This is a genomic window from Rhizobium sp. 862_C5_N1_2, assembly GCF_051811205.1.
Taxonomy (GTDB): domain Bacteria; phylum Pseudomonadota; class Alphaproteobacteria; order Rhizobiales; family Rhizobiaceae; genus Rhizobium; species Rhizobium leguminosarum.
This window is the reverse complement of the sequence record NZ_JBPWPT010000001.1, coordinates 112,734-167,567: the sequence shown is the minus strand read 5'-3', so window position 1 is coordinate 167,567 and position 54,834 is coordinate 112,734. Positions and strand designations below refer to the sequence as shown.

Genomic DNA, 54,834 nt, shown 5'->3' with positions numbered 1-54,834 from the left:
CCCGCCGGATCGCCTATCCTCGAACTCAAGGGCCTGCAGAAGAATTATGGTCATGTGCAGGCGCTGAAGCCAGCGACGCTGACCTTCCTTGCCGGTGAAATCCACGCCATCGTCGGGGAAAACGGCGCCGGCAAATCCACCCTTATCAAATTGCTGACCGGCGTCATTACCCGCACGGCGGGCGAAGTGCTGTGGTGCGGCCAGCCGGTGGGGCTGTCTACGCCGAACGAGGCGATCGCCCGCGGCATCAACGCCGTCCACCAGGAAGTCGTGCTCTGCCGGCACCTGACGGTTGCCGCCAATCTTTTCCTCGGCGACGAGGTCAACCGCTACGGCCTGATGCGCAAGAAGCAGATGGAGAAGATGGCGCAGGCCGTGCTTGACGATCTCGGCTTCGGCCTACCGGCCGGTGCGCTGTTGAGCTCGCTGACGATCGGCCAGCAGCAGCTGGTGGCGACGGCGCGCGCGGCGATGCGCGGCACGCAGTTCCTGATCTTCGACGAACCCACCGCCTATCTGACGCGCCAGGAATCGGCGCAGCTCTTCAAGCTGATCCGCCGCCTGCAGGGCGAAGGCGTCACCATCGTCTATATCAGCCACCGCATGGAAGAAGTGTTCGAGCTGGCCGACCGTGTCTCGGTGCTGCGCGACGGCACGCATGTCGGCACGCGGCTGATCGGCGAGACCAACGATGCCGAACTGATCGCTTTGATGATCAACCGCTCGATCGAGCAGATCTACCACAAGGAAGAGATTGCGATCGGCGAGACGATCGTCGAGGTCAAGGGCCTCTCCGGCCCGGGTTTCGAAGACGTGTCGCTCAGCGTCAAGGCAGGACAGATCGTCGGCCTCTACGGGCTGATCGGCGCCGGCCGCAGCGAATTCGCGCTCGGCCTCTACGGACGCCAGCCGATCAGCGCCGGCGAAATCCACTGGAGGGGCAAACGTGTCGATATCCGCAACGAACGCACCGCCATGGAACTCGGCATTGCGCTCGCGCCCGAAAGCCGGCGCGACCAGGGGCTTTGCCTCAACCTGCCGATCGGCCTCAACATCAACCTGCCGGTGTTCGGGCGCCTCAGCCACGGCCCCGTCATCAATCACGCACGCGAATCGGCCAATGCCGACAAGCAGATCCGCGATCTCAGCATCAAGACGCCGAGCCGGCGCGTTCCGGCCTCCAGCATGTCGGGCGGCAACCAGCAGAAGATCGTCATCGGCAAGTGGCTGAGCCACGGCGCCCGGCTCTTCATCTTTGACGAGCCGACCGTCGGCGTCGACGTCGGTACCAAGGCGGAAATCTACCGGCTGTTCGCCAAGCTTCTGAAGGACGGCGCGGGCATCATCCTGATCTCCTCCTACCTGCCCGAGGTCTACGAACTGGCCGACCGGCTACACGTCTTCCGCGCCGGCAAAATCGTCGCGAGCCATGATTTCCATGCGGCGACGCATGAACAAGTGCTCAGCGAAGCGATCGGCGTCTGAGCCAAAAGAATAAGAGGGAGAAAATTCATGACTGCCACCCCCACAGAAATCGTCGCACCGCCGCCGCGCCGGAAAATGAACATCCTGTTCGGCCTGACGCTGATCGGCCTGCTGATCTTCCTCTGGATCGTGCTCGCCGTTGTCACCCCGAGCTTCTGGACGCCGCTCAACATCTCGAACCTGCTGCGTCAGGGCGCTATGACGGCGATCCTCGCACTCGGCCAAACCTTCGTCATCATCACCGCCGGCATCGACCTTTCGGTCGGCGCCATTGTCGGCTTCTGCACGGTGATCATCGCCTGGCTGCTGCAGGCGGGCGTACCGGTATGGGGTGCGATCGCGCTGACGCTGCTCATGGGTGTGGCGATCGGCGCCTTCCATGGCTTCGGCATCGTGCATATGGGCCTGCCGCCGTTCATCATCACGCTGGCAACCCTGACATCGCTGCGCGGCATCGGCCTGCTGATCACCAACGGTTCGACGATCAACATTACCAATGAGGGCTTCAGCAATTTCGCCCGCGCCGATTTGCTCAGTATTCCGAGCCTGTTCTGGATGGTCATCCTGGTGGCGGTCCCCTCCTTCATCTTCCTGCATCTGAGCCGTTGGGGCCGCTATCTCTTCGCGGTCGGTTCGAATGCCGAGGCGGCGCGCCTTTCCGGCGTCAACGTCAAGGGCATGATCTACCTTGCCTATATCCTCTCGGCCTCCTTCGCCGCCTTCGTCGGCGTGCTGCTGGCCTCGCGCATCGCCATCGGCAATGCGACACAGGCCGACGGCTGGGAACTGCAGGCGATCGCCTCCTCCGTTATCGGCGGCACCAGCCTGTTCGGCGCGGTCGGCTCTGTGCACGGCCCGCTGATCGGCGCGTTCATTCTCGCCACCATCAACAACGGCGCGAACCTTCTGAACGTCAACTCCTTCTGGCAGCGTATCATCACCGGTCTCTTGATCATCGTGATCGTGTTCTTCGACCAGCTGCGCCGCCGCAAGAGCAATTGAGCGACAAGAGACAGCCGGCCTGAACAAGCCGGCTTCTTCCATTTCAGGAATGCGAGACCCGTCATGAAAGCAGTTCTTTGCCGGGAGCCCGGCGTGCTCGATATCGTCGAGCGCCCTTCGCCAGCGGCTCCCGCCGCCGGCTGGGTGCGGCTTGCCGTCAGCCATGTCGGCATCTGCGGCACCGATTACCACATCTTCGAGGGCAAACATCCCTTCCTCGAATATCCCCGGGTAATGGGGCATGAGATCTCGGCGACGGTGCTGGAAGCGGGCGACGGCGTCACTATCGCAGTCGGCACGCCCGTCATCGTCAATCCCTATCTCTCCTGCGGGCAATGTATCGCCTGCCGTCAGGGCAAGCCGAATTGCTGCACCAATATCAAGGTGCTCGGTGTCCATACCGACGGCGCCTTCTGCGAGGAGATTTCGGTTCCGGCCGAGAACCTCTATGCCGCCAAAGGTGTAAGCCTCGAGGCGGCGGCGACCACCGAGTTTCTGGCGATCGGCGCGCATGCGGTGCGCCGTTCGATGACCGGTGCCGGAGCGCGGGCGCTCGTCATCGGCGCCGGGCCGATCGGCCTCGGGGCGGCGATCTTCTCGCGCATCGCAGGCCATGAGGTGACGCTGCTCGATACCAGCACCGAGCGGCTGCAGATGGCATCCGAGCGCTTCGGCTTCACCTCCGGCATCGTTGCCAACGAGGCGACAGCGGAGGCCGTACGGGAAAAGACCAATGGCGACGGTTTCGACGTGGTCTTCGACGCGACGGGGTACGGCCCTTCGATGGAGAAGGCCTTCTCCTTCGTCGCCCATGGCGGCGCGCTGGTGCTGGTCAGCGTCGTCAAGGACGATATCCGCTTCTCCGACCCCGAATTCCACAAGCGCGAGATGATGGTGATCGGCAGCCGCAACGCCACCCGCGTCGATTTCGAGCATGTGGCGGATTCCATCGCCAAAGGGCTGGTGCCGGTGGACAAACTCATCACCCACCGCACGACACTTGCCGATGCGCCGCGCGATCTCGCGCGCTGGGCGCATGAGAAGAATGGGCTGATCAAGGCGGTGATCCGCATCGGTGCCTAGGGCAATCCCAAGGTAAGAAGTCGCATAGCGATTGCCTTGAACGCTTCCGGCAAATCCCGCCGGGAGCCGTTGGCCTTTGGTCTTTCCACAAGACGTTCTGATGGATGAGCCCGGAAACAACGCGGTTCCGACTCAGACCGGCGCCGGCGATTTCGCGCAACATTTCTCAATCAAAAAGCACACAGACGAAAACGGAAGGGTCCATAAGTAGGGCCCGGCGGATACTCGGCAGATGTTCATCAATTGAGTGATGGAAAGGGTCGGGCGATGAAAATGCGAATTGCTTCCTTGGCAATGACTATTGCGCTGACAATGCCGCTTGTGGTGCCTGCCCGTGCGCAGGTGGTCATCCAGGAAGGCCAGGGATCGGAATTCTATGCTGATCCTGACGATAACCAGACGGAAACGGATTTTCTGCAGCGATGGAATCGCCACCACGACCAGCGAAGCGGATGGCGTTCGGGTCGGGACAATTTCGGGCCAGACGATGCGGTTCGCCTCCTCGAACGGCGTGGTTATCGCGTCAGAGATGTGAGGGACGTGGGTGAACGATATCTGATCAGAGCATGGCGAGACGGGGACGATCTCCTCGTGAGTGTCTCCCGCAGGGGTGAGATCATGGGCGTCGTGCACGACCGCGAGTGATGAGCCGTCTTTGCTGTCCCTCACGCCGATGGCTGCCCGTCACCCTAACCCTCTCCCCGTTCTGACGGGGAGAGGGGACGTGCCCTGCGAGATGTAGTGGGGGACGGAGAGGTCCGCGGCATGTCCCTTCTCCCCGCAGGCGGGGAGAAGGTGGCGGCAGCCGGATGAGGGGCTGGTCTCGGCGATCTCCTGGGTCGAGGTGACCCGATAGCCGTCGCTTTGGCGCGGGCTAAAAATTCTGACCCACCGCCTCGATCGCCCTGCGCATCTGCCTGACAACGGCGACATCGGTCTTGTTCGTGCTTTTCGCCTCGAAGCCGAAGGCGACCGCGCGCGGATCGGCGCTTTCGACCGGTGAACTACAGGAGCCGTGGACCTCGCGAGCGCCGGTCGCCTTCAAAATCTCGCCGACATTTGCCGGGCGGATGCCGCTGCCGGGCATGATCGCGATCCGGCCGGCGGCCTTTGCCGAAATGCGCTTCAGCGTGTCGAGACCGTCGGTGGCCTTCAGGGCGCAGCCGGAGGTCAGGATGCGTTCGCAGCCGAGTTCGACCGCCTGTTCCAGCGCCTGGTCGGCATCCGGCACCAGATCGAAAGCGCGATGCAGCGTCGAGCCGAGGCCGGCCGCATGCGCCTTCAAACGGTGGATCAACGGCATGTCGAGCGTACCATCCGGCCGGTTGGCGCCGATGACGACACCGGCAAGGCCAGCGGCGCGCACGGCATCAATATCGATCATCATCGCTTCCTCATCTGCCCCGTCGAAGATGAAAGGCCCGGCGTGAGGGCGGATCATCGCGTAGACCGGAATGGGAGCCCGGGCGGCGATCTTCATCAGGCTCGGCAGCGGCGTCAGGCCGCCGAGCTCAAGCGCCGAGCAGAGCTCGATGCGGCCGGCGCCGCCTTCGATCGCGGCGGCAAGGCCTTCGGCGCTGTCCACGCACACTTCAAGCAAGATTGTCACGCTGCAGTCTCCCTGGCTCCGGCGTCCGTCGGCCTTATGGTGCGCGCCACGGTTTCCGAGGTAATTCTCGCCGCCACCTCGATGATGACAGTGCAGGCATCGGCGGCGGCTTTTCGATGGTTGAAGGCGACGTGATAGGACATCGGCAGGTGCTCGTCGAGATCGACGATGCGCACCTTGTCGGCAATCGGCATGGCGCTGACGCGGCCGAGGAAGGAGACGTAACCGTGATTGGCGACGAGGTCGACGATGACCGGCAGCGAATCCGCCGCGGTGATATCCTGGCCGCGCAGGCGCCAGTTGGGCGCGCGCTCGTAGCTGAAGGCCATGGCCGCATGACCGAGGCCGGTGCGCGGGCTCGGCATGCAGATCGGGTGGCCGGCAACGAGATCGGCGACGCTGGTCTCGGTACTATCCGGCGGCGCGATCACCACCATGTCGGTCTGCAGCAGTTCGCGATGGCGGAAGTTTTCCAGCCCGAAGACCGAATCCAGGATCGCGACATCGATGCGGCCGCTCTTCAGCGCCTCGCGCAGATCGTCGGCGGTCATCGAGACCAGCGAGATCGCATTGTTGTTGCGGCGTGCATTCCACTCCGAAACCAGCGTGCCCAGGCAGCGGGCCACCCAGCTTTCCGATCCGGTCGGGATGATCGAGCCGATGCGCAGCGACCGGGCGGTGCGCCGATAACGCTCGTCGGCCGACGATTTGAGATCGTTCCACGCCTGGCTGATCGCCATGAAGATCTGGTAGGCGCGCCTGCCCTCCTCCGTCAGCACCGAGCCCTGCGCCTGCCGCTCGAACAGGCGATGGCCTAAAAATTTCTCAAGATTGGCAAGCTGAAGCGAAAGCTGCGGCTGACCGAGGCGAAGACGGCGGGCGGCCCGATTGATGCTACCCTGGTCGGCAACTTCGAGAAAACGCTCCATCGTGACGATCTTGACGGGAATGCGGGATGCCCAGGCTTCGTTGATCCCGGCGGCGGCGCCGTCGTGACCGGCCCATTGGCCGAGTTCAGCGATTGCAGCCATGATCGGTTCCAGGCCTTCCAGCACCCTGCCGCTCGCAATCAGCGTCGCCAACTCGCCGGAAGCGCGTTCCGTCAGCTTCATCGCCAGTTCGGTCTCGAGATTATGGATTGCCGTCGAGACGGTGGAGGGCGACAGCTGGAAGCGCCGCGCGGTCTCGCGCACCGAACCGGAGGTCAGGACATGGCTTGCGATGAACAGGGCACCAAGATGCAAACGGTCGCCTCCGGAAAGCGCTGGAAAAACCGGACGATATGCTGTGTTCATGAAAAAAGATATCCCTGCCTCCGGAGAGGCGAGCTATCGTTGCCGTCATAAAAAACCGGGCGGCGGGAAACCGCGAAAGAGCCGGGGAATATCGTGGAAACACGCAAGGGAACAAAAACAAATCGCGCCGGCCTTGGAAAAGGGAATGCGTTTCCGCGCGCGGAGCCGCATTCGCCGCCATAATCGTGCCGCGACCGCAAATACTGGAGGGGGCTTGCATCGATTTTTCGGGCATGAACGCTATTTCCATGACGCACGCAATTCCGGCATGATGGCGGCTTGGTCGCCTTCGCCGGCGGATTTCCTATGCGCAGGCCTCCCGCCCGAGGCTTGGGCCACATTCAATGGTTTTGAAAAAGGGGACTTTCCATGCTGAAGAAACTCGCACTTGCCGTCTCGCTCTCCGCCTTCGCGGTGGGTGCGGCCCATGCCGCCGACGTCGTCGTTTCGTCGAAGATCGACACCGAAGGCACGCTGCTCGGCAACGTCATTGCGCTCGCTCTCGAAGCAAACGGCATCAAGACGCAGGACCGCATCGCGCTTGGCGCAACACCCGTCGTGCGCAAGGCGATCACCGCCGGCGAAATCGACATCTATCCGGAGTATACCGGCAATGCCGGCTTCTTCTTCAACAAGGCCGATGACGCCGCCTGGAAGAACATCGACCAGGGTTATGAGCTGGCGAAGAAGCTCGATTATGACGCCAACAAGATCGTCTGGCTGACGCCGTCGCCCGCCAACAACACCTGGGCGCTTGCCGTGCGCAGCGATGTCGCCGGTCCGAACAAGCTGAAGAGCCTCACAGACTTCGGCAAGTGGGTTGCCGGCGGCGGTGCCGCCAAGCTTGCCGCCTCCGCCGAATTCGTCAATTCGGCCGGCGCGCTCCCCGCCTTCCAGACGACCTACGGTTTCCAGCTGAAGCCCGACCAGATGGTCGTTCTTTCCGGCGGCGACACGGCGGCAACGATCAAAGCGGCCGCTGACCAGACGAACGGCGTCAACACCGCCATGGTCTACGGCACCGACGGCGCCATCGAAGCGGCTGAACTCACCGTTCTCGAAGACGACAAGAACGTCCAGCAGGTCTATGCCCCGACGCCGATCATCCGCGAAGAGGTGTTGAAGGCCAATCCGAAGATCGAGGAAGTGCTCTCGCCGATCTTCAAGAGCCTGACCGCCGACGAGTTGCGTAAGCTCAACGCCAAGATCCAGGTCGACGGCGAGCCGGCAAAATCCGTCGCCGAAGCCTATCTCAAGGAAAAGGGCTTCCTGAAGTAATCATCGCTCGCTCCGCCCGATTGCGGGCGGAGCCCCCTTTGCTGATAGGGTGGGCTGATGTTGGCCAGACAGGGTTGATTTGATGGAAGAAACCTTAGCGGTCCGCAAGCTGGACCGGCTCGGCGTGGTTCTGGTGGCCGGCGGCATCGCGGCGACTGCACTGATGCCCTTCATCTACGTGAAGGCGAACCGCATCGCCGCCGGCAAGCCGATGCTGCTGATGCAGCTTCTTCCCCAGCCTTCCGTCGTCATCCTGACCGTGCTTCTCCTTCTCACCGCCTTCGCCACGCTGTTCCTCACCAATGCGATAGCACGGCTTGTCAACGCCACACTCTGCCTTGCGGCGCTGATCGTTGCGATCGGCCTCGTCTCGACGGCGGCAACGCCCCCCGGCAGCACAGTGGCGCGCATGACGCCCGGCGGCGGCTTCTGGGCGCTGTTTGCGGTGATCGGGCTCGTGATATCTGATGCGCTTGTCAAAATCCGGCTGGCACCATGGATGCGGGTGGCAGCCCTTGCAGCCTATACGGCGCTGCTCTTCATCTCGCTCTCCTCCGGCCTGCTCGACAGCCTTTCGATCATGAAGGAATTCTCGACGCGGGCCCCGCAATTCGAGACCGAAGCGCTCTCGCATCTGCTGCTGGCGTTCGGCTCGCTTGCCATCGCCATTGTTCTCGGCCTGCCGCTTGGCATCCTCTGCTTCTGGGTGCCGAAGCTGCGGGCCATCGTGCTGCAGGGGCTGAGCCTCATCCAGACGATCCCGAGCCTGGCACTCTTCGGCCTATTGATGCTGCCGCTCGGCTATCTCGCCACCCATGTGCCGCTCGCCGCCGCGATCGGCATCCGCGGCATCGGCACGGCGCCTGCCTTGATTGCGCTGGTGCTCTATTCGCTGCTGCCGATCGTCGCCAACACCGTCGTCGGCCTTCAGGGCGTCGACCCCTCGGTGCGCGATGCTGCGGCCGGCATGGGGCTGACGCGCTTGCAGATTCTGACCGGCATCGACATGCCGCTCGCCTTTCCCGTCATCCTCACCGGCATCCGCATCGTACTGGTGCAGGCGATCGGCATGGTGACGATCGCCGCGCTGATCGGCGGCGGCGGCTTCGGCATCTTCATCTTCCAGGGGCTCGGCCAGACGGCCATGGATCTCGTCCTGCTCGGCGCCGTGCCGACCGTCTTCTTCGCCTTCTCATCGGCCGTCATCCTCGATGCGGTCATCGACAGCATCCGGGGAACCGCCGCATGACCATGATCGAGATCAGGAACGTCACCAAGCGCTACGGCCCGGCCACCGTCGTCGACAACGTCTCGATGAGCGTCGAGAAGGGTGAGATCACCGTCATCGTCGGCACGTCGGGCTCGGGCAAATCGACGCTGATGCGGATGATCAACCGACTGGTGCCGATCACCGAAGGCGAAATATCAGTCGGCGGACAGAATGTGATGGACGTTCCAGTGACGGAGCTTCGCCGCAAGATCGGCTATGCCATCCAGGGACACGGCCTGTTTCCGCACCGGACGGTGGCGCAGAATATCGCCACCGTGCCGCAGCTTCTCGATTGGGATTCCGCCCGCATCGCCAAACGCGTCGAAGAACTGCTCGGGCTTTTCAACCTCGATCCGGCAACCTTTGCCGACAAATATCCGCACCAGCTCTCGGGCGGCCAGCAGCAGCGCGTCGGTGTGGCCCGGGCGCTGGCGGCCGAGCCGGAACTGCTGTTGATGGACGAACCCTTCGGCGCGCTCGATCCCGTCATCCGCGGCAAGGCGCAGGACGACCTGCTGGCGATCCAGAAACAGTTCGGTACGACGGTTATTCTCGTCACCCACGACATGGACGAGGCCTTCCATCTCGGCAACCAGATTGCAGTGATGAGCCAGGGCAGGTTGCTGCAATGCTCGACGCCGGAAAAGATCCTCACCGAACCCGCCGATCCCTTCGTGCAGCAATTGACCGGCACGTCCGACCGGGCCTTGAAGCTGATGTCGCTGCTGCCGCTGAAGGAGAGCATGGAGCCGGCCAAGAACGGTCTCGCCTATGCCCTGCCGCAGTCGCTCAGCCTGCGTGATGCGCTGGCCGAAATGATCTGGCAGGGGGTCGACGAGGCGGCGGTGCAGGACGGCGAAAAGGCGCCGGTTGGCTCGATCTCGATGACGCGGCTTCTCGAACTGGGCCGCAAGGCATGAAGCTCGTCGTCGCCAATCTCTTCCGCCTGGCGGCGCTGGCTTTGCTGCTCATCCTGCTGTTCAGGACGGAGTGGCTTTCCTTCCTGCTGGTGCCGCTGACCAGCAACAATGCGCCTGCCGTCTATACGCAGAACAGCCTTGCCTCGCTGGCCGGCGGGCATCTGCAGCTGGTGATCGGCTCGATTGTCTGCAGCGCCGTGCTTGCCGTTGTCGGCGGCATCTTCGTGACGCGGGAAAGCGGGGCTGACTTCCTGCCGCTGTCGCGCGCCATCGCCAATGCGGGGCAGACCTTTCCGCCGGTTGCGGTGCTGGCACTCGCGGTTCCCGCCACCGGCTTCGGCGCCATGCCGACGCTGATCGCGCTCTTTCTCTACGGCCTGCTGCCGATCTTCGAAAACACCGTCGCCGGCTTGAAGCAGGTTTCGCCGCAAGTTCTCGATGCCGCCGACGGCATGGGCATGAACGGCACGCAGCGGCTATTGCGGGTCGAGCTGCCGCTTGCCCTGCCGCTGATCCTCGAAGGGCTGAAGGTGGCGACCGTGATCAATATCGGCACGGCGACGATCGGCTCGACGGTTGCGGCAAAGGGCCTCGGCGAGGTCATCATCGCCGGGCTGATTTCCGACAATACCGCCTTCATCCTGCAGGGCGGCCTGATCGTCGGCCTGATGGCGGTGCTGATCTATGACGCCATGGGCCTCGTCGAAGCGGCGATCACGCGAAGAATCGGCTTGCGCGCGGCGTAGGAGGACGAGTACCAAGACTGCCGTGATGGATGAGAATGGGAGGCAGAATTGGCGAAGATGATCCACTCCATGATCCGCGTTCTCGATGAGGCGCGCTCCGTCGAATTCTACGAGAGGGCCTTCGGCCTTTCGGTGGCCGACCGCGTCGATTTCGAAACCTTCACGCTGATCTATCTGAGCAATGCCGAGACCGGCTTCGAGCTGGAACTGACCGTCAACAAGGGCCGGACTGCGCCCTATGACCTCGGCAATGCCTATGGCCATCTCGCCGTCTCGGTCGAGGAGGTGGCGGTCGAGCGGGAGCGGCTGTCGAAGCTCGGGCTCAATCCGGGTGAACTGGTGGAGCTCAACCGCGACGGCAAGCTCTTCGGCCTGTTCTTCTTCATCAGCGATCCCGATGGCTACAAGATCGAGGTGCTGCAGCGCCACGGCCGGTTTCTCTGACGCATCGTGGCGAGCCGGATTGCGGCCGCACTGTTCCAATCTCCCGATAATCCCACAGCTTCGAGCGGTATGACCTAGGAGCCCGCCCATGATCGAGAAGACCGAGCTCAATTCCGGCTGGACGCTCTCCTGTAACGATACAGGAAGATCCGGCCTGCCTGCCGCAATCCCCGCAACGGTGCCGGGCTGCGTGCATCTCGACCTGATCGCCAACCGGCTGATCCCCGATCCCTATATCGACGTCAACGAGATCAGCAGTGACTGGATCGGCAAGACCGACTGGACCTATCGCTGCACGTTCGAGGCGATGCCTGACGATGGTAGGGTGCAGGAGCTCGTCTTCGACGGGCTCGATACGATCGCGGTGATATCCCTCAACGGCGAAGAGATCGGCCGCACCTTCAACATGCACCGCACCTATCGTTTCGATGTTTCCCAGCTGCTGAAGGCTGGCCAAAACGAACTCACCGTCACCTTCCGCTCGGCTTACGCCTATGGTGCGGAGATGGAAAAACATTACGGCTACCGTCCCAACAACTATCCGGGACCGGGCAATCTGATGCGCAAGATGGCCTGCAATTTCGGCTGGGACTGGGGGCCGACGCTGGTGACGGCCGGCGTCTGGAAGCCCGTCCGGCTGGAAAGCTGGGACCGGGCGCGGCTTGACGAAACGCGGGTGTCGGCGACACTTGCCGGCGGCGATGGGCTGGTAAAAGTGCATGCCAGGCTGGCGCGGCATGGCGGCACGACGCCGTTGAGGCTTGTCGCCGAAATCGGCGGCGTAACCAAAACGCTGGCGATTGACGCTGACGAAGACGAGATCGCCTTCGAGCTTACCCTCCCCTCGCCGCAGCTCTGGTGGCCGCACCATCTCGGCGCGCAACCGCTTTATCCCCTAACTCTCCGGCTGATCGGCGACGGGAGCGACGATCTGCTCGACGCTCACGAGCGCGAACTCGGCTTCCGCTCGCTGCGGCTCGACACCTCCGCCGACGACCACGGCTCGGCCTTTACCTTCGTCATCAACGACGTGCCGCTCTTCATCTGCGGGGCGAACTGGATTCCGGACGATTGTTTTCCCCCGCGGGTGACGGCCGAGCGCTACGCCGCGCGGATCGAGGAGGCAAAGGCCGCCAATATCCACATGCTGCGCGTCTGGGGCGGCGGCATTTTCGAGGCCGACGAATTCTATGAGGCCTGCGACCGCGCCGGCATGCTGGTCTGGCAGGATTTCCTCTTTGCCTGCGCCGCCTATCCGGAGGAGGAGCCGCTCAGAAACGAGGTCGAGGCGGAGGTGCGTGACAATGTCGTGCGGCTGATGCCGCATGCCTCGCTGGTCCTCTGGAACGGCAATAACGAGAACATCTGGGGCTTCGACGAATGGGGCTGGCGCCCGATCATCAAGGCGGGCGAAAGCTGGGGCCTCGGTTATTATCTCGACCTGCTGCCGAATCTCTGCGTCGAACGATCCGGACCGGCCCTATTATCCCGGCAGCCCCTATTCCGGCTCGATGGAGATCGAACCCAATGCCGACGGCCATGGCTGCAAACATATCTGGGACGTGTGGAACGATGTCGGCTACGAGGTCTACCGCAACTATATCCCGCGCTTCTGCTCCGAATTCGGCTGGCAAGCGCCGCCGGCCTGGGCAACGATCGAAGAAAGCGTGCACGACGCGCCGCTGACGCCGCAATCAAACGGCGTCTTCCACCATCAGAAGGCCACACAAGGCAATGACAAGCTGATCTGCGGCCTGTCCGGCCATTTGCCGGAGCCGCGGACAATGGATGACTGGCACTTCGCCACCCAGCTCAACCAGGCGCGCGCCATCCGCTTCGGCGTCGAGCACATGCGCTCGCATCGGAATATCTGCAAGGGTGCGGTGGTCTGGCAGTTCAACGATTGCTGGCCGGTGACCTCATGGGCCGCGCTCGATTCGGCCGGACGCCGCAAGCCGCTCTGGTATGCGCTGAAGGCAGCCTATGATCCGCGCCTGCTGACGATCCAGCCGCGCGGCGGCGGACTTGCGGCGGTGGCCGTCAATGAACGGACGCTGTTCTGGCGGGCGAAGATCAGCGGCAAACGCGTGACGCTCGACGGCACCGTGCTGGCCGAATTCGAATTCTGGCGCCTGCTCTGCGATCGTTTCGAGGCAAAGGAATTCCCGCTGCCCGAGGATATCGTCACCCCCGGCTTACCGAAGGACGAGCTCATCGTCGTGCAGATGCTCGACCGGCGCGCCTTCCATTATTTCGTCGAGGATATCGAGCTTGCCCTGCCGGCACCGCGGCTGACTGTCGATGTCGTCGGGATCGACGGTGGGTATGAGGTCAAGGTGACGGCGCAAAACTTCGTCAAGGATCTCTGCCTGATGGCGGATCGACTGCATCCGGACGCCGTTGTCGATTCGATGCTGGTGACGCTGCTGCCGGGCGAGAGCCATGTCTTTGCGGTTAAGACGGCAAAGGCGATCGTGGCAGACGATATTGTCATCGGCACCGTGCTGCGATCGGCCAACGATCTCGTCGCCAAACACTAAAAAGGCCCCGCATCCGCGGGGCCCTTCCAGCTCGGCCTATCAGACGACGTTACATCCAGTAAGGCGGCACGCCGTAGTAATCATAGACCCGGCGGCCATTGTCGTTGTACCAGGTGTCGTCATCGTCCGAATAGCTCGGGGCGCCTTCGATCTGCTCCTTGGTCAGGTCGATGCGATAGCCATCCAGTTGGGTGTCGTAGTTCAGCTTTTCCCAGGGAAGCGGATAATGGTCGTGACCGATGCCCAGGAAGCCGCCGAAGCTCAGCACGGCATAGGCGACACGGCCGTCGAGCTTTCCGATGATCAGCCGTTCGATCGAGCCGATATGCCTGCCATCGGGCCCATAGACACGGGTGCCTTCGACGCGGTCGCTGGCGATCAGCGAGTGCGTGACCTTGACATTCGGGTCACGGCGGGTGGCGTCAGTATCCTGGTTCAACATTGTGCACCTCCTTTTGGTGTTTCCTCATGGTGAGTATGCAAGATCAACGTCATGGCGGACTCAAAGTTCCCCATCCTTTCCATGATCGTGCGCTGGCGGAATGTTGACGTTTACGTCAAGGTTAGTATAGCGTCATTCGGCTTGAACCATTCAGGCAATCGCATAAGCTGCCGGACTGGAAGATGGAGGATCTTTCCGGTTATCTGCCGAATGATGTCGGCGCGGCGGCCGCAGGGGAGAGAGACAGATGAACAGCATTTCCGTCCATCCAAACGGCGCCAGGCCGGACAAGCCCTGGCTTGCCGCCTATCCCGATATCGTTCCGGCAGAGATTCCGCCGCTGGAATATGCCTCGCTTGCCGAACTGCTGGAAAAATCCTGCGCCCGTTACGCCGACCGGACCGCCTTTTCCAGCATGGGCAAGGGGATGCGCTACCGCGAACTGGAGAGCCAGACGCGCAAGGTCGCCGCCTGGCTGCAGAGCACCGGCCTTCAGAAGGGCGACCGCGTCGCCGTAATGATGCCGAACGTGCTGCAGAACCCGATCGCCACCTACGCCATCCTGCGCGCCGGTCTCGTGGTGGTGAACGTCAACCCGCTCTATACGCCGCGCGAACTCGAACATCAGTTGAAGGATTCCGGCGCCAAGGCGATCTTCGTGCTGGAGAATTTCGCCCGCACGGTGGAGCAGGTTCTCAACAAGACCGACCTTCGCCATGTCGTCGTCACCTCGCTGGGGGAAATGCTGGGGCCAAAGGGGCTGATCGTCAATTTCGTCGTGCGCAAAGTGAAGAAGCTCGTTCCCTCCTGGTCGATCCCTCAGCACAAGAGCTTCGGCCAGGTGCTCCGCGAAGGTGCGGGAAAAAAGCTCCAGCCGGTCACGCTGACAGGCAGCGACATCGCCTTCCTGCAATATACCGGCGGCACGACGGGCGTTGCCAAGGGCGCGGTGCTGACGCATCAGAACCTGCTCGCCAACAAGGTGCAGCTGTCGCTCTGGCTTCGATCCGCCTTCGAGCGCAAGAAAGAGCCGGAGGTGTTGAATTTCCTCTGCGCCCTGCCGCTCTACCACATCTTCGCGCTGACGGTGAATTCGCTGATGGGCATGTCGCTCGGCGCCCACAATATCCTGATCGCCAATCCGCGCGACATTCCCGGTCTCGTCAAGGAATTCGAAAAGTCGAAGGTCCATATCTTCCCCGGCCTCAACACGCTGTTCAATGCGCTGATGAACAATGCCGATTTCGCCAAGCTCGACTTCTCCTCGCTGATCATGTCGCTCGGCGGCGGCATGGCTGTGCAGCGCCCGGTCGCCGACCGCTGGCTGAAGATGACAGGCACGGCAGTCACAGAGGGCTACGGCCTTTCCGAGACATCGCCCGTTGCCACCGCCAACCGCTTCGATTCGGCTGAGTTCACCGGCACGATCGGCCTGCCGCTTCCCTCCACCGACCTCGACATCCGCGACGAGGCGGGCAATTCGCTGCCGCTCGGCGACGTCGGCGAGATCTGCATTCGCGGACCGCAGGTGATGGCCGGCTACTGGCAGAAGCCTGAGGAAACGGCGCGGGTGATGACCGATGACGGCTACTTCCGCTCGGGCGACATGGGCTTCATGGACGACCGCGGCTATACCAAGATCGTCGACCGCAAGAAGGACATGATCCTCGTCTCCGGCTTCAACGTCTATCCCAACGAGATCGAGGAAGTCGCCGCCATGCATGCCGGCATCCTCGAGGCCGCAGCCATTGGCGTGCCGGACGGACATTCGGGCGAGGCGGTAAAACTCTTCGTGGTCAGGAAGGATCCGAACCTGACGGAAGCGGAGGTCAAAGCCCACTGCATCGCCAACCTCACCAACTACAAGCGGCCGCGCTTCATCGAGTTCCGCACCGAGCTGCCGAAGTCGCCTGTTGGTAAGATCCTGCGCAAGGACCTGCGCGGCTGAATTTGACGTTCTGATGAATCAGAGCCTTTCCTGGTCAGATTGAAGCTGGCCAGGAAAGGCTTAAGGGCCATCCGCTTGCCGCGGGTGGTTTTTTCCATTTCGGCAGGTGGCTGAACTTGATTTGCGGGTGATAAAGCGAATAGTTTCCGCAACCTTTCCGCCTCCAAAGGAGCCTCCCATGAACGCCATTGTCGAACAGCTGAAAAGCACCGCTGATGCCACCAAGGCGACCGATATCCGGGCCGCCTTCGCCGCCGATTCGCAGCGCTTTTCGCGCTTTTCCGTCTCGCTTGACGACCTGTTGATGGATTTTTCCAAGACGGCGGTGAATGACGACATCCTCAAGCTCTTGGTGAAGCTCGCCGAAGACGGCGGCGTCGAGAAGAAGCGCGAGGAAATGTTCTCCGGCAAGGCGATCAATTTCACCGAGGACCGCGCCGTTCTGCACACCGCGCTGCGCAACCGCTCCAACACACCGGTTCTGGTCGACGGCAAGGACGTCATGCCCGACGTCAATGCGGTGCTTGCCGCCATGGGCAAATTTGCCGACGACGTCCGCTCCGGCACGCTGAAGGGCGCCACCGGCAAGGCGATCACCGATGTCGTCAATATCGGCATCGGCGGCTCGGATCTCGGCCCTGTCATGGCGACGCTGGCGCTTGCCCCCTTCCATGACGGTCCGCGCGCGCATTTCGTCTCCAATATCGACGGCGCCCATATCGCCGACATCCTGAAGCTGGTGCAGCCGGAAACGACGCTGTTCATCGTTGCCTCGAAGACCTTCACGACGGTGGAGACGATGACCAATGCGCAGACGGCGCGCAACTTCATCGCCAAGGCGCTCGGCGAAGCGGCCGTGCAGCACCACTTCGCCGCCGTCTCGACGGCACTCGACAAGGTCGCCGCCTTCGGCATCGACAGCGGCCGCGTCTTCGGCTTCTGGGACTGGGTCGGCGGCCGTTACTCGATCTGGTCGGCGATCGGCCTGCCGCTGATGATCGCCGTCGGGCCGGAGAATTTCGGCAAGTTCCTCGACGGCGCGCATGCCGTCGACAATCATTTCCGTAAGGCGCCGATTACCGAAAACCTGCCGATTCTGCTCGGCCTGATCGGCTTCTACCATCGCAATGTGCTGGGCTACCCCACCCGCGCCATCCTGCCCTACGACCAGCGCCTGTCGCGCTTCCCGGCCTATCTGCAGCAGCTCGACATGGAATCGAACGGCAAGGGCGTCACCATCGACGGCACGCCGGTCGAAGGCAATTCCGGCCCAGTCGTCTGGGGCGAGCCCGGCACCAACGGCCAGCACGCCTTCTACCAGCTCATCCATCAGGGCACGAGCATCATCCCGGCCGAATTCATGATCGCCGCCAACGCCTTCGAGCCGGAGCTGCGCCACCAGCACCAGCTGCTGATCTCCAACGTGCTTGCCCAGTCGGAAGCGCTGATGAAGGGACGCACTTTCGAAGAAGCCAAGAAGCAGCTGACCGACAAGGGCATGGACGACAAAAAGGCAGATTTCATCGCGCCGCACCGCGTCTTTAACGGCAACCGGCCGTCGATCACCTTCGTCTACGACAAGCTGACCCCTTACGCACTCGGCCGCCTGATCGCGCTCTACGAACACCGCGTCTTCGTCGAAGGCGTGCTCTTCCGCATCAACTCCTTCGACCAGTGGGGCGTCGAGCTCGGCAAGGAACTGGCGACGGGCCTGCTGCCGGTCGTCGAAGGCAAGGAAAGTGCGGCATCGCATGACTCGTCGACGCAGGGCCTGGTTGCGGCGCTGGCGAAGCTTGCGAAGTAACCGTACAAGATTTGCCCCTACTCTAACCCTCTCCCCGCACGCGGGGAGAGGGGACGTGCCCCGCGAGACGCTGGCGAGGAACGGAGAGGTCGCGACAGATCCCTTCGCCCCGCAAGCGGGGGTCCGAAGGACGGGGCGAGACACGTGGCTCGACCCCGGTTGGTGCCGGCAGGCGGATGAGGGGCAGTCTCGGGCTTAAGCCTTAAAGCCCAATCTCGCGTGCCCAGGGCGGGTTGGCGCCGGCGCGGGAGACGGTGACGGCGGCGGCTTTGGCGCCGAGGGTCAGGGCGTTGCGCAGCGCCTTTTCGTCAAGATTGGCCACCTGAGGCTTGGTCAGCAGATTATCCATCTTCAGCGACGCGAGGATGCCAGCGTCGAAGGTATCGCCGGCGCCGACCGTGTCGACGACGGTGACCCGTTCGCTGGGCACCGTCACCTTGCGCTCCTTGGTATAACCGGAGGCGCCTTCCGCGCCCTTGGTGATGACGACGAGCTTGGCGCCGTGGTTCAGCCAGTGGGCGGCGAGCGCATCATGGTCGCCTTCCAAGCCGAACCATTCGAGGTCCTCGTCGGAGAACTTGACGATGTCGGATTTAGCGGCCATGCGCTTGATGCGGGCCATATGCGCCGGCTTGTCCTTGATGAAACCCGGACGAATATTCGGATCGAGCGAGATGACGCGGCTTGCGGCTTCGCGGTCGAGAAGCGCCTCATAGGTTTCGCCGCAGGGGCTCGGGATCAGGCTGATTGCGCCGAAGTGCAAGGCTTCGCAATCATCGCCGAGAGCAGGCAGGTCGGCCGTGGTGATCATGCGGCCGGCGGTGCCTTCGTCGTAGAAGGCATAGGTCGCCTGGCCGTTCACCAGCTTGACGAAGGCAATGGTCGAGGGGCGCGCCGTGATGGCGCACGGGCTGTAATCGACATTGCTCGCCTTCAGCGTCTCCAGCAGGATTTCGCCCATCATGTCATCGGCAATGCCGGTGAAGAAGGCCGTGGGGATGCCGAGGCGGCCGAGCGCGATTGCGGTGTTGAAGATCGCGCCGCCGGCATAGGGCGCGAAGCCCTTTTCGCCCAGCGTTGTGTCCCTCGGCAGCATGTCGATCAAGGCTTCGCCGCAGCACAAAATCATCGTATTCCTCCCAACAGCATCTATACGTTCATCAACCGATTAAGCGAGCTTTTGTCAACTGGCTAGAGCGAAAGCTCACTAACCCCGCCATTCCTTCCCGACCAGGCCAGCGGCGCATCGAGGAAGGCCTCGACTTCCGACAGCGTCTTGTCGTCGAAGAGCTTCTGCTCCTTGGCGACGGCCAGAACATTCCGCCAGGTGGCGATGTGATGCAGCCTGACCTTGCCGTCGGCAAAGCGCTGTTCACCGAATATGCCGTAGAAGAACAGCGCGATGCCATGATCGACGACGCCGCCGGCGGCACGGACCGCATCGATGAACTTGAACATGCTGCCGCCTGCTGTCGTCAGGTCTTCGATGACGAGCACGCGCGACCCTTCCGGCATATTGCCTTCGATCTGGGCATTGCGGCCATGGCCCTTCGGCTGCTTGCGGACATAGATCATCGGCAGGCCGAGACGATCTGCCAGCAGGGCGGCGAAGGGGATGCCGGCGGTCTCGCCGCCGGCGATGCAATCGAACTGCTCGAAACCGGCATCGCGCAGCAGGGTGCTGGCGGCGAAATCCATCACCGTCGAGCGGATGCGCGGAAAGGAGAGCAGCTTGCGGCAATCGATATAGACCGGGCTCGCCATGCCGGAGGAGAGTTTATAGGGCTGAGCGGCATTGAAATGCACCGCCTTGATCTCCCAGAGCATCTTGGCCAACAATTCGGCCATCACGGCGCGGTCGGGAAATGTGGTCTGGATCATGCGGCTCTCCTTCGGCTTGGATCCTTGCGGGAATAGCAGCAAGAGCCCGACGTTTCCAGACGAAAGGCGCGCTCATGACAGCAGCAGACGGCCGATATCGGCGATCTGCATCTTCTTGAACAGGGCAATCGCCTGAGCGCCCTCCTCCGCATCCAGCGAAACGGCATAACGTACGCCGGCGGCAAGCAGCTGCATCGTCAGACGCGCGATCGCCAACAGCTCCTTGCGGTCGCGATCCGGCCATAGACGGATCAGCACGGCGAGAAATGCCTGGGCATGAAATTCCATGTCCTCGGCATCGACCTGCTGCAGCAGCTTGTCGGTATGGGTCGCATGCCAGATGTCGCGCATGACGGGCTCACGGCGGAAGAAGGCATAATATTCATCAGCGATATTGGCGAGCGCGCGCTCCAGGGCCGCAGCGTCGGTCACCTTCGCCAGTTCCTCTTCGACGCACCGCCTGCCCTGCTCGTTGAAGCGCTCGGCCAATGTGCGGATGATCGAGGTCTTGTCGGGGAAATATTGGTAGAGAGCGCCGAAGGAAAGACCGGCCTTTTCGACGATCTCGCTCATCTTCAAACCGTCGCTGCCATGGCTTTCGATCAGCTGCGAGGCAACCGCGAGGATCTTTTCGAAGCGCTCGCGGCCGCGCTGCTGGCTGGGGATGCGGCGCGGCTGGCCGGTAGACTCCTGCTGGCGCCTGCGCGTTGCGACCGGCTGTTCCGACATGATCTCTCCTTTTCCACGTTGACAAACAAAATAAGAGAGATTATCTCATTTTGCAAATGAGAGAGTTTCTCTTGTTTGCAACATTTGGAAGGAGTTTTGACATGCAGACTTCCGAAATCGTCCTCGTCGGTGGATCGGGAAAGACCGGCGGCCGCATCATCAGGCGTCTGGAAGCGCGCGGCCTGACCGTTCGCGCGGCATCGCGCTCCAGCGCCCGTCCCTTCGACTGGGAGGATAGGTCGACCTGGCGCGACGCACTTCAGGGCGCATCGAGCGCCTATGTCGCCTTCCAGCCGGACCTTGCCGTCGCCTGGGCGGCGGAGGCGATCGAAGCGCTCGCCAAGGTCGCCGTGGAATGCGGCCTTGAGCATATCGTGCTGCTCTCCGGCCGGGGCGAAGAGAGCGCGCAGCGAAGCGAAGCGGCGCTGACCGCTTCCGGCATCGATACCACCATCCTGCGCGCCTCCTGGTTCTGCCAGAACTTCAGCGAGGGCGCCTTTGTCGAGCAGATCATTGGCGGCAGGCTGCAATTGCCGACGGGCGAGATCGGTGAACCTTTCATCGATGCCGACGACATCGCCGATGCCGCCGTCGCCGCCTTGACCGACCCGCGCCACCGCAACCAGACCTACGAGTTGACCGGCCCTCGAGCGCTGACCTTCCGGCAGGCGGTCGGCGAAATCGCCGCAGCCACTGGGCGGCCGATCGAATATCAGCAGGTCTCGATGGCGGATTTCACCGGCGGGCTTGCGGCTGCCGGCCTGCCGCAGGGCCTGATCGATCTTCTGGAGGAGCTCTTCGGCCAGGTGCTCGATGGGCGCAATTCCAACGTGATGGGCGGTGTCGCCGAAATTCTTGGCCGCCCCGCCACCGATTTCAGCGAATATGCCCGCCGGACCGCGGCAACCGGAATATGGAGCGCCTGACCATGCAGATCATTCTCATCCTCTCCCTCGTGGCGGCGGCGATCGGCAGCGGCCTTGTCGCCGGCATCTTCTTCGCCTTCTCGACCTTCATCATGACCGCCTTCTCGCGGATACCGGCAGAGCAAGGCATCGCGGCGATGAACTCGATCAACGTGACGATCGTCCGCTCGCCCTTCATGGGCCTCTTCGTGCCGACGGCGATCCTCTGCATCGTTATCGCCGTGCTCGCCCTGATCGACTGGCGCGGCGGGGCATCTTTTCTGATGCTGGCCGGAGCAGCCCTCTATGTCTTTGCCTCTTTCGTCTCGACCATCGTCTTCAACGTGCCGATGAACGATGCACTGGCGAAGGTCGGCGGCAATGGGCCGGAAGCGGTTCAGCTCTGGACCAGCTATGTCAGGGAGTGGACATGGTGGAACCATGTGCGGACCATCGCCTCGCTGCTCGCCTCGGTCGCCTTCGTGCGGGCGCTGATGATCGTCTGAGAAGCGAGCGGGGCCTTCAAGAGAGCCTCATCCTGAGGTCCCAGGAACCTCGAAGGACGAGGCGGGTGCGCTGACATCAGATGCATGCAAGAAGCAGCGTTGCAGCGTGTCCTTCGAGGCTTCGCCCTGCGGGCTACGCGCCTCGCAATGAGGAACGCTGGAGAGTGCCGCGGCTTTGCTTCCGGCTCCGGTTTGCCTTCATCCGCGAGCGGAGGAGCAACCTACCCAGCTATTTGCCAGCATCCCGGCTTCGGAAAACGCACCGGGCTGAGATCACAGCGACCAACAAGAACAGCCCTGCCAAACCAGCCCACAGAGAGCCGCCTTGCGTTAGATTGTCACCGTCGGGAGTGAGGCAACTGGACAGGGCCTGCGATATGCAATCTCGGAACTTCCAGTACCTTTCATAAAATAACCATCCGAAAAAAATCGACAGAAGCGCTAAAATCAGGACCGAAACACATTTCATCTGGTTCCCACCCTGCCCACCAGGACTCATTTCCATTGAAACAACGTCGATGGTGTGACTGTAGATTCCAAGGACGGAGATGCAAGCGCCGACATCCAAGGGAGCGCCATCCTTGGAGTTTGTCGTTGGTGTATAAAGGGGTTCCGCGACCTCTTAGACGCAGCCAAAATCGTTTCTGCTGCCCTGATCGTGCCCTTGAAGCCGCCAGCCGAAATGTGTCACAGAGTGATTGACAGGTTGCGATGTAAAGAGCGGTGCGTTGTCCATGGGGTGGAAGGAAGAGAGTGTCAAATGGCCGCTCGGTAAACCGGGCGGGATTCTTCTGACCATGTTGCTTTTGCCGGGTGTACTTGCCATTTTCGTCCAGATACCCGGCTGTAATTTTCTGCCGTCAAACGAGTGGATCTCCAAGGCGGCCCTTCCTACTCTCGCTGTCAGCGTGGTCTCGGCGGCATTGTCGTTTTGGCTCATTTTGAAGAGCAGTCGCGAGATCGTCGGCGTGAGGAAAGGTTTCGGCCTGATAATCGCTCCGATCGCTGGTTATTTCTTCGGAAAGCATCTCGTCATCATCGCAGTGCCGATGCTATTCGCCTTTATCGCTGGCCATCGGGTGGAGCTTTCTTTCACCGTCGTCGACGCGCATGAATGGGGTAGCAAAAAATGCCGGTCACTGGTTCAGGTCGAAGGGGTTCCGATGCTATTCGACGAAATTTGCCGTGTCCCTGAGAACATCAGGCGAGAACTTGGACCGGGACAGCGGATCGCCGTTTCGGGCCGAGGCACCAGTCGGGGTGTCTTTGTGGAAAGTCTGCGCCGGGTAGATTGAAGAGGCGCCGCGCCTCGAAGGCTTTCCGGATGAGCTCGGCGGCGAGCTCGGCCCGGCGGGGCATGATCTCCGTCAGCACCAGCGCAAACTCTTCGCCGCCGAGCCGGGCCGCGGTATCGCCGGGCCGTCAGTTCATCGGCGAAGACCTGAAGCACGCGGTCGCCGGCGGCCGGCCATAGCGGTCGTTGGCCGATTTGTCACCTAAAGCCAAGCTGCGCTGACGACTACGTCTGCTCGCAAAAGACGATGCGGTTGCTGAAGGGGTCGATGACGGTCATCTCCAGCCCCCACGGCTCTTCCTCGACACCGGGCTTCATGTAGCGGTAGTCCTTGCCTGAGAGTTCGACGTGATAGGCCCGGACATTGGCGACGCGGACGAAGGCCTTGGCGCCGGGGCTGGCGTCGCCGGAATGTTCGCTCAGGTGCAACGCCATGCCGTCACGCGAGACCTGGCAATAGAGCGGAAAATTTTCGCCGAAACGGTGCTCCCAATCGAGACGGAAGCCCAGGAAGCCGCAATAGAATTCCATGGCTTTTTCGACCGAGAAGATGCGGAAGATCGGCATTGGCGGCTCGATGCCGATGACCGAGCGGGAGGCGCCGGCCTCCTCTATCTTGGCCGAGAGAATATTCCATTGATCGAGCCCGAACTGCCGGGCAACGATTTCGAGCGTTTCGCTGTGGGTGAGCGAAATGTCGCGGTCGGCCAGGGCCTGCCGCAATGTTTTTGCCATGAGCTTGGCATCGCGAAAATCGCGCATGAAGTCATCCTTCCGTTGACGGCAAACAGGAAGATCAGTGCCCGCGTCTGCTGACCCGTTCGCCATCGATCGCCAAACGGCAAGGATGTGAAGGATGTTGTCTGGATGCATTCACCATAACGCCAGAGCGTCAAACTCGAGCGTCGCGGGGCGGCTGGCCGCATCCGGCCGATGGCGATAGTATGAGAGGATCGATCGGCGATCAAGACGCGGTGCGCGCTGCCTCGACGGGAACGGCCTGCAGATGGCCGGCAAGCTCGACCCGGTTGCGGCCGGCGCGCTTGGCGACGTAGAGCGCCTTGTCGGCGGCGCTCAGCATGGCGTCGAAATCCTGCGGCTTCGAGCGGCCGGGCGCGACGCCGACGCTGACCGTGCATGTCAGCACTTCGTCATCGATATGGATCTCGCGCGCCTCGAAAGCCCGGCGGATGCGCTCGGCCGTCAGTTCCGCCCGGCCGGGCATGATCTCCTTCAGCACCAGCGCAAATTCCTCGCCGCCGAGCCGGGCGGCGGTGTCGCCGGTGCGGCAGCTGGCCGCGAGTTCGCCGGCGAAGACCTTGAGCACGCGATCGCCGGCAGCATGGCCGAAGCGGTCGTTGACGGATTTGAAATGGTCGATGTCGAAGACGATGACGGCGGTGGTCGTGCCCATCGGGCGCGTGCCGTACTCGTCGAACAGGGCGCGGCGGTTGAGCAGGCCGGTCAGCGGATCGGTGATCGCATCGAGACGGTGGCGGGCAGCGAGCCGCCATTGATGAAGCGCCAACGACAATGCACCGATCCCGGTCATGCCGGCGATGCAGACGGCGAGGCTGAGATCTTCGGCCCAGTTGCTGGGGGCCTTGCCGAGCACCAGCTTGCCGTCGGAGATCAGCACGGCGGCGCAGAGGACGAAGGAGATCGCCGTCAGCGTATAGAGCGCGGTAATGCCGAGGAGCGGCGCGGGTGCTTCGACACGGGCGAGCCAATATTGCCGGGCGGTGGCAAAGAGCAAAAGGGCGATAGCGAGATTGTCGGCGATGAAGGCCAGGCCGTCATACCCTGATAGCATCGGCACGATGGAAAAGACCATCGCGGCAAGCGCGCGGATCGCGATGGCCGGAATGGACAGGCGGCCGGTGAGGAACTGTCTGCCTGCCCCCCATATGGTGGCAAAGCCGGCATGAAACAGCACGAAATTGGCAACGCCCAGCCATGTCTCCGGCCTATTGACGTAGGCGCTGTAGACGAAAATGCCGCTGACGACGAGGACCAGGCCGATGGTGGCGGTGAGCAGCACCGTTTCCGCCCGGCGGACAATCCAACTGCCCATCAGCGTGACGGCAAGGCATGCCGCGGAGACGCCGAGCGCCAGCAAGAGAGAGTTATAGTCAAGCGTCATGCTTTTCAGTCTCCGCAGCTGTTGCCGCGCCAGATGTTGGCAGCTTATGGGCTCCGCGACGAGGAATGTCTTATGCATCCGTTAACAAATGATGCACTGCACAATGCAAATGTTACGCGTTTAACGTCGCGCCGAAGTTTAAGATGAATATTCTATTTAAAATTGAATTCCGAAAGCTTACGCCTGCTGCACCACCTGCCAATGCAGGGGAAACATCGGATCGAACACCGTCACCGGACCGGCTCCGGTTTCAATCCTCGCGGGAAAGACGACCGGCTCGGCCTGCCTTGACAGGGTGATGCGCTCCTCGTTCGGCTGGAGCCCGTACCAGGCCGGCCCGTTCAGCGACACGAAGGCTTCGAGCCGCTCCAGGGCGCCCTCCTGTTCGAAGACATGGGCGAGGCAGCTCATCGTATTGACCGAGGTATAGATGCCGGCGCAGCCGCAGGCGCATTCTTTCAGCGGATCGACATGCGGGGCGGAATCCGTGCCCAGGAAGAAGCGGGCGTCACCGCTGACGGCGGCCGCACGCAGAGCCAGCCGGTGGTTTTCGCGCTTGGCGACCGGCAGGCAGTAATAATGCGGGCGGATGCCGCCGACGAGGATGGCGTTGCGGTTGATGATCAGATGGTGGGTGGTGATCGAGCCGGCGAGATTGCCCTTGGCCGCCTTGATGTAATCGACGCCATCCGATGTCGTCACGTGCTCCATCGTCACCTTGAGCTCCGGCAGGCGCTGCCGCAGCGGATCAAGCACGGTCTCGATGAAGACGGCCTCGCGATCGAAGATATCGACATCAGGCGTCGTCACCTCGCCATGGACGCAGAGCGGCAGGCCGATCTTTGCCATGCGCTCCAGCACCGGCATCGCCTTTTCCATGTCGCGCACGCCGCCATGCGAATTGGTCGTGGCGCCGGCGGGATAAAGCTTCACGGCGGTGATGAGGCCGCTGTTCTTACCCTCCTCCACGTCATCGGGGCTGGTATGTTCTGTGAGATAAAGCGTCATCAGCGGCTGGAAGCGATGGCCGTCCGGCAAGGCCTCGAGGATGCGCTCGCGATAGGCCTTGGCGTCACTGGTGGTGACGACGGGCGGCACGAGATTGGGCATGATGATGGCGCGGGCGAAGGTGCGGCTCGTATCGGCGATCACGCCCTCCAGCATGACGCCATCGCGCAGATGCAGGTGCCAGTCATCAGGACGGCGAATGGTGATCGATTGCATGGCAGGCCTCCGAAGCGATGCGTCTGCGGCCTCGATAACACTAAAGCGCGTCGCATTGAAATTGAATCATGCGACGCGCTTTAGCTCTTTTTTTCGTGAATGTCGCGCGGCATCACGCCAGCGCGATCTCCAGCGTCACATCGGCCGGGCGGCGGTTTTCGAGGATCAGCCGGCCGTTCGGCAGGTCATTGCCGTAGACCTTGGCGCTGGCGGCCTCTTCGGTGAGCTTATAACCGCGCCAGCGCGCCCAGAGCCTCTCCTCGAGCACCTCGATCGGCGGCGCTAGCATGATCGAAAAGTCGAAGACGCCTTCGAGTTCGGCCCATTTGCCCAGCGAAAACAGCAGGTAATTGCCCTCGACGATGATGAAGCGGTGATCGGGGGAAACAGGGCGGGCCGAGGCGATGGCGAGTTCACGCGAGCGGTCGAAGACCGGCACCAGAACCTCCTGATCGGCCAGCCTGACGGCGCGGATGATATCGAGGAAACCACGAACGTCGAAGGTCTCGGGGATACCCTTGCGCGCCAGCAGGCCGCGTTCGATCAGGATGGCGTTGTCCATGTGGAAGCCGTCCATCGGCAGGACTTCGGCACTTTCGCCCCTGGCTTTCAGCGCTTCCGCCAGGTTGTCGGCCATGGTGGATTTGCCGGCACCCGGCGGTCCGGCGATGGCGACCAGGAAACGTCTGGAATGGCCGGCGCGGTCAAGAACTGCGCCGGCGATTTCGTCGATGCGTGCCGTCATGCCGCGACGGGCTCCGTCGGCACCGCCTTGGCGCCGGTCATGAAGGCGACGGCGTCGGACATGGTGTATTCCTTGGGATCGATCACCGTCAGCCGCCGGCCGAGACGGTGGATATGAATCCGGTCGGCCACTTCGAAGACATGCGGCATGTTGTGGGAGATCAGCACGATCGGCAGGCCGCGGGCCCTGACATCGAGGATCAGTTCCAGCACGCGGCGGCTTTCCTTGACGCCAAGGGCTGCCGTCGGTTCGTCCATGATGATGACCTTCGAGCCGAAGGCGGCAGCGCGGGCAACCGCGACACCCTGGCGCTGACCGCCGGAGAGCGTTTCCACCGCCTGGTTGATGTTCTGGATGGTCATCAGGCCGAGTTCGGACAGCTTGTTGCGCGCCAGCTTTTCCATGGCCGGCCGGTCGAGCATGCGGAACATGGAGCCGAGCACGCCCGGTTTGCGGATCTCGCGGCCGAGGAACATGTTGTCGGCGATCGACAGCGCCGGCGACAAAGCGAGATTCTGATAGACGGTCTCGATGCCGGCCTCGCGCGCTTCCATCGGCGAGCGGAACTGCACCTGCCGGCCTTCGAGGGTAATCACCCCCTCGTCCGGGGTGACGGCTCCCGATATCGCCTTGATCAGCGAGGACTTGCCGGCGCCGTTATCGCCGATCACGGCGAGAATTTCACCCGGATAGAGGTCGAAATCGGCATTGTCGAGCGCGGTCACGCGGCCATAACGCTTGACGAGACCGCGGGCGGTGAGAAGGGGTTCGCGAGCCATGATTACACCGAAACCTTTCTGATCCACTGATCGATGGCGACGGCGGCGATGATCAGCACGCCTGTCAAAAGGACTTTCCATTGCGGGTCGGCGCCGAGCATGTTGAGGCCCATCGAGACGACGCCGACGATCATGGCACCGAAGAGCGTGCCGAGAATGGAGCCGCGGCCGCCGAACAGCGAGATGCCGCCGATCACAGTCGCGGTGATCGCCTGGAGGTTAAAATCGGTGACGGCCGAAGACGGAGAGATCGAGCCGTTGCGTCCGATCGAGACCCAGGCGGCCAAGCCGGCAATGACGCCTGATATGGCATAAACGGTCAGCAGCACCTTCTTGGTCTGAATGCCCGAGAGCTTGGCTGCCTCCGGATCGTCGCCGACCGCATAGACATGCCGGCCCCAGGCGGTGTGATTGAGGACATACCAGAGCACCAAGACGAGCAGCACCATGGCGATGACGCCGAGGGTGAGCACGGCGCTGCCGAGCTTGAAGCTCACGGCGAAAAGATGCAGCAGCGGCGCCTTTTCGTCGACGTCGGTATCGCGGATCGTCTCGTTGGCGGAATAGATGAAATTCGTCGCCATGACGATGTTCCAGGTGCCGAGCGTGACGATGAAGGGCGGCAGTTTCATGTAGGCGACGAGGAAGCCGTTCAGCAATCCGCAAAGGCCGCCGACAAGCATGCCGGCTGCGACCGCGATCGGCGTCGGTATGCCGTAGGTGATCGCGACATTGCCCATGATGACCGCCGAGATCACCATGATGACGCCGATCGAAAGATCGATGCCGGCGGTCAGGATGACCAGCGTCTGGGCGGCGCCGAGAATACCGACGATGGCGATCTGCTGCAGGATCAGGGTCAGCGTGTAGGACGAGAAGAACCGTCCGCCGATGGTGATCCCGAAGATGACGATCGCCAGCACCAGCACGATCAGCGGCACGGCGGCCGGCGTCGAGTGCAGAAAATGCTGCGCGCGCTTGATCAGCGAGACTTTCTCGTGCTCGAAGGAGGCAACGCTCTTGTCGCTGCCGTCGAGGACACGTTCGAATTCCTGTGTTCCGGTCATGGTTCCTCCTCCGCATCCGCGCGCCGAACTCGCGCGGGGGCCGTCACCGATATCCATCCGGTCTTTGATTAGCCGGTTCGTGAGGCGACGGCACATCGTCCGTCGAAAACGGCCGGGGATCAAGCCCCGGCCGGTCTGCTTTCAGCAATCAGGGCTCAGCCCCAGCACTTGTCCGTGCCTTCCTTGGTGTCGATCGACTTGACGCCGGAGACCGGCTTGTCGGTGACGAGCGAGACGCCGGTGTCGTAGAAGGACTTGCCTTCGGTCGGCTTCGGCTTTTCACCGCTGTCGGCGAACTTCTTGATCGCTTCGACGCCAAGGGCTGCCATCATCAGCGGATATTGCTGCGAGGTGGCGCCGATGACGCCTTCCTTGACCGACTTCACGCCCGGGCAACCGCCGTCGACCGAGACGATCAGCACGTTCTTTTCCATGCCGACGGCCTTCAGCGCCTGATAGGCGCCGACAGCGGCCGGCTCATTGATCGTGTGGATGACGTTGATGCTCGGATCCTTCTGCAGAAGGTTTTCCATGGCCTTGCGGCCGCCTTCTTCATTGCCGTTGGTCACGTCATGACCGACGATACGAGCATCGTCCTCGTCGCCGATCTTGTTCGGATCCTTCGGATCGATGCCGAAGCCCATCATGAAGCCCTGGTCGCGCAGAACGTCGACCGTCGGCTGCGACGGGGTCAGGTCGAGGAAGCCGACCTTGGCATCCTTGGCCTTGTCGCCCATCGTTTCCTTGGCCCACTGGCCGATCAGCTTGCCGGCGAGCAGGTTGTCGGTGGCGAAGGTGGCGTCGGCGGCATCGGCCGGCTCGAGCGGTGTGTCGAGAGCGATGACCAGCAGGCCGGCATCACGGGCCTTCTTGACCGAAGACACGATGCCCTTGGTGTCGGAAGCAGCAATCAGGATGCCCTTTGCGCCGTCGGCAATGCAGCTTTCGATCGCGGCCACCTGGCTTTCGCTGTCACCGTCGACCTTGCCGGCATAAGACTTCAGCGAGACGCCGAGTTCCTTGGCCTTGGCGGTCGCACCTTCCTTCATCTTGACGAAGAAGGGGTTGGTGTCGGTCTTGGTGATGAGGCAGGCAGCAACGTCAGCCGCCATGACCGGAGCGGAAAAGGTGACACCAAGCGCGAGCGCGCCGAAAGCGAGAACAGATTTCTTCATGGAACTCCTCCCAGAGTTTGCCGGCGCCGCCCCTGCGGGGCCGGAATTTAAGATATAGCACTTCGCCGTGGATCGCTAACGCCTCCCAGCGGTCCCGTGCCCTTGACGACGGCAATTAAGAGCGAAAAGAAATCGGCTTGTCAATAAATAAATCCAATTGAATTATTAATTCGATGTGGCATGCTCAATCGAATTAGGGCATAGGCCAACAATCGGGAGGAGCGGCCATGTCGTCCTTGGAAGGACCGGAACACACACCGGTTCCGCCACCAATTCTGAATCCGGCCGGCGGTGCGAACCAGGTCAGGGTGCGAGCCTATAACGAACGGCTCGTGCTGTCGCTGGTGCGTCTCTACGGCGCGCTGTCGAAGGCCGATATCGCGCGCCGCAGCGGGCTGTCGGCGCAGACCGTCTCCGTCATCATGCGGGTGCTGGAGAAGGAAGGGCTGCTGTCGCGCGGGGAACCGGTGCGCGGCCGTGTCGGCCAGCCGTCGATCCCGATGCATATCAATCCCGATGCCGTCTATTCCTTCGGTTTGAAGATGGGCCGGCGCAGCGCCGATCTGGTGTTGATGGATTTCGTCGGCCGCATCCGCATGCAGCTGCACCGGACCTATGCCTATCCGCTGCCGGATGAAATCCTCGCCTTCGTCACCTCGGGCATCCGGGAGCTCGAAGACCGGCTCGACGACAAGCAGCGCGGCCGCATCGCCGGCCTCGGCATCGCCGCCCCCTTCGAGCTCTGGAATTGGGCCGAAGAGGTGGGTGCGCCGCCAGGCGCCATGGAGGTCTGGCGCGACGTCGACCTGCAGGCCGACATCGCCGCGCGTGTCTCGCATCCGGTCTTCATGCAGAACGATGCGACCAGCGCCTGCGGCGCCGAGCTCGTCTTCGGCGTCGGACCGTCCTATCCGGATTTCGTCTATTTCTTCATCGGCTCCTTCATCGGCGGCGGCATCGTCCTGAATTCGGCGATCTTTTCCGGCCGCACCGGCACGGCAGGCGCGATCGGGCCGCTGCCTGTGCGCGGCAAGAACGGCGAGACGATGCAGTTGCTTGAAATCGCCTCGATTTTCGTGCTCGAAAACATGCTGCGCGAGCGCGGCATCGATCCCGAGCCGCTCTGGTATTCGGCCGACGGCTGGGTGGATTTCGGCGAACCGATGGAAGCCTGGATCCAGGATAGCGCCAAGGCGCTGGCGCAGGCGATCGTTGCCGCCGCCTCGATCGTCGATTTCAGCGCGGCTGTCATCGACGGTGGCTTTCCCGATTGGGTGCGCAGCCGCGTCGTGCAAGCCACGATCGACGAAGCCGCCAAGCTCGACCTGCAGGGCGTCGTCATGCCCGAAATCATCGAGGGCGCGGTCGGCGCCCAGGCGCGCGCCATCGGCGGCGCCAGCCTGCCGATCTTTGCGCGTTACCTCACCGACCAGAACGTACTCTTCAAGGAGGTAGACCATGCTGAAAGGACTTGATCCGCTGTTGAGCCCGGAGCTGCTTTTTACGCTTCGCGCCATGGGCCACGGCGACGAGATCGCCATCGTCGACGGCAATTATCCGGGCGTCGAACATGCCCGCCGGCTGATCCGGCTCGACGGCCACCACCTCATCCCGGTCCTCAATGCCGTGCTCAGCGTGCTGCCGATCGACGATTTCGTGGCGGAGGCGATCTTCCGCTCGACCGTCAAGGCCGAGCGCGACAAGCTCGATCCCGTGCATGAGGAGATGATCGATTGCTGCGCGCGGCACGAACCGCACCGGCAGGTGGTGCCGCTGATCGGCCAGGATTTCTACGGAAGGGTGAAGACCGCCCATGCGGTGATCCAGACCGGCGAGCCCAGGCTCTATGCCAACATCATCCTGCGCAAGGGCGTGATCTATCCGAAAGAGCCGGGCGTCCATGCGGCGGCCGGGGTCGATCCGTTCGTTTACTAGAACAATTCCGGCAAAAGTGCGCAGCGGTTTGGTCGTTGGCAGGCTTTGGCTTTCGGGCCGGCCGAAGGGCAGTCTTCGCCATTCGTTCGATGGATGTTATTGTGCGGCCGGTGCGTTGGTCCACCGCGCCGGCAAACCGCTCGGCTGCGAACGGCGCCTCACCACCAGGAGCCGACGTCGCGGGATCAGGCCGGTGAAGCGATGAGAAGACGGATCTCACATGGCACCTGACATGAGCACGACCCCTCGTCGCAGCACCACCGGTCTGCGCAAGTTTCTGGATCCTGAGCAGCAGCCGGCGTGGATAGAAGGCGAGGCAGACTTGATCGACGCCGAAGAGCGTCTGGAGTCCCTGGAACAGCGGTTCAAGTACGTCGCGCGGTTCCAGAAGCTGCTTCGTCGCCCGCAGGCGCAAGACGTTCTGGAAATTCTCGGGGTATATGGGCAGACCTGCATCCCCATCCCGCGCAAGACCGAGCGTCACTACTGGTCAGTTTCCTGTCTGCCCTCCACTTCCGACAAGCCGCTCGTCCGCGTTAATGCGAGCTGGATGGAGCTTTTCACGCTCTACGCCGATGGCGAAGGGCTGCGTGCACGATTCCTGGTGCATCTTTCGCATTTCACCACCGACCATTCACCCGCGCAGGGCGATGTGGACGAGGCTTTTCTCGAGCACTGCGTCACGACGCCCGAAGACGTCGGTTACTTTTTTCCGCGCGGCGAGGACATTTTCGGCATCAATGTGCGGGGCTCGGCCTCGATCCGCAAATTCCTCGCGGAGCGCCGCATCTTGCGCGCCATTCGGACTTTCAATGTGACGCACATGAACCGGGGTCGGAACGCCTATCAGGCGAGCCACTGCTACAGCCTGGCGGATACGATGCTGGCAGGTTGATCGCCTCCGGGGATGCGCGACCGATGGACAGGAACCGAATCCTCATCCGATTTACGGCAAAGATATCCATTGTGCGCAGCGAAACTCCCGTCGCTTCGCAAAGGCAACCCACCATTAACCTACCAAGCGCACGATCTTTGGGATTTGTCGGTGCTGCGCGGCTTCATCAGCCATTGCGATACCGGCCCTCTTAATTCCGCCCGAATGAATTGAGGCGGTCTTCGATCACGGCGCAGGATCGCCGATGCCGTGAAGTTGCGCCATCCGTCGTCGGCATTCGCTGATACGAGCGTAGCAAACTGGCCATGACGGCTCTTCACACAACAGGAGCCTGTTCATATGCCTCGCATCCAACCAACCAGACCGCAGATGGAGATCGTTGCCTGGCTCGCGATCTTCCTGCTTCTCTTCTGCCTGTCTTGGCTTTTCCATTGGCATGAAGGGCTGGATGGATTCATCGAAAAGCATCATGACTATCCGCTGGACCACGCGCTCCTCGCCCTCAATATCTCCGGGTTTCTCGGGATCATTTATTCCGCGCTGAGGATCCGGGATCTTTCGAGGGAGGTCAATCGCCGGCTGCAGGCTGAAAAGAACGTAGACTGGATCGCCTGTCACGACACGCTGACCGAACTGCCTAACCGCAGGTTTCTGGATTCCGTATGCGCACAGGCGATGACCGATCAAAGGACACAAGAAACCTACGCCGTGTTCAGCATCGATCTCGACGGCTTCAAGAAGATCAATGATCTCCTCGGGCACGATCACGGTGATGCGGTGCTGAAGACTGTTGCCCAGCGGCTCTCTTCCCTCTTTCCCCGCGAGCACGTTTTCCGCCTTGGCGGAGACGAGTTCGTTGTTCTGGCGCGGCGCACCGGAAATCCCGATCTTGTCACCTTGGGGAACCGCATAGTGACCGTGATCGGCAAGCCGTTCACATTCAATGGTGTCGCCGTCGACCTCGGCGCCAGTGTCGGCTTCGCGCTTTATCCGGAGAACGGCGATGACCTCAGTCAAGTCATTCGACATTCGGACTGTGCGATGTATGTGGCGAAAAAGCAGGGGCGCAATCTGGTGAAGCCCTTCGTGGCTTCGATGCAGGACGAGTTGGCGAAGCGGATTCGAGTGGAAGCGGATCTGAGAGCAGCCATCAAGAAGGCCGAGATCGTTCCCTACTATCAACCGCTCGTAGACCTGAAGACGAATAGGATTATCGGCTTCGAGGCGCTGGCGCGCTGGAAGACGGCCTCCGGCGAATTCATCCCACCGAACGAATTCATTCCTGTGGCAGAGGAAGCCGGTCTGATCGTCGAATTGACAGACCAACTGCTTCGCCACGCCTGCACCGATGCGCTTTCCTGGCCAAATGAGCTCGTCCTGTCATTCAACCTTTCTCCGATCCAACTGAGCGATCGACTGCTGGGCCTGCGAATTCTCAAGATATTGGGCGATGTCGGTCTGCCGGCGCACAGGGTCGAGCTGGAGGTGACGGAGAGCGCCATCATCCAGGACGCAGTCACCGCACGAATCGTCCTCGACGATCTGGTGAATGCGGGCGTCAGGATTGCTCTCGACGACTTTGGAACAGGATATTCCAGCCTCTCACAACTATCCAACTACCGGTTCGACAAGATCAAGATCGACAGGAGTTTCGTCTCTTCATTCGAGACCAATGACAAGCAAGACAAGGTCATCAAGGCGATCATCGCTCTCGGTGTGGGACTTGGCGTGACGATAACGGCCGAGGGTATCGAAGAGGAGAGCCAACTTCAGCGGCTTCAGGACCTGGGTTGCGACATCGGCCAAGGGTATCTGCTTGGCAGGCCAGCGCCGGCCGAGAATCTTGCCACAGGCCAGGTCAGCGCCAGAGTTTTGCAGCGCGGTTGATGGGGGCCGCGGTATGTCGGGTTCAGCCTGGAGATGCTGGAGGCTGTCGTCGAACAAGTGCCGTCCACCTGGCCGACCGGCCATTCCACCGAAACATCATCCTAAACCTTAAGCGATGGATACCCACGCGCTTGGGATGACCGAGGTCGGCCGGCGAGAATTTCGCCGAAAGTCACTGAGGCAGTTGCGTTTGGATTCTTTATCAGTCATTCTAGAACAGTTGATAAAGAATCGGAGCGACAATGGGCCGAACGCGGGAATTCGATGAGGAGGCGGTGCTGACGGGGGCGATGCACATCTTTCGCAAGCAGGGCTATCAAGCTGCATCAATCCGAGACCTCGAGGAGGCGACGGGGCTCAAGGGTGGAAGCATCTATCACGCCTTCGGCGACAAGGCCGGCCTCTTCGACGCAGCGTTCGACCATTACCACCGAACGGTGCTGGAGGGACGCATCGAGCGGTTTGCGCCGCCAGGAAGCGGGCTTCAAGGGTTGCGCGAATTGTTCCTCACGCTCCTGCATGAGCCCGACGATGGCTCCCTTGGCTGCCTGATCACCAATATGGCGGTGGAATTCGGCGGCGGCGTCAATCCGCATCCCCGTGTCGAAGCGGCGCTCGGCCTCCTTCGTACCACATTCCGCTCGAGGCTGACCGAAGTGCCGACCATCGTTCGAGACGGTGACGGAGCCAAGGCGAACAGGACAGCCACCCGCCTTCTGGCCTTCTATCAGGGACTCCTCGTGCTCATTCGCGGCGGCGATGACAACGCCGGCCTGCGGCAGGCGATAGAAGATGAATTCAATCAACTGGAGACGATGTCATGACACCTGAGGCCCTGTGGAACAGATATGCAGCCATCTGGTCGCTGGACGCTGACGCTCGCGAGCCGGAAATGCTGGCTTGCCTCGCTGACGAGGTGACCTATTGCGACCCGAATGGAGCGATCGCGGGGCGCGCCGGTCTCTCGGCTTATATGGCCGGCTTCAAGGAGAGCATGCCGGGAGGCCGGTTCAAGATATTGAGCGTTCTCCACCATAATGACCGTTCTCTGGCGCGCTGGGCACTGCGCCACGAAGACGAGAGGGTCTTGCAGACCGGCACGAGTTTCGGGGTGATTTCCGATGGCCGGTTCGGCGCGATCACCGGCTTCTTCGATCTTCTGGCGGAGCAGCAGCATGACTAGCGAGGCGACACGCGGGCTGGCGCTCGACTTTGCCGGCCAGATCGCCCCAGCCGGCTGCATCGATATCAGGCGCTTCTTCGGCGGATCCGCACTGGTCCGAAACGGCGCGCAGTTCGGGTTCGTCATGAAGGGCACGCTGTATCTCCGCGTCGACGAAGCGATGCGCGCGGAGTTCGAGGCAGATGGCTCCGAACCGTTCAGCTACCGCGCCGCCGGCAGGGAGGTGACGGTTCGCCGCTACTACGCCGTTCCGGCACATGTGATCGACGATCCCGCGCTGCTGCACAGCTACGCGGAGCGCGCATTGCACGCGACCCCCACGCCCGGCCACAGGCTCTCCGACACGATGCTGGCCGTCACCTCGTTTGGCTAACGCATAAGTGAGAAAGAAGGGCCGACATCTGTCGGTCCCCCTGTCTTTTGAGGGCCGGAAGCAACACCTCCCGATTCAGGTGTTCAGGCCGCCATCCACTGTGAGAATGGTTCCGGTGATGTGCCTTGCAGCAGGGCTTGCGAGGAACGCCACAGCGGCCGCCACATCTTCCGGCTCGCCATAACGGCCAAGTGGGATGAGGGCGCGCTGGAAGTCGGCGAAGTCGCCGTCGGCGGGATTCATATCGGTGTCGGTCGAACCCGGCTGGACGAGGTTTACGGTGATATCGCGAGATCCGAGTTCCCGCGCGAGGCCGCGGGTAAACGAGTGGAGCGCGGATTTTGTCATGAAATAGACCGTACCGGTATCACCGACGATGCGTTCGGCGCCGACCGAGCCGATCGTGATGACGCGGCCGCCCGCCTGCAGATAGGGAATCGCGGCCTGCGAAGCGAGCAAGGGCGACCGCACATTGACGTCCAGCAGCGCATCGATCTGCTCGACGCTGACGTCGGCGATCGCACCGTAAAGCGCGATTGCGGCATTGTTGACGAGAATGTCGAGACCGCCAAGTGCCTGGGCTGCCTCGTCAACCGAGCGCTTCACGGCTGCCGGATCGGCGCTGTCGGCCTGGATGGCAAGCGCTTTGCGGCCCTTGCGCTCGATCGCCCGGACGACTTCGGCGGCGCGATCGGCCGAACGCTCATAGGTGATGGTGACATCAGCGCCTTTGTCGGCAAGCGCCAATGCGATGGCGGCACCGATGCCACGCGAGCCACCTGTTACCAGGGCACGCTTTCCAGCCAGTTCTGTCATGATCTTCTCTTTCTGTAGTGATCGACACATAAATAGCTAGGCACGTTGCGATGGGGTGTCAATGGGTTTATATAATGATCGATGCAAAAATCGGATGAGATCTCGGAAGTCGATAAAACCCCTGCCCGCAGTCGCGGGCGGCCGCGGGCGTTCGATCGGGAAACAGCCTTGGCGCGGGCAACCCGCCTGTTCTGGATCAAGGGCTTCGAGGCGACCTCGATCGCCGATCTCACCGAGGCGATGGGGATCGGATCGCCGAGTCTCTACGCGGCATTCGGCTCGAAGGAGGCCCTCTATGCCGAGGCGTTGCGCCACTATCGCGACAACAACGAGGCGCTCGTCTGGGCAGGCTTCCTCTCCGCGGGCACGGCCCGTGAAGCGGTGATGTCGCTCCTGATGGATTCGGCCGCTGCCCTGACCGGCTGTGTCGTGGATATTCCCCGCGGCTGCATGGTGGCGCTCTCTTCGGTCGGCAGCGAGGGCCATGTGGAACTCGGCGAACTCGTGCGAGCCGCCCGCGCCGTCACGCTCGACCGCCTGAAGCTGCGCCTGAACCAGGCGATATCAGCAGGCGAAATTCCGGTCTCGACCGACGTCCACGCGCTTGCCCGCTTCGTGCAGACCGTTCAGAATGGCATGTCGATCCTGGCCCGCGACGGAGCGACCCGTGGCGAACTGGAGGCCGTGGCCGAGCTGGCCATGCTGGGTTGGGACACTCGAACCGGGGATGCTGAGCGCAGGCGGGGCTGATCGCGTTTCGACATTGTTACGCGGATGCTCCTCCGTCACCTTTGGTCAGTCGGTCGCGGAAGCTTGGTACGATCGCGGGAGCAACAGCGCTTGCATCGGCCAAGCCGAGGCGCACCATTCCCGAAGAACGGGAAACGGTTACGGAAACGTCTTCGTGACCTCGATCGTTCCGACGATCGCCGCGTTGAACTGATCCATCTCCTCTGCAGGTATCCAATATTCAAGATGCGCCCGGCCGCCCGCTTCCTGAACCGCATGGTCGGCGAGGTAATCCTTTCTCACCTCAAACTTCGTCACGAAGCCTGACCCGCTCCGCGGCACATTCCAGTCGCGCGCGATCTTGACTGCATAATCTTCCGACAGCACGGGATAGAAGATCGGCTGGTCTGGCAAGCGTGGCGGAAATCCGCGCATGTCGAGATCGCGAATAAGCGCCAGCTCCTCAGGCCCGACCGGACGCCACAGTGTTACGGTCTCGATATCCTTGCTCATGTTCTTCTCTCTGCAACAATCCGACAGCCTCGCAGCGAGCAAAGCTGCATCATGCTCCTCGCGTTCAAATCTCTCCCGCAGACGGTCCCCAGACATCCGTCAGCGCAAAACCGTTCGGATGCGGGTCAAAGGGGTCGAGGGCTACCTGGGTCAGGCCGAAGGTGAAGCCGCGGCCGGTGATGGTGGGGATGACGGCGGGGCGGCCGGCCACCTCGGTTACTGCCTGGAGGCCGACCTCGAATTCCGAGCCGATGATCGATTTCGAGGTGAAGACGTCGCCGACCTTGGCCTTGCCGCGCGCATAAAGGGTGGCGAGATTGGCGGAGTTGCCGGTGCCGCAGGGCGAGCGGTCGGCCCGGCCCGGCCACATGGTGGTGCAGGTGCGCACCGTGCCGTCGGCTTCGGTATCGCGGAACATGACATAGGCGACGCCTGAGATCGCCGGGATCTCCGGATGGACGACCTTGATGTCGCGGTTGATCACCTCCTTGAGGATCATGCCGGCCTGGACGAGGCCGGCGGCATTGGCCTTCTCGATCGTCAGACCGATCTGGCCGACATCGACCAGCGCATAGAAGATGCCGCCGTAGCTGATGTCGGCCTTGATCTTTCCCCAATGCGGCGTGTCGATCCCGACATCGAGCTCATGCACGAAGGAAGGCACCATGGTCAGCCTGACCTTTTCGCAGCGCCCGTCGCGGCAGGTCGCCGTCGCCTTGACCAGGCCGGCGGCGGTTTCGAGGGTGACGATCGTCTCCGGCTCTTTCATGTCGACGATGCCGGATTCGAGCAAGGCGGTGGTGACGCAGATCGAGTTCGAGCCGGAACTGGCATGCGCCTGGTCGGGCTGCAGGATGATGAAGGCGGCGTCGGCCTCCGGGTGCCGTGCCGGCAGCAGCAGGTTGACCGAGCCGATGGGCGCGCCGCGCGGCTCCAGGCAAAGGAAGCGGCGCAATTCGTCACCCTTCGGATCGGTGTTCAGCCAGTGCAGCTGGGCGGCGATGGTATCGCCCGGGATTTTCGGCACGCCGCCGATCGCGACGCGGCCGATCTCACCTTCGGCGTGGACATCCAGCAACTGGATCGTGCGCTTCCATCTCATATCGAAAACTCCAGATCAGACGTGACGGGTGACGCCGCCATCGACGCGAATATTCTGGCCGGTGATATACCCGGCGCCATCGGAGAGCAGGAAGGCCGCGGTCTTGGCGATCTCCTCCACATGGCCGATGCGCTTCATCGGGACCTTCTCGGCGGTCTCAGGCTTGTGGTTCAGACTGTCGATATAGCCCGGCAGTATGCAATTCATGCGGATATTGTCGGCCGCGTAACGATCGGAATAAAGCTTGGTGAAGGCGCCGGCAGCGGCGCGATAGGTGCAGGAAACGGGGAAGACCAGCGACGGTTCGTAGGCCGCGAAGGTGGTGATGTTGACGAAGGCGCCCTTGCCCTGTTTCAGCATGACCGGCGTCACCAGGCGGGCCATGCGCACCAGCGACAGGATCATCATGTCGGAACCGAGCGTCCAGTTCTCGTCTGAAATATCGAGCAGGTCGCCCTTCGGCGGGTGACCGCTCAGGTTGACGACGGCGTCGATGCGGCCATAGGTCTTCATCGTCAGGTCGAAGATCGCCTTGAGATCCTCAGCCTTTTCGGCAACGCCGCGCGAGGCGACGCCGCCGAGTTCGGCAGCCAGCTTCCCACAGCTTTCCGACGGCGACATCAGCGCCAACTGATAGCCCTGGGAGGAGAGCTCGCGGGCGATCGCCTCGCCCATGCCGCGGCCGCCGCCGGTGATCAGCGCTACGGGTTTGCTGGTATCGGACATGAGGGCCTCCTAATAGCGGTCTATGCGGAACGGGGTCACATCGAGGGATGGTTTGAGCCCGGTCACCATATCGGCGATCACGAGCGCTGTCGTTGCCGAAAAGGTCAGGCCGAGATGGCCGTGGCCGGTCGCATAAAAGACGCCGGGCATTTTCGACGACGGCGAAATGATCGGGATCGTATCGGGCAGCGCCGGACGATGACCCATCCATTCCGTCGTCTCCTCGACCTTCAGGCCGGGCAGCGCGCGCTGGGCATGGCGCACCAGCACCCGCGGACGGCGGAAATCCGGCGCGGCATCGAGACCGGCGAGCTCGACATTGCCGCCGACACGGATGCCGCCCGCCGTCGGCGTCACCATGAAGGCGCGATGCGGCCAGATCACCGAATAACGCATGGAGATGCCGGGCTTCATGATCTGCGTGTGATAGCCGCGCTCGGTTTCGAGCGGGATCGGCTCGCCGAGCTTTTCGGCAAGGAAACGGGTGTGGACGCCGGCGGCAAGCACCACCGAACCGGCCTCGATCCGCCTGCCATCCTCGAGGAGAACGACGGCCGTGCAATCGCCCCTGCGCTCGATATTCCGCACAGTGCCGGAGACGAAGGTCGTGCCCGCGGCCTTTGCGGCGTCGGCGAGTTTCACCACCAGCTTGTAGGGGTCGCGGATCGACTTGTTGTCGGGAAGCAGCACGGCTTTGGCAATCGCCGGTGACAGGGTGGGTTCGTAATATTGGATGGCGCCGTTGCTCAAAACCTCGAATTCGAGGCCGTAGCGCTGCATCATGGCCAGATGGCCGCGATCGGCGGCAAATTCGGCCTCGGTCTCGTAGATCGCCAGGCAACCTTCCTCGGTCATCAATTCGGGTGCGCCGATCGCCTGGAGCATCTGCCTGAAATCGCCGAGCGCGCGGTTGGACAGGCTCATGCCGGCATCCTCGATCTCTCTCAGCCGCGAGGGCCGGCCGGCTGCCAGGAAGCGCAGGAACCAGGGCAGCATCCTGGCCGCATAGGAAGGCCGCAGCCAGACCGGGCCTTCCGGATCGAGCAGCCAGCCGGGGATCTTCTTCCAGGTCGACGGGCCGGAACCGGCGGCAAAATCCAGCGCTATGCTTGCCATATTGCCAAAGGAGGTGCCGCGTCCCGGTTCACCGTTGTCGATCAGCGTCACCTCAAGACCGCGCCGCTGCAGCTCGAAGGCGATCGAGGCGCCGATCACGCCCGCGCCGACGACCGCCACACTCTTCTTCATCTCATCCGCCATGCCATCAACCCATCGCACGGCAGACAGAATTGCCGTCGTGAATCTGATATATCACATCAAGATGCGATGCCTAGAGAATTTCCGTTTTCTCCGAATTACGGGAAATTCCCTATCTCTTTGGTTTTCGCAGTTCCGAAACGCAAAACCGCTGTGCACTTTTGCTGGAATTGCTCTGTGGAATTTATTGGCTTTCCGGCAGGCTGGCACCGACGCTGTCGCCGACCGAACCGACGGTGTTGTTCATCGACTGGCCGAGACGCTTCAGCTGGGCGTCGTAGTTGCGCCGGGTGCGCGGATCGAAGATCGCAATCGGCGTGCTGACGGCAACACTGACGGCACTTCCGGCAGTCTGGGCAGCGCCCATCGCCACCGCGCCGACGGCCTCGCCGAGCCCGACATTGGAATCGGTGATCGCCTGGCCGGCAATCAGCCGGTCGCCGATCAGCTTCACCACCTCGGGGCTTTCGGCGAACTTGCCGTGGTTCAGCCGGTCGCCGCCCTTGAGCTTGGTGAGATCGAGCACGGTGATGCCGGCCGCCTCGAGCTTGCTGCGATAGGGTTCGACCGAGGGATCGATCTGGCCGAGCCGGTCGACATTGCCGGAGATGCGCCGCGACAGCGCCAAAGCCCGGTCGTCCTGCGAAACGAAGATGGTGAAGTGCGGCCTTTCCTTGCCGAGGCTCGCGAACTGGCGGCCGAAGACGTCGACATCGAGATCCGGCGAGGCGAGGATGACATTGTTGATCTTCGAGGCGACATGACCGTTGCGGATCGCCATCTGCCGCAGCGCTTCGACGGTGAGCCAGGTGCCCATCGAATGGGCCATGATGGTGACGTCGCTGACAGCAGGATTGGCGGCGGTGCGGGTCAACAATTCCTCCAGCGCGTCGCGGGAATAGTTGGTGCTTTCCTTGTCGTAATTATAATCGAAGATGCTGCCGCGCGAGGGCCAGGTGAAGACGACGGGTGCGACGTCGGCATGCGAATCATGGACGATCTGCGCGAAGCGGTAGACGGCATCCTCATAACGATTGTTGAAGCCGTGGACGAAGACCAGCACCCGGCGGCTCTTCGGCATATGGGTCTTCAGCCAGGTCTCGCCGGCCCGCTCGCCGTCCAGCGGATCGACCGAAACGGTGACGAAGTCGCGCAGCGGATCGGCCGGCAGGCGGCTTGGCCATTGCACCTGGCCGACCTTGCGATTGGCTTCCGGCGGAATGGAGACGTCGACGGCATTGACGGCGAGGCCAGTACCGCGTTCGCCGGAGAAAAGCACGGCGGGATTGTCGTCGGCAGCGCGCGTCGTGGCGACGAGAAGATCGACCTTCGAGGTGCCCGGGGCGACGGTGCCGGCCGCCTGCATGACACCAACCGGCCTGCCGCCGCAGCCGGCGAGCACCATCGTTGCAACCAGAAGACCTGTCAGAGCCGCGCGCGAGGCGCGCCTTTTGCCGATCATGACCAAACTCCAATCGGTTCACGCACCGGACAGGCGGCGCCCGTTCAAATAGTCCGACGAGGCTTGCCGAGTCAAACCGCGGGAGGTGGACAAGAGCTTTCCTGTGAGAACCGCTGCGCGCTTTTGCTGGAATTGCTCCTGAAACTTTCGGCTGTCCACGGCGTTTTGTCCGATCACATTCAATCGATGGATCAGGGTGATGAAGTTGCTCGCGATCACAGGCTTATCGACATTGATGCTGATGCCTTCTCTGGGCTCGACGGAGACGCTCGGCGAGGCCGACATCCGCCGCGACATCATTGGCAAGACGGTCTACCTCTCCACACCGCTTGGCGGTGAACTGCCACTGATCTTCCGTTCTTCCGGCAAGGTCGACGGCAACGGCCAGGCGATCGGTCTCGGCCGCTATGTCAAGCCAAGCGATACCGGCCAATGGTGGATCGACGCCAACCGCCTCTGCCAGAAATTCCAGAGCTGGAACAAGGGCAAGCAGATGTGCTTCGAACTCGAACGCGCCGGCGCCAACAAGGTCAAATGGACCCGGGACAACGGCAAAAGCGGCGTTGCCCGTATTGGCAATTGATCGATTCGACGTGGGAGAAAACAGACTTGCAGGAAAAGAAAAAAGCCCGACGCGGGAGGAGGTGCGCCGGGCTCTTGATCCTGACTGACAACTGGGAGGAGGAGTGTTGTCAGTCCGATGTAAGAGCGCTGGGAGGAGGAGTGCGCTGCTTACGAAGATAGTGATACCCAATTCTTTTGAGTCGGAATAGCGAAAATACCGCAATGCAGCAATGCACTGGGCGCAATGCTTGCCCTCAAAATAACAGGCCACCGCCTCATTTTGCAGCATGTTTGACCGGATGGTCAAAATTGTGCCGAAAATTGCGGCCTCGCGGATCGCCGATGGCTTGCCCCGCATCCGCCTGCCGGCACCAACCGGGGTCGAGCCACGGGTCTCGACCCGGTAAGGTTAGGGTGAGGGGCGGCTGTCAGCACCCGTCAAGCAGCCTTGAAGAGCTTCCGACCTTCGGCGTCGAGGGCGGAGAATTCCTCGTTCGAGAGGGTGATGTCGACGGCTGCGACGTTTTCCTCGAGATGCTTGACCTTGGAGGTGCCGGGGATCGGCAGCATGACCGGGCTGCGCTTCAGCACCCAGGCGAGCGCGATCTGGCTTGGCGCGGCATTGTGCTTTTTGGCGATCGTATCGAGCAGTGAGCCCGGCTTGGCGAGGTCGCCGGCGGCCAGCGGGTACCATGGGATGAAGCCGATATTATGCTTGGCGCAGCAATCGAGCACGTCCTCGCTGGTGCGATCGACGAGATTGTAGCGGTTCTGGACGGTCGCGACCTTGAAGTACTTCGAGGCGGCTTCAATGTCGGCAACGGACACTTCGCTCAGACCCGCATGGCGGATGAGGCCGCTATCGAGCAGCGATTTGATCGCATCGAACTGTTCCTTGGCTGGCACCTTCTGATCGATCCTATGAAGCTGCCAGAGATCGATCTGCTCGAGCCCAAGATTGCGCAGGCTCTTATGCGCCTGCTGGATCAGATATTCCGGACGGCCGACGGGCAGCCAGATATCGGGACCGTGGCGGGTCAGGCCGCCCTTGGTGGCGATGATCGACTTGCCGCCATAGGGATGCAGCGCTTCCTTGATCAGCCATTCGGAGACATCGGGGCCGTAGGAATCGGCCGTATCGATGAAGTTGACGCCGAGTTCCGGCAGGCGCTTCAGCGTGCGGATGGATTCGGCATGATCGGCCGGTTCGCCCCAGATGCCCTTGCCGGTGACGCGCATGGCGCCGAAACCGAGACGGTTGACCTCGATCTCGCCGCCGATCTTGAAGGTGCCTGACTTCGCTGCGTTGTAGTTGGCTGCGGTGTAACTGGACATGGTCTTTCCTCTCTTGGTCAATAGATCATTGAAAGTCGGTGGAATGGTCGGAGATGCCTGGGCTTTTGGAGACGTCTTCGGACGCGAATGCCTGCCCTGATCGAAAGTGATGCTGGCATGGTGATGACCCGCCCATCGAGATGATAAATGAGAATGTGGTCGCTGCGACGCTTGCAGATATAGGATGGCACCGCGGGGATAACAGTGACGGCGATGAAAACATTACCGGCCACTGGTGCGCGGGCGTGCACGCTGATCCTCAGGCGACGTACGTCAAAGCCTGGTCTTCGCCTGGTCGCCGAACTCCGCCAGCATCTTCCAGAGGTCGGCGAAGATCTCCCGGGCGAAATCCTGCGGCGAGGCGCCCGGCGGGCGTTGCTGCCAGAGTTCGCCACCGACGCGCAGCGCACCGATGACGATCGCCGCAAGGAGGCGCATGCGCGACCGCTGCTCTGGATCATTTCCTCTGCGCAGCAGCAGCGCCTCGGCGAGCTTCTGTTCGAGCTTGGCGTATTTCAGCTGGTCGCGGGCTTTCAGCGCCGGCGTGCAACGGATGAGTTCGCCAAGCGCCAGGCCGCGCTCGTCGACGGAGGCGATGACGGTTGCGGTGATTGCCGCCTCGACCGCCTCGACGGAAGATTCATCTGCAGGCCTCGCGGCGATTGCCGCCATCAGCCGATCGGCAAAGCTATCCTGCCAGGCGAAAACCACCTCTTCCTTGGAGGGGAAATAATCGAAGAAACTACGCTTGGAGACATCGGCCGCTTCGGTGATGTCCTCGATGGTCGTGGCGTCGAAGCCGCGCTGGAGAAACAGGGTCATCGCAGCGTTTTCGATGCGCTCGCGCGTCTGCCGACGCTTGCGTTCCCGCCTGCCTTCCGTGGTCTCCGTCCGCTTGTTCTCAGCCATTCCGGCCCGGCATCATCGTTCAGCCGCCGGTTTCGTTGGAAAAGGCGGCGACGTCGTCGATTTCGGTGTCGCTCTGGCGATAGCTGATGCGCTCGCTCGACAATTCCAGCGGCTTGCGGCGCGAAATCCGGTAGACGGAGGCCGGCGGCAGGTTGCGCACCGTGCCGCCGATGCGCACCGCCTTCAAGCCGAGACGGTCGAGGATCGGCCGCGACACCGGGCAGCGCGGACCATAGGTAAACTGATAAACCGCCCCGCCCGGCCGCATATAGGCGAAGGCGCCAGCCATGATCGAGGTGATCTTGCGCGGCGACATGGACAAAAGCGGCAGGCCGCTGACAACTGCGCCGACCGGTTCGCCTTCGAAAATATCGGCATGGGAGAGATGGGCGGCATCCATTTGTAACACGCGCGCCGTCGGGAACCGCGCCTGCAGCGAATTGATGAACTCCGGGCCATACTCGATCAGGGTCAGATCCGCCTCACTGACGCCGCGCGCCAACAGCGCACGGGTGAAGACGCCGGTTCCCGGGCCGAGTTCGATGATCGGACCGTCGAGTGCGGCAATTTCACTGGTCATGATCCTGGCAAGCGAATCCCCCGACGGCGCGATGGCCGCGACCCGAAGCGGGTTGCTGATCCAGGAGCGGAAAAAATGCAGGAAATCGGAGCATGCGGCCTTTGCAGTCATGACTATCCCACCTGTCTGAAATTCGATTGATTATGAAATGCGACCATCGCGGCGAGCATGGCAATTCCAAGGCAGACGCGTCAATCGCTCTTCGCTGCGGCTTTTCGCAACACCCACTGTCACCAGTTTGCACGATTCTGTACTTATTGCATTTTTGCATTCGACGCAACATTTGTGCCGCAAATGCGAGAGGATGACTGCCATCGTTGCAGCCACCGATCATCCCGTCGCCTGTCGGTCGCCGAGATCGAACGGATTTCAGGCTGGTCATCGCACTTTGCCCGTCAGGATCGCGCTCGAGATGATGTCGAACAGATGATCCGCGCGTGGGGCGAGCGAAGGCTGGTCGCCGATCCATGCCAATGCTCCGACCATTGCAAACAGATCCGTCCCGTCCATGTTGGATCGCGCCACGCCTTCGGCCTGGGCGCGGACAAGCAGGCGCGTCCCGGCTGCTTTCATGGTGACGCAGGAGGCATGAAGCGCGGAGCCTTCGTCGGCGATCGCGGCGACCATCGCGGCAATGGCACCACTATAATGATGCGCCATAGCGACGACCTCCCGCAGCCAGATCACCAGAGCGGCATCGGGCTCGTTCGACGTTTCGAGTGCGTGCGCCCTTTCCTTCAGCGCGTCGAAGCCGTTGCGGAGAAGCGCCTCCAGCAGCGCCTCCCGCGTCGGAAAGTGGCGGTACAGCGTCCCATCCCCCACCCCCGCTTTGCGGGCAATGTCGCGCAGCGAGGCATCGGCACCTCCTCCCGTCAGCAGTTCGCGGGCAACGGCGAGGATGTGATCGTAGTTCTTTTTCGCGTCGGCTCTCATCATACCTCTTGACAAGCGGGGCAGTGCTCCGCTTAAACGGGGCGGCGCTCCGAATAAACCGGGGCAGCGCTCCGAATTCAATAGCACATCTGTCCTGATGGAGAAAAGCGATGTCGGGTGAAACAATGAAAGCGATCCGGATTCATGCCTTTGGCGGCCCCGAGGTGCTGCGCTACGAGGACGCGCCGAAGCCTGAGCCGAAGCCGGGAGAGGTCCTTGTTCGCGTGCACGCTATCGGCATCAATCCTCCCGACTGGTACCTGCGCGATGGCTATAGGGCGCTTCCGCCGGAATGGCGGCCGCAGGTGCCGTTCCCGATAATTCTGGGCACGGATGTGTCAGGTGTCGTCGAGGCGGTCGCCGACGATGTCGTGGGTTTCTCCGTCGGCGACGAGGTCTACTCCATGGTTCGATTCTTCAGTGTCGGGGAAAGCAGGGCCTATGCCGAGTATGTCAGCGTGCCGGCGTCGGATCTTGCCCTCAAGCCTGCCGGCATCGATCACGTGCATGCCGCCGGCGCGCCGATGTCGCTGCTCACCGCGTGGCAGTTCATGATCGAACTGGGGCACAACGAGCCCAATCCGCTTCAGCCCAACATGCATCAGCCGGTACCGCTCAAGGGCAAGACCGTGCTCGTCAACGGGGCCGCGGGCGGCGTCGGGCATTTCGCGGTGCAGATCGCCAAACTGAGAGGTGCTGATGTCATCGCCGTGGCATCGGGCAAACATGAGCCCCTCTTGCTCGAACTCGGCGCCAACGCATTCATCGATTACACCAGAACGCCACCCGAGAACGTCGCGCATGACATTGACCTTGTCATCGACGCGCTTGGCGGGCCGACATCAGGTCGCTTCCTGCGCACGCTGAAGCGCGGCGGCGCATTGTTCCCGGTGTACCCCTTGGGCTTTGCCGGTGCCGAGGATGCCGAGAAGCTGGGCGTCACGGTCTCGGCAACCCAGGTCCGGTCGAGCGGGGCCCAGCTGACGGACGTCGGCCGCTTGCTCGATGACGGGACGATCCGCGTCGTCATAGACAGCACCTACCCGCTCGCCGAGGCTCGCAAGGCGCACGAACGCGCCGCCAAAGGCCACATCCAAGGCAAGATCGTGCTCACGGTCATGCCATTGAAGAAGGGGGCGTAACAAGCATGCTTATCCTCATGGGCTACATCCACCTTGATCCGTCCGACCTTCATGATTTCGTCACCGACGTTGAGGCGATCAGCCTCGGCACGAGAACTGAAGAGGGATGCCTCTTTTACGGCATTGTCCTGGAGGACGGGCCGACCGGACGCTTTCTGGTCGCTCAGCGCTGGCAGGATCGGGAATCATTGACGGCCCATCTTGAGAGAGGCGAGACCCTGGCATTTCTGGAGACCTGGAGGGACAGGATGAAAGTCGATCTGCAAGCCTATGACGTTCTGGAAGAACGGCCGCTCGCGATGGCGAACGGCCGAGCGTCTCGTCAGTAATTGCAGCTGGAGCTGCTCGTCGGGTTGAAGCCGAGCTTGCAATCCATGTTGAGCGGCTTCTTCGGGTTCATCATATAATGTGTCGAGCCCGTGGTTTCCGAGGCGCGCTCGCCGATCGAACCGGTCGTGCGCCTGTCGTGCTGCACCGTGGTTTCTTGCTGGGCAACCGGACGCGTGGCTGCACCCTGCTCCGTCGCGCTCGACTGGAGGGGAGCTGCCGTGGCCGAGAAGGCCGAGAGGCCGAGGATTGCGCCGAAGGCAGCGGCCATCAGGCCGTGCTTGAAAGTCGTGGTCATGATCGTCTCCTTGGGAGGATTCGTGGAATTTACGCCCCGGAGTTAGGAAGGCGATCTGTCACATACTACGGTGCCAAAGCGGGGGTCACGGACATGTGAGCGGCGGCCCGATCGAGAAAAAGGCGGCTCATCGCCGCCTCTTTCATTTGCCGGCTCAATAGCCGTTGTCACAGGGCATGCTACCGGGGCCGATCGATCCAGAAAACGTAGGGTTGCACATTTCCGGAGCTGCCGGCCTGTTCACCGGCGGGCGGACGATGGAGCCCGTGGTGCCGGCCTCGACGCCGAAAGCGGCAAGTGGATACCAGTAGCCATCGGAATGGCGCCGGGTGCCGGGGCGCTCGGTGCGGAAGCCCTGATAGCCATGCCAGGACCCGGCATGTGGTTTATATTGCACCATTTTCACGTCCGAGACAGTTGGCGGGGAACCCGTCTGGGCGGGTGCGGCTCGCGCGGGGACAATCGACGCGAGGGCGAGAAGGGCGCCGAGTGCGGCGGTGGAAGGGGTGAGCCTGAGCATCTTCATGATAAACCCTCCTTACTGGATTTATCTCGAGAGAATGCCTTTCCCAGGTGTGGAGTTCCGCGGCTCACATGCAGTTCCAAAACTCGTGATTGCAGGCGATCCGGCGTGACTAAATCGCCGAAAAACGTGAAAAGTCGCGATCAGGAAGAGGGCTCAAACGGCGCTGGTGAGGAAAGCTGAATTCTCTGTTCTCAATTCGCGTATAATGTCCGGTAGCCCTGGCCGGAGAGGCAGGCGACATATTGCCGATGGGCGGCGGCGCGCGCCGTCGTTTCGGCCTCCAGCTCATCGGCCCCGGCATATCCGGTCAGCTGGGCGCGCAGCTGATACTGCTTCCTCGCCTCGTCATACATGGCGTTGCCGTCAGTCATGCACAGGCCGTGCGCAACAGCAGGCGGATTGACCGGCACGCCGACCGCCAGGAGTACGGGATCATTGGCGTGGTCGATGCAGCCGGCAAGGCCCGTCATCATCGCCAGGGCAGCCAGAGCCCGAATAATTCCCACCGTCATGCATTCCTCCGGCTGAAGCGCCTCAAAGATCATCAGACCTGCGGATACATCAGGAAGGTTGCGCGAAACTAGGCTGACGAGTTGCCTGCCAATTCCGACCAGACGGCGCCACTCAACTAGATATGTTTAAAATATTGCTAAAATATTATATTAATGCTTACTTATAGTCGTAAACGCTAATCTTTCAGGAGGGAAAGATTATGGCTTCGCCGTGGGTAAACGACGCGCTGTCGCACGCACAATCAGCGTTTTCCAGCAAGACCGACACAAATATCCTTGAGGTTGGAGGTGGCTCTCGCACGCATATCCCCTTGCAAGGAGCGAGATATACCGTTGTCGATATCTCCAAGGAGCAGCTGGAGAAGAACAAGGACGCCGCTGAGCGGATCCTCGGCGATGCTCAAACCATCGACTATGGAGATCGCCGCTTCGACGCCTGCGTCTTCTGGGACGTTCTCGAGCATTTGGAAAGCCCGCGCTCTGCCTTGTTGAGAGCCCATGACACCCTGTCTCCCGGTGGTCTGGTGTTCGTCAAGGGTCCGATCCTGAACTCAGCCAAGGGGATCTTCACCGATCTGACACCCTGGTGGACCCACGTCTTGTTCTATCGCTACGTGCTCGGGCAGAAAAACGCCGGAAAACCGGGCTATGCCCCCTTCCGCGTCGAGCACGCCGCGGAGGCATCCCATTCGGAGATTGCAGGAACATTGAAGGAGCTCGGCATGGATGTCGTCTTCGTCGGCGAGTATGTGTCGACGCAGGTGCACGCGCTCAAGGACCGAATTCCCCCGCTTTATTGGCTCTATGAAGCTTTCGGCCTTCTGCTTCGCACGACTTCGGCTGGGAAGATCGGGGGTCGGGAGACGGAGTTCCTGATCGTGGCAAAGTGTCTTCGTCAGTAACTCCCCACCAAGATCTATATAGCACTTCGGAATCCCGAAATTGGTTGCGACATTGAAATCATTCAACGTTTCTCGCTGTCGATACCTCACGAAGCGCGGCGGATTTCGGAATCCCGAAGCGGGGGAATTTCGGGATTCCGAAGTGGGATTTTTTTCTTCCTGCCGACGCGCCCGCGTTTGTCGGCGGCAATCTTGCGGTCGGTCTCGGACCATTTCCGGCACCTTTCCGTCGTGCATCGCTTCCACTCGTCGGTGGGTGGTGCACCTTCATGGTCACCGACAAAAGTCAGCGTGAACCGGTTGGGATGGGCGACACCGCTGCCCGCCCGGCCGCGGCGAACTTTTATCAGCCCCTTATATTCGAGCTCATCGATTGCATCGGCCACATATTCGCCGGTCACGCCGTAAGACACGAACTGAGGATGGGTCACGACAAGCTTGCCGTTTTCCAAGGCGGCGTGCGACGCGTGCTCGATGACGATGCGGAAGAAGGCGCGGCAGGCATTCGCACTCAATGTCGTGAAGGCCGCAGATTCCAGCAACTGAATGGTGAACCATTGCCAGCGAAGGCTACCGTCATCCGTCCGGCTCGGCGGAGCGATATGCTTGCGCACCATCGCCCGCGTCTTTCCCTGACTGGTTCGACTTTTGTCGCGAGGGTTGAATTCCGCCATCAGCCCCTCGCCCGTGTTGTCGATCGGTATCCGCCCGCCCTCCGGAGCCTGTTGCGGGAACTCCGTTCATGCAGCGCGTGACGGCCAAAGCTCGTCCACACCATCATCTCATCTCTGAGAAAAAATTTGCTCAACATCTGACAGTCCATGGTTGCAATGGCGGCAAACCTAGCGCAAGAACGATCCATGAACTAGGAAAATATTCTTAGTTATGATCTTCTATTATCCAGTCCCTTCTGCTAGGATCCCTGCAATGAATCTCGGGGGTAGAAGCACGATGCGAATAAGCGGTATGGGGGAGAAGAGCGTGGTCGTTTGCATCCGGCGATTGTCGGCATTGCTTTCGATCTTACTGGCAAGCGCTGTCCAAGCCTTTCCCTGCGATCAGACCATCGTGCTGTCCAACTGGAAGTCTTGCCAGGTCGCCCCCTTGAGCGATGAGGGTGGCGCCGCTGATTGGAAGGCGGTGCCTGAATGGACCCGCGACAAAGCCATAAGCCCCTATTTCTTGAATGATCCGCGTGCGCTGGCAAACCACGGGCTTTGCAACGCCAAATTCCATCGCGTCGTGATCTGCTGGCCGGGATGGGATGAGGGCAATAAGGACGAATGCTCCTATATCATTTGCAACGGCGCGTCGTGGAAAAGAGAATCCGAAGGGGGTTGAGAGAGACCCTATAGCCGAAGAAGCTGAGCCTTGATCTCCTGATCTCAATCTTGAAAACCTGAAGCAGTTTCGCGCAAAACGATTATTGCGGCAACGGCACTACCCATCCTCTTCATATGCAAATATGCTCGCGGGCCGGCAGCCGGACGGCGCCCCACAACCCTCAATGTTCAGAGGCCCTGCACGCATGACATCACCGCACTGGAAGAGATTTGCCTGGTTTTGCCTGTGCCTCACACTCTCCCATCCGGCGTGGTCTGCCGGCGGCATCGAGATCCCGGGCTACGCACCGGCGATGGGTGTCGAGCGCAGCTACCGCGTTCAAAAAGCGACCGAGACCGATATGTCGTTCTGGTTCGACAAGCCAGGCGCCTCGGCCATGACGATGCGCGGCGCGTTTCGCCAGCGCATGACGGTCCTGTCTCGGGATGAAGACGGCATGCGGGTCCGCTGGTCCCTCAGTGCCGACTTGCCGGAAGGCATTGCGGGTCTTGCCGATAGCTATCAGATGAACCCGCTTTATCGGAATTCCCTCACGGCCTATGGCACCACTGCGCTCGAACTCGAAACCGACCTGAACGGCAACCCGCGCGATCTCTCCGGTGTCGATCAGATCGTGGCGCATATGCGGGCGATGGCGGCCAATGGACTCGGCGGTATCCCTGCCGCGCGGGAAAGCGGGCTCTATGACATCATCGCCAAGATCGAGGCAAACCCTCTTCAAATTGTGGTCGCCTTGGTGCCGGAGGCGCAACTGCTTGCCACAGGGCAATCCTATCAGGCGGAGACCATGGAGATTGGTCGGGCTTCGGCGACCTCGCGAGACGAAGATTATGGCGGCGTCAATGTCCCGGTGACGTCGACCTGGACCCTGGAATCGACCGACGCAACCGCACACACGGCAACACTTTCGCTGTCGGAGGAAGCTGATGCCGCAGCATTCAGCCAGTCGCAGCAGCCGGCGATCGCAAAGCTGATGAACGGTTTTGCCGAGCGGGCAAAGAACCTGACCGCCGATCAGCTGGCTTCCGTCAAACGCGCCAGCAAGAGCCGCAGCGTCGAGCTCGTGGTGTCCCTGGACGATGGTTCGACGCACGAAGCGTCGGAGATCGTAACCGTTGAGGCAGGAGGGACGACCTTGCGCACGTACACCCACATCCAACGCGAGGATATGCCGGCCAGCTTGCAGCTTCCCGCTGTGCTGACGGCAAAAGACTTGCAGACGCCCGATTTGCATATCGAGCCGCTGCCATCAGCCAAGGCCGGGCCGGGCATCCTGGATGAGTTTTCGACACCGCCTGCCCCACCAACGGCATCGCAAGATACGACCGTTGCTGCAGACAATGACGCGGCCAAGGCGATCGCGCCTGTCTCGCTTGAGGTGAAGAGTGCGGAGGTAAGCCTGTCGCCCTCCTACGATCATGGCCTGAATATCGTGCTCACCCCGGAAAGTGCTGCCAAATTCCGCGATTTCACGCAGGCGGTATTGGGGCGGCAAACGCAGATGCTGATCAACGACAAGGTCGTCATGGAACCCTGGATGAGGGAGCCGATCGTGGATGGTCGCATCGTGCTGGCGGGAACGGACAGGAAAGATTTGGAAGCGATGGCGGAACAGTTGAGGGTTCCCGGGGCCAGGATTCTCGTCCGGTTACGCCCATGAGGGCGCCACCTGTGTCGTCCGCGTTCCGAGCGGCATCATCGGCCGCGCCCTGGTGAGCTGCCCCTTCATCTCAGCAGCGGGGTCGGTCGCCGACCGCAAAATAAAAAGGGTGAACGACGCCGGGCTTCAATCCTTCGCTTCAGGGATCAGACGTATCAGCGTTCCGTCACTCGCCGCAGCGCTGATTGCCGTTGCGATCTGCCGGAGCGGTCCACGCGCGACGAGCATCTCTGGCGATGGGTGTTTTCCGGGACCCGGATCGATAAAGGCCGAACACTGGTGATCCGAGTCGAGCATCGCCATGAATGATGTGGCGACTATTGTTTCGCCGCAGGCGGCGCAGCGAAGAATGTAGGAACCGCGGTGGACGATCGATTCTGTTTTGTCCAATCCGCACGCGGTGCAGGCCACCATATTGGTCATTGCTTCACCCCAGCGTGAGCACGCGCCTCTAGGAGGCGGCGGCCAGAACGATGGCGATGGCGAGCAGCAAGGGACCCATCCACTTGAAGTGGCGAACCACCGGCGGCCGGTTGGCCGGATTGCCGGGAAACGGCAGATATCCAAAGCCGACGGACGCCATCCACAGGCCGGCACAAAACATGATGAT

The 54,834-nt window shown here is 61.8% G+C and carries 58 protein-coding genes and 2 pseudogenes (2 of these 60 running past the window's edge); 30 read left to right on the top strand and 30 right to left on the bottom strand.

What is annotated here, in order from left to right; genetic code table 11:
• The 4 genes from ACD590_RS00855 to ACD590_RS00840 form a co-directional block, all read left to right on the top strand.
• Positions 1-1,485, top strand: partial view of a sugar ABC transporter ATP-binding protein gene (locus ACD590_RS00855; protein WP_018244614.1) — the 3' portion only. 69 nt of this gene lie to the left of the window's left edge; 1,485 of the gene's 1,554 nt are visible here — the last part of the coding sequence; its start codon lies beyond the left edge, outside the window; the stop codon is at positions 1,483-1,485.
• 27 nt (positions 1,486-1,512) lie between these two features.
• Entirely contained in the window at positions 1,513-2,487 is a 975-nt protein-coding gene (locus tag ACD590_RS00850; RefSeq protein ID WP_018244613.1) for an ABC transporter permease, read from the top strand.
• Between the two features lie 63 nt (positions 2,488-2,550).
• A complete protein-coding gene (locus ACD590_RS00845) occupies positions 2,551-3,570 on the top strand; it encodes a zinc-binding alcohol dehydrogenase family protein (protein WP_439001968.1) in 1,020 nt (339 codons plus the stop codon).
• A 267-nt stretch (positions 3,571-3,837) separates the two neighbouring features.
• Positions 3,838-4,215, top strand: a complete 378-nt coding sequence (locus ACD590_RS00840; RefSeq protein WP_439001967.1) for a hypothetical protein — start codon at positions 3,838-3,840, stop codon at positions 4,213-4,215.
• Between the two features lie 229 nt (positions 4,216-4,444).
• Here the strand turns inward: ACD590_RS00840 and ACD590_RS00835 are convergent, their stop codons facing one another.
• Together ACD590_RS00835 and ACD590_RS00830 are read right to left on the bottom strand one after the other, a co-directional pair.
• Complete coding sequence (locus ACD590_RS00835; protein WP_439001966.1) at positions 4,445-5,179, bottom strand: copper homeostasis protein CutC; 735 nt, start codon at positions 5,177-5,179, stop codon at positions 4,445-4,447.
• On the bottom strand, positions 5,176-6,423 hold the full coding sequence (locus tag ACD590_RS00830) for a LysR family transcriptional regulator (protein WP_439003501.1): 1,248 nt from the start codon (positions 6,421-6,423) through the stop codon (positions 5,176-5,178). The genes ACD590_RS00835 and ACD590_RS00830 overlap by 4 nt, the downstream gene beginning before the upstream one ends.
• A gap of 49 nt (positions 6,424-6,472) precedes the next feature.
• On the opposite strand from ACD590_RS00830, the gene ACD590_RS00825 reads away from it, so the two are divergent.
• From ACD590_RS00825 to ACD590_RS00795, 7 genes and pseudogenes are all read left to right on the top strand, one after another.
• Positions 6,473-6,850 (top strand): hypothetical protein, encoded by a 378-nt coding sequence (locus tag ACD590_RS00825; RefSeq protein WP_439001965.1) that lies wholly within the window; start codon positions 6,473-6,475, stop codon positions 6,848-6,850.
• A complete protein-coding gene (gene osmF / locus ACD590_RS00820; RefSeq protein ID WP_003545119.1) occupies positions 6,844-7,752 on the top strand; it encodes a glycine betaine ABC transporter substrate-binding protein OsmF in 909 nt (302 codons plus the stop codon). The genes ACD590_RS00825 and osmF overlap by 7 nt, the downstream gene beginning before the upstream one ends.
• A gap of 82 nt (positions 7,753-7,834) precedes the next feature.
• Positions 7,835-9,001 carry an ABC transporter permease gene (locus ACD590_RS00815; RefSeq protein ID WP_439001964.1) on the top strand — a complete coding sequence of 389 codons (1,167 nt, stop codon included), beginning with the start codon at positions 7,835-7,837 and terminating at the stop codon, positions 8,999-9,001.
• A complete protein-coding gene (locus ACD590_RS00810) occupies positions 8,998-9,942 on the top strand; it encodes an ABC transporter ATP-binding protein (protein WP_018244606.1) in 945 nt (314 codons plus the stop codon). The genes ACD590_RS00815 and ACD590_RS00810 overlap by 4 nt, the downstream gene beginning before the upstream one ends.
• Positions 9,939-10,688, top strand: coding sequence for an ABC transporter permease (locus ACD590_RS00805; protein ID WP_439001963.1), 750 nt, complete (start codon positions 9,939-9,941; stop codon positions 10,686-10,688). The genes ACD590_RS00810 and ACD590_RS00805 overlap by 4 nt, the downstream gene beginning before the upstream one ends.
• Before the next feature lie 48 nt (positions 10,689-10,736).
• On the top strand, positions 10,737-11,132 hold the full coding sequence (locus tag ACD590_RS00800; RefSeq protein WP_018447687.1) for a VOC family protein: 396 nt from the start codon (positions 10,737-10,739) through the stop codon (positions 11,130-11,132).
• An 88-nt stretch (positions 11,133-11,220) separates the two neighbouring features.
• Positions 11,221-13,672: pseudogene (locus tag ACD590_RS00795) on the top strand (glycoside hydrolase family 2 protein).
• Positions 13,673-13,721: 49 nt separating this feature from the next.
• On the opposite strand, the gene ACD590_RS00790 reads toward ACD590_RS00795, so the two are convergent.
• Positions 13,722-14,114 carry a PRC-barrel domain-containing protein gene (locus ACD590_RS00790; protein WP_018244602.1) on the bottom strand — a complete coding sequence of 131 codons (393 nt, stop codon included), beginning with the start codon at positions 14,112-14,114 and terminating at the stop codon, positions 13,722-13,724.
• A 247-nt stretch (positions 14,115-14,361) separates the two neighbouring features.
• Here ACD590_RS00790 and ACD590_RS00785 point away from each other — a divergent pair, with 247 nt between their 5' ends.
• Positions 14,362-16,062 carry a long-chain fatty acid--CoA ligase gene (locus ACD590_RS00785; protein WP_018447689.1) on the top strand — a complete coding sequence of 567 codons (1,701 nt, stop codon included), beginning with the start codon at positions 14,362-14,364 and terminating at the stop codon, positions 16,060-16,062.
• A 178-nt stretch (positions 16,063-16,240) separates the two neighbouring features.
• The gene (gene pgi, locus ACD590_RS00780) at positions 16,241-17,866 is read left to right on the top strand and encodes a glucose-6-phosphate isomerase (protein WP_439001962.1); all 1,626 of its coding nucleotides are present in this window, start codon (positions 16,241-16,243) and stop codon (positions 17,864-17,866) included.
• A 202-nt stretch (positions 17,867-18,068) separates the two neighbouring features.
• On the opposite strand, the gene ACD590_RS00775 is transcribed toward pgi, so the two are convergent.
• The 3 genes from ACD590_RS00775 to ACD590_RS00765 form a co-directional block, all read right to left on the bottom strand.
• Complete coding sequence (locus tag ACD590_RS00775) at positions 18,069-18,995, bottom strand: carbohydrate kinase family protein (protein ID WP_439001961.1); 927 nt, start codon at positions 18,993-18,995, stop codon at positions 18,069-18,071.
• Positions 18,996-19,057: 62 nt separating this feature from the next.
• The gene (locus ACD590_RS00770) at positions 19,058-19,747 is read right to left on the bottom strand and encodes an orotate phosphoribosyltransferase (RefSeq protein WP_028731601.1); all 690 of its coding nucleotides are present in this window, start codon (positions 19,745-19,747) and stop codon (positions 19,058-19,060) included.
• Positions 19,748-19,819: 72 nt separating this feature from the next.
• Positions 19,820-20,476, bottom strand: coding sequence for a TetR/AcrR family transcriptional regulator (locus ACD590_RS00765; protein ID WP_028731602.1), 657 nt, complete (start codon positions 20,474-20,476; stop codon positions 19,820-19,822).
• Positions 20,477-20,577: 101 nt separating this feature from the next.
• Between ACD590_RS00765 and ACD590_RS00760 the strand changes: the two genes are divergently transcribed.
• From ACD590_RS00760 to ACD590_RS00750, 3 genes are all read left to right on the top strand, one after another.
• Positions 20,578-21,402, top strand: coding sequence for an NmrA family NAD(P)-binding protein (locus ACD590_RS00760; protein ID WP_439001960.1), 825 nt, complete (start codon positions 20,578-20,580; stop codon positions 21,400-21,402).
• Positions 21,390-21,887: an anthrone oxygenase family protein gene (locus ACD590_RS00755; protein ID WP_439001959.1), complete on the top strand. Its 498-nt coding sequence runs from the start codon at positions 21,390-21,392 to the stop codon at positions 21,885-21,887. Before ACD590_RS00760 ends, ACD590_RS00755 begins: the two co-directional genes overlap by 13 nt.
• A 734-nt stretch (positions 21,888-22,621) precedes the next feature.
• Positions 22,622-23,182, top strand: a complete 561-nt coding sequence (locus tag ACD590_RS00750; RefSeq protein ID WP_439001958.1) for a hypothetical protein — start codon at positions 22,622-22,624, stop codon at positions 23,180-23,182.
• Between the two features lies 1 nt (position 23,183).
• Here ACD590_RS00750 and ACD590_RS00745 read toward each other — a convergent pair.
• The 8 genes and pseudogenes from ACD590_RS00745 to ACD590_RS00710 all read right to left on the bottom strand — a co-directional run.
• A pseudogene (locus tag ACD590_RS00745) lies at positions 23,184-23,378 on the bottom strand (diguanylate cyclase domain-containing protein); the annotation flags it as partial.
• A 28-nt stretch (positions 23,379-23,406) separates the two neighbouring features.
• Positions 23,407-23,943, bottom strand: a complete 537-nt coding sequence (locus tag ACD590_RS00740; RefSeq protein ID WP_018447698.1) for a glyoxalase superfamily protein — start codon at positions 23,941-23,943, stop codon at positions 23,407-23,409.
• A gap of 202 nt (positions 23,944-24,145) precedes the next feature.
• Complete coding sequence (locus ACD590_RS00735) at positions 24,146-25,324, bottom strand: GGDEF domain-containing protein (protein ID WP_130813242.1); 1,179 nt, start codon at positions 25,322-25,324, stop codon at positions 24,146-24,148.
• A gap of 177 nt (positions 25,325-25,501) precedes the next feature.
• Entirely contained in the window at positions 25,502-26,548 is a 1,047-nt protein-coding gene (pyrC, locus tag ACD590_RS00730) for a dihydroorotase (RefSeq protein WP_439001957.1), read from the bottom strand.
• A 112-nt stretch (positions 26,549-26,660) separates the two neighbouring features.
• Positions 26,661-27,293, bottom strand: coding sequence for a nucleoside triphosphate hydrolase (locus ACD590_RS00725; RefSeq protein ID WP_018244590.1), 633 nt, complete (start codon positions 27,291-27,293; stop codon positions 26,661-26,663).
• Positions 27,290-28,072 (bottom strand): ATP-binding cassette domain-containing protein, encoded by a 783-nt coding sequence (locus ACD590_RS00720; RefSeq protein WP_018244589.1) that lies wholly within the window; start codon positions 28,070-28,072, stop codon positions 27,290-27,292. The genes ACD590_RS00725 and ACD590_RS00720 overlap by 4 nt, the downstream gene beginning before the upstream one ends.
• A 2-nt stretch (positions 28,073-28,074) precedes the next feature.
• Positions 28,075-29,139 (bottom strand): ABC transporter permease, encoded by a 1,065-nt coding sequence (locus tag ACD590_RS00715; RefSeq protein WP_012755861.1) that lies wholly within the window; start codon positions 29,137-29,139, stop codon positions 28,075-28,077.
• 155 nt (positions 29,140-29,294) lie between these two features.
• Positions 29,295-30,314 carry a sugar ABC transporter substrate-binding protein gene (locus tag ACD590_RS00710; RefSeq protein WP_003556143.1) on the bottom strand — a complete coding sequence of 340 codons (1,020 nt, stop codon included), beginning with the start codon at positions 30,312-30,314 and terminating at the stop codon, positions 29,295-29,297.
• Between the two features lie 227 nt (positions 30,315-30,541).
• On the opposite strand from ACD590_RS00710, the gene ACD590_RS00705 reads away from it, so the two are divergent.
• From ACD590_RS00705 to ACD590_RS00675, 7 genes are all read left to right on the top strand, one after another.
• The gene (locus ACD590_RS00705; RefSeq protein WP_018447702.1) at positions 30,542-31,789 is read left to right on the top strand and encodes an ROK family transcriptional regulator; all 1,248 of its coding nucleotides are present in this window, start codon (positions 30,542-30,544) and stop codon (positions 31,787-31,789) included.
• On the top strand, positions 31,773-32,249 hold the full coding sequence (locus tag ACD590_RS00700) for an RbsD/FucU family protein (RefSeq protein ID WP_130715522.1): 477 nt from the start codon (positions 31,773-31,775) through the stop codon (positions 32,247-32,249). The genes ACD590_RS00705 and ACD590_RS00700 overlap by 17 nt, the downstream gene beginning before the upstream one ends.
• A gap of 220 nt (positions 32,250-32,469) precedes the next feature.
• The gene (locus ACD590_RS00695) at positions 32,470-33,144 is read left to right on the top strand and encodes a hypothetical protein (protein WP_026230878.1); all 675 of its coding nucleotides are present in this window, start codon (positions 32,470-32,472) and stop codon (positions 33,142-33,144) included.
• Positions 33,145-33,483: 339 nt separating this feature from the next.
• Positions 33,484-35,031 (top strand): putative bifunctional diguanylate cyclase/phosphodiesterase, encoded by a 1,548-nt coding sequence (locus ACD590_RS00690; RefSeq protein ID WP_168318822.1) that lies wholly within the window; start codon positions 33,484-33,486, stop codon positions 35,029-35,031.
• A gap of 242 nt (positions 35,032-35,273) precedes the next feature.
• Positions 35,274-35,855 carry a TetR/AcrR family transcriptional regulator gene (locus tag ACD590_RS00685; protein WP_439001956.1) on the top strand — a complete coding sequence of 194 codons (582 nt, stop codon included), beginning with the start codon at positions 35,274-35,276 and terminating at the stop codon, positions 35,853-35,855.
• Positions 35,852-36,214: a nuclear transport factor 2 family protein gene (locus ACD590_RS00680; RefSeq protein WP_112905850.1), complete on the top strand. Its 363-nt coding sequence runs from the start codon at positions 35,852-35,854 to the stop codon at positions 36,212-36,214. Before ACD590_RS00685 ends, ACD590_RS00680 begins: the two co-directional genes overlap by 4 nt.
• Positions 36,207-36,587 (top strand): TfoX/Sxy family protein, encoded by a 381-nt coding sequence (locus ACD590_RS00675; protein ID WP_168318823.1) that lies wholly within the window; start codon positions 36,207-36,209, stop codon positions 36,585-36,587. The genes ACD590_RS00680 and ACD590_RS00675 overlap by 8 nt, the downstream gene beginning before the upstream one ends.
• 75 nt (positions 36,588-36,662) lie before the next feature.
• On the opposite strand, the gene ACD590_RS00670 is transcribed toward ACD590_RS00675, so the two are convergent.
• A complete protein-coding gene (locus ACD590_RS00670) occupies positions 36,663-37,403 on the bottom strand; it encodes an SDR family NAD(P)-dependent oxidoreductase (RefSeq protein ID WP_439001955.1) in 741 nt (246 codons plus the stop codon).
• Positions 37,404-37,484: 81 nt separating this feature from the next.
• On the opposite strand from ACD590_RS00670, the gene ACD590_RS00665 reads away from it, so the two are divergent.
• Complete coding sequence (locus ACD590_RS00665) at positions 37,485-38,153, top strand: TetR/AcrR family transcriptional regulator (protein ID WP_047617158.1); 669 nt, start codon at positions 37,485-37,487, stop codon at positions 38,151-38,153.
• Positions 38,154-38,291: 138 nt separating this feature from the next.
• Here the strand turns inward: ACD590_RS00665 and ACD590_RS00660 are convergent, their stop codons facing one another.
• The 5 genes from ACD590_RS00660 to ACD590_RS00640 all read right to left on the bottom strand — a co-directional run bounded on the left by ACD590_RS00660 (position 38,292) and on the right by ACD590_RS00640 (position 43,192).
• Complete coding sequence (locus ACD590_RS00660) at positions 38,292-38,645, bottom strand: ADP-ribosylation/crystallin J1 (protein WP_047617161.1); 354 nt, start codon at positions 38,643-38,645, stop codon at positions 38,292-38,294.
• 64 nt (positions 38,646-38,709) lie between these two features.
• Positions 38,710-39,747: a 4-hydroxyproline epimerase gene (locus ACD590_RS00655; RefSeq protein WP_168318824.1), complete on the bottom strand. Its 1,038-nt coding sequence runs from the start codon at positions 39,745-39,747 to the stop codon at positions 38,710-38,712.
• 15 nt (positions 39,748-39,762) lie between these two features.
• Entirely contained in the window at positions 39,763-40,473 is a 711-nt protein-coding gene (locus tag ACD590_RS00650) for an SDR family oxidoreductase (RefSeq protein WP_168318825.1), read from the bottom strand.
• A 9-nt stretch (positions 40,474-40,482) separates the two neighbouring features.
• Positions 40,483-41,733 carry an NAD(P)/FAD-dependent oxidoreductase gene (locus tag ACD590_RS00645; protein WP_439001954.1) on the bottom strand — a complete coding sequence of 417 codons (1,251 nt, stop codon included), beginning with the start codon at positions 41,731-41,733 and terminating at the stop codon, positions 40,483-40,485.
• Positions 41,734-41,914: 181 nt separating this feature from the next.
• Positions 41,915-43,192: an alpha/beta hydrolase gene (locus tag ACD590_RS00640; RefSeq protein ID WP_439001953.1), complete on the bottom strand. Its 1,278-nt coding sequence runs from the start codon at positions 43,190-43,192 to the stop codon at positions 41,915-41,917.
• 199 nt (positions 43,193-43,391) lie between these two features.
• On the opposite strand from ACD590_RS00640, the gene ACD590_RS00635 reads away from it, so the two are divergent.
• Positions 43,392-43,775 (top strand): hypothetical protein, encoded by a 384-nt coding sequence (locus ACD590_RS00635; RefSeq protein ID WP_439001952.1) that lies wholly within the window; start codon positions 43,392-43,394, stop codon positions 43,773-43,775.
• Between the two features lie 419 nt (positions 43,776-44,194).
• Here ACD590_RS00635 and ACD590_RS00630 read toward each other — a convergent pair whose 3' ends face one another.
• From ACD590_RS00630 to ACD590_RS00615, 4 genes are all read right to left on the bottom strand, one after another.
• Complete coding sequence (locus ACD590_RS00630) at positions 44,195-45,091, bottom strand: aldo/keto reductase (protein ID WP_439001951.1); 897 nt, start codon at positions 45,089-45,091, stop codon at positions 44,195-44,197.
• Positions 45,092-45,364: 273 nt separating this feature from the next.
• On the bottom strand, positions 45,365-46,000 hold the full coding sequence (locus tag ACD590_RS00625) for a TetR family transcriptional regulator (RefSeq protein ID WP_065275876.1): 636 nt from the start codon (positions 45,998-46,000) through the stop codon (positions 45,365-45,367).
• Positions 46,001-46,019: 19 nt separating this feature from the next.
• The gene (locus ACD590_RS00620; RefSeq protein WP_018447721.1) at positions 46,020-46,691 is read right to left on the bottom strand and encodes a class I SAM-dependent methyltransferase; all 672 of its coding nucleotides are present in this window, start codon (positions 46,689-46,691) and stop codon (positions 46,020-46,022) included.
• Between the two features lie 267 nt (positions 46,692-46,958).
• Entirely contained in the window at positions 46,959-47,516 is a 558-nt protein-coding gene (locus tag ACD590_RS00615) for a TetR/AcrR family transcriptional regulator (RefSeq protein ID WP_439001950.1), read from the bottom strand.
• Positions 47,517-47,623: 107 nt separating this feature from the next.
• Between ACD590_RS00615 and ACD590_RS00610 the strand changes: the two genes are divergently transcribed.
• Both ACD590_RS00610 and ACD590_RS00605 read left to right on the top strand, forming a co-directional pair.
• Positions 47,624-48,655, top strand: a complete 1,032-nt coding sequence (locus tag ACD590_RS00610; RefSeq protein ID WP_439001949.1) for an NADP-dependent oxidoreductase — start codon at positions 47,624-47,626, stop codon at positions 48,653-48,655.
• Between the two features lie 5 nt (positions 48,656-48,660).
• A complete protein-coding gene (locus ACD590_RS00605) occupies positions 48,661-48,984 on the top strand; it encodes a putative quinol monooxygenase (RefSeq protein ID WP_018447724.1) in 324 nt (107 codons plus the stop codon).
• On the opposite strand, the gene ACD590_RS00600 is transcribed toward ACD590_RS00605, so the two are convergent.
• From ACD590_RS00600 to ACD590_RS00590, 3 genes are all read right to left on the bottom strand, one after another.
• Positions 48,978-49,280: a hypothetical protein gene (locus ACD590_RS00600; RefSeq protein ID WP_047617188.1), complete on the bottom strand. Its 303-nt coding sequence runs from the start codon at positions 49,278-49,280 to the stop codon at positions 48,978-48,980. The genes ACD590_RS00605 and ACD590_RS00600 overlap by 7 nt on opposite strands.
• A gap of 154 nt (positions 49,281-49,434) precedes the next feature.
• Positions 49,435-49,806 (bottom strand): cell surface protein, encoded by a 372-nt coding sequence (locus ACD590_RS00595; protein WP_065275879.1) that lies wholly within the window; start codon positions 49,804-49,806, stop codon positions 49,435-49,437.
• A 191-nt stretch (positions 49,807-49,997) separates the two neighbouring features.
• On the bottom strand, positions 49,998-50,318 hold the full coding sequence (locus tag ACD590_RS00590) for a hypothetical protein (RefSeq protein WP_026188598.1): 321 nt from the start codon (positions 50,316-50,318) through the stop codon (positions 49,998-50,000).
• Positions 50,319-50,518: 200 nt separating this feature from the next.
• Between ACD590_RS00590 and ACD590_RS00585 the strand changes: the two genes are divergently transcribed.
• Positions 50,519-51,220: a class I SAM-dependent methyltransferase gene (locus ACD590_RS00585; RefSeq protein WP_439001948.1), complete on the top strand. Its 702-nt coding sequence runs from the start codon at positions 50,519-50,521 to the stop codon at positions 51,218-51,220.
• 86 nt (positions 51,221-51,306) lie between these two features.
• Here ACD590_RS00585 and ACD590_RS00580 read toward each other — a convergent pair whose 3' ends face one another.
• Positions 51,307-51,894, bottom strand: a complete 588-nt coding sequence (locus tag ACD590_RS00580; RefSeq protein WP_439001947.1) for a hypothetical protein — start codon at positions 51,892-51,894, stop codon at positions 51,307-51,309.
• A 211-nt stretch (positions 51,895-52,105) separates the two neighbouring features.
• On the opposite strand from ACD590_RS00580, the gene ACD590_RS00575 reads away from it, so the two are divergent.
• Entirely contained in the window at positions 52,106-52,561 is a 456-nt protein-coding gene (locus tag ACD590_RS00575; protein WP_439001946.1) for a hypothetical protein, read from the top strand.
• Positions 52,562-52,748: 187 nt separating this feature from the next.
• Positions 52,749-54,224, top strand: coding sequence for a hypothetical protein (locus ACD590_RS00570; protein ID WP_439001945.1), 1,476 nt, complete (start codon positions 52,749-52,751; stop codon positions 54,222-54,224).
• Positions 54,225-54,350: 126 nt separating this feature from the next.
• Here ACD590_RS00570 and ACD590_RS00565 read toward each other — a convergent pair whose 3' ends face one another.
• Together ACD590_RS00565 and ACD590_RS00560 are read right to left on the bottom strand one after the other, a co-directional pair.
• Positions 54,351-54,647 carry a hypothetical protein gene (locus ACD590_RS00565; RefSeq protein WP_439001944.1) on the bottom strand — a complete coding sequence of 99 codons (297 nt, stop codon included), beginning with the start codon at positions 54,645-54,647 and terminating at the stop codon, positions 54,351-54,353.
• 28 nt (positions 54,648-54,675) lie between these two features.
• Positions 54,676-54,834 carry the 3' portion of a hypothetical protein gene (locus tag ACD590_RS00560; RefSeq protein ID WP_018447731.1) on the bottom strand. It continues 24 nt past the right edge of the window, so the window shows 159 of its 183 coding nt (coding positions 25-183); the start codon falls outside the window, past its right edge — the gene reads right to left on this strand; its stop codon occupies positions 54,676-54,678.

Bases quoted from the DNA above. Each gene is read 5' to 3' on its own strand.
- ACD590_RS00850 (WP_018244613.1), top strand. From the start codon at position 1,513: ATGACTGCCACCCCCACAGAAATCGTCGCACCGCCGCCGCGCCGGAAA.
- ACD590_RS00845 (WP_439001968.1), top strand. From the start codon at position 2,551: ATGAAAGCAGTTCTTTGCCGGGAGCCCGGCGTGCTCGATATCGTCGAG.
- ACD590_RS00840 (WP_439001967.1), top strand. From the start codon at position 3,838: ATGAAAATGCGAATTGCTTCCTTGGCAATGACTATTGCGCTGACAATG.
- ACD590_RS00825 (WP_439001965.1), top strand. From the start codon at position 6,473: ATGAAAAAAGATATCCCTGCCTCCGGAGAGGCGAGCTATCGTTGCCGT.
- osmF (WP_003545119.1), top strand. From the start codon at position 6,844: ATGCTGAAGAAACTCGCACTTGCCGTCTCGCTCTCCGCCTTCGCGGTG.
- ACD590_RS00815 (WP_439001964.1), top strand. From the start codon at position 7,835: ATGGAAGAAACCTTAGCGGTCCGCAAGCTGGACCGGCTCGGCGTGGTT.
- ACD590_RS00810 (WP_018244606.1), top strand. From the start codon at position 8,998: ATGACCATGATCGAGATCAGGAACGTCACCAAGCGCTACGGCCCGGCC.
- ACD590_RS00805 (WP_439001963.1), top strand. From the start codon at position 9,939: ATGAAGCTCGTCGTCGCCAATCTCTTCCGCCTGGCGGCGCTGGCTTTG.
- ACD590_RS00790 (WP_018244602.1), bottom strand. From the start codon at position 14,114: ATGTTGAACCAGGATACTGACGCCACCCGCCGTGACCCGAATGTCAAG.
- ACD590_RS00785 (WP_018447689.1), top strand. From the start codon at position 14,362: ATGAACAGCATTTCCGTCCATCCAAACGGCGCCAGGCCGGACAAGCCC.
- pgi (WP_439001962.1), top strand. From the start codon at position 16,241: ATGAACGCCATTGTCGAACAGCTGAAAAGCACCGCTGATGCCACCAAG.
- ACD590_RS00775 (WP_439001961.1), bottom strand. From the start codon at position 18,995: ATGATTTTGTGCTGCGGCGAAGCCTTGATCGACATGCTGCCGAGGGAC.
- ACD590_RS00770 (WP_028731601.1), bottom strand. From the start codon at position 19,747: ATGATCCAGACCACATTTCCCGACCGCGCCGTGATGGCCGAATTGTTG.
- ACD590_RS00765 (WP_028731602.1), bottom strand. From the start codon at position 20,476: ATGTCGGAACAGCCGGTCGCAACGCGCAGGCGCCAGCAGGAGTCTACC.
- ACD590_RS00760 (WP_439001960.1), top strand. From the start codon at position 20,578: ATGCAGACTTCCGAAATCGTCCTCGTCGGTGGATCGGGAAAGACCGGC.
- ACD590_RS00755 (WP_439001959.1), top strand. From the start codon at position 21,390: ATGGAGCGCCTGACCATGCAGATCATTCTCATCCTCTCCCTCGTGGCG.
- ACD590_RS00750 (WP_439001958.1), top strand. From the start codon at position 22,622: ATGGGGTGGAAGGAAGAGAGTGTCAAATGGCCGCTCGGTAAACCGGGC.
- ACD590_RS00740 (WP_018447698.1), bottom strand. From the start codon at position 23,943: ATGCGCGATTTTCGCGATGCCAAGCTCATGGCAAAAACATTGCGGCAG.
- ACD590_RS00735 (WP_130813242.1), bottom strand. From the start codon at position 25,324: ATGACGCTTGACTATAACTCTCTCTTGCTGGCGCTCGGCGTCTCCGCG.
- pyrC (WP_439001957.1), bottom strand. From the start codon at position 26,548: ATGCAATCGATCACCATTCGCCGTCCTGATGACTGGCACCTGCATCTG.
- ACD590_RS00725 (WP_018244590.1), bottom strand. From the start codon at position 27,293: ATGACGGCACGCATCGACGAAATCGCCGGCGCAGTTCTTGACCGCGCC.
- ACD590_RS00720 (WP_018244589.1), bottom strand. From the start codon at position 28,072: ATGGCTCGCGAACCCCTTCTCACCGCCCGCGGTCTCGTCAAGCGTTAT.
- ACD590_RS00715 (WP_012755861.1), bottom strand. From the start codon at position 29,139: ATGACCGGAACACAGGAATTCGAACGTGTCCTCGACGGCAGCGACAAG.
- ACD590_RS00710 (WP_003556143.1), bottom strand. From the start codon at position 30,314: ATGAAGAAATCTGTTCTCGCTTTCGGCGCGCTCGCGCTTGGTGTCACC.
- ACD590_RS00705 (WP_018447702.1), top strand. From the start codon at position 30,542: ATGTCGTCCTTGGAAGGACCGGAACACACACCGGTTCCGCCACCAATT.
- ACD590_RS00700 (WP_130715522.1), top strand. From the start codon at position 31,773: ATGCTGAAAGGACTTGATCCGCTGTTGAGCCCGGAGCTGCTTTTTACG.
- ACD590_RS00695 (WP_026230878.1), top strand. From the start codon at position 32,470: ATGGCACCTGACATGAGCACGACCCCTCGTCGCAGCACCACCGGTCTG.
- ACD590_RS00690 (WP_168318822.1), top strand. From the start codon at position 33,484: ATGCCTCGCATCCAACCAACCAGACCGCAGATGGAGATCGTTGCCTGG.
- ACD590_RS00685 (WP_439001956.1), top strand. From the start codon at position 35,274: ATGGGCCGAACGCGGGAATTCGATGAGGAGGCGGTGCTGACGGGGGCG.
- ACD590_RS00680 (WP_112905850.1), top strand. From the start codon at position 35,852: ATGACACCTGAGGCCCTGTGGAACAGATATGCAGCCATCTGGTCGCTG.
- ACD590_RS00675 (WP_168318823.1), top strand. From the start codon at position 36,207: ATGACTAGCGAGGCGACACGCGGGCTGGCGCTCGACTTTGCCGGCCAG.
- ACD590_RS00670 (WP_439001955.1), bottom strand. From the start codon at position 37,403: ATGACAGAACTGGCTGGAAAGCGTGCCCTGGTAACAGGTGGCTCGCGT.
- ACD590_RS00665 (WP_047617158.1), top strand. From the start codon at position 37,485: ATGCAAAAATCGGATGAGATCTCGGAAGTCGATAAAACCCCTGCCCGC.
- ACD590_RS00660 (WP_047617161.1), bottom strand. From the start codon at position 38,645: ATGAGCAAGGATATCGAGACCGTAACACTGTGGCGTCCGGTCGGGCCT.
- ACD590_RS00655 (WP_168318824.1), bottom strand. From the start codon at position 39,747: ATGAGATGGAAGCGCACGATCCAGTTGCTGGATGTCCACGCCGAAGGT.
- ACD590_RS00650 (WP_168318825.1), bottom strand. From the start codon at position 40,473: ATGTCCGATACCAGCAAACCCGTAGCGCTGATCACCGGCGGCGGCCGC.
- ACD590_RS00645 (WP_439001954.1), bottom strand. From the start codon at position 41,733: ATGGCGGATGAGATGAAGAAGAGTGTGGCGGTCGTCGGCGCGGGCGTG.
- ACD590_RS00640 (WP_439001953.1), bottom strand. From the start codon at position 43,192: ATGATCGGCAAAAGGCGCGCCTCGCGCGCGGCTCTGACAGGTCTTCTG.
- ACD590_RS00635 (WP_439001952.1), top strand. From the start codon at position 43,392: ATGAAGTTGCTCGCGATCACAGGCTTATCGACATTGATGCTGATGCCT.
- ACD590_RS00630 (WP_439001951.1), bottom strand. From the start codon at position 45,091: ATGTCCAGTTACACCGCAGCCAACTACAACGCAGCGAAGTCAGGCACC.
- ACD590_RS00625 (WP_065275876.1), bottom strand. From the start codon at position 46,000: ATGGCTGAGAACAAGCGGACGGAGACCACGGAAGGCAGGCGGGAACGC.
- ACD590_RS00620 (WP_018447721.1), bottom strand. From the start codon at position 46,691: ATGACTGCAAAGGCCGCATGCTCCGATTTCCTGCATTTTTTCCGCTCC.
- ACD590_RS00615 (WP_439001950.1), bottom strand. From the start codon at position 47,516: ATGATGAGAGCCGACGCGAAAAAGAACTACGATCACATCCTCGCCGTT.
- ACD590_RS00610 (WP_439001949.1), top strand. From the start codon at position 47,624: ATGTCGGGTGAAACAATGAAAGCGATCCGGATTCATGCCTTTGGCGGC.
- ACD590_RS00605 (WP_018447724.1), top strand. From the start codon at position 48,661: ATGCTTATCCTCATGGGCTACATCCACCTTGATCCGTCCGACCTTCAT.
- ACD590_RS00600 (WP_047617188.1), bottom strand. From the start codon at position 49,280: ATGACCACGACTTTCAAGCACGGCCTGATGGCCGCTGCCTTCGGCGCA.
- ACD590_RS00595 (WP_065275879.1), bottom strand. From the start codon at position 49,806: ATGAAGATGCTCAGGCTCACCCCTTCCACCGCCGCACTCGGCGCCCTT.
- ACD590_RS00590 (WP_026188598.1), bottom strand. From the start codon at position 50,318: ATGACGGTGGGAATTATTCGGGCTCTGGCTGCCCTGGCGATGATGACG.
- ACD590_RS00585 (WP_439001948.1), top strand. From the start codon at position 50,519: ATGGCTTCGCCGTGGGTAAACGACGCGCTGTCGCACGCACAATCAGCG.
- ACD590_RS00580 (WP_439001947.1), bottom strand. From the start codon at position 51,894: ATGGCGGAATTCAACCCTCGCGACAAAAGTCGAACCAGTCAGGGAAAG.
- ACD590_RS00575 (WP_439001946.1), top strand. From the start codon at position 52,106: ATGATCTTCTATTATCCAGTCCCTTCTGCTAGGATCCCTGCAATGAAT.
- ACD590_RS00570 (WP_439001945.1), top strand. From the start codon at position 52,749: ATGACATCACCGCACTGGAAGAGATTTGCCTGGTTTTGCCTGTGCCTC.
- ACD590_RS00565 (WP_439001944.1), bottom strand. From the start codon at position 54,647: ATGACCAATATGGTGGCCTGCACCGCGTGCGGATTGGACAAAACAGAA.